The following is a 57,671-nucleotide window of genomic DNA, read 5'->3' as shown; positions in this document are numbered from 1 at the left end:
AAAAGCAGTCGCCGTTGCGAAGTTCACCTGACATCGTAGCGTTTAATCGCAAGCCGTGCCGACCTGCTGCCGAGCCACTTCGATGGGACGAAAAACACGCCGGGAGCGTGCGGCGACGCGCGTCTGGGGAAGCGCGCTCAGGCCGCGGCCTTCCTTTCCTTGATCCACTCGGAGAGCAGTGTTGACGACACGGCCAGAATCACCGGTCCGATAAAGAGCCCGACGATGCCGAACGCAAACATGCCCCCAAGCACGCCGGAAAGGATCAGCAACATCGAGAGGTTGACACCGCGTTTAATGAGGAGGGGGCGCAACAGCTTGTCGACCAGTTCGACAATCACGTACCAGACCAGCAGCAGGACAGCCGCGAGATGAGCGTCGTGCATGAAGAGCCAGACGACACCGCCGAGCATTGGCAAAATCGGTCCGATCTGCGCAAGACACATCATGAGCAGCACCGCGGTCAACACGCCGGCACCCGGCACGCCGGCGAACCACAGGCCGATCCCGCCGAGCGCCGACTGAATCACGGCCGTAACGACGATGCCGAGCGCGACCGCACGAACCGACGCGCCGGCAAGGCGCACCGCTTCGGTACCGTGGCTCGGCGATACGCGGTCCGCAAAGCGCATGACATACGCGCCCGCCTGCTCGCCCTGTGCGTAGAGCACGCCCGTGATGATCACGGTGATGAACATGTGAATGACGAACACGCCCACCGATGCGGCATGCGTGATCAACCAGTGCGCCGCGATCGACACATACGGTTCGAGTTGCGCGAGCATGCCGCCCGTGCCTGCGTCCGAGAGTGACTGCCACTTGCTGGCGATGCCCTTGCCGACCACCGGCAAGTCGCGGACCCAGTCTGGCGGCGGCGCGAGCGCGTAGTCGGGGAGAGCCGTGACCAGCTTCATGATGTCGCCGCCGTGCTGCGCTAGCGTGGAAATCGCTTCGTAGAGTGGCAGGACGATCACGAAGAGCAGAATCAGCAGCATGATCAGCGTGGCCAGCCAGCGACGATTGCCGCAACGGCGCTCGATGGCCAGCAACACCGGCCAGGTCGCGACGACGATCGTCGTCGCCCAGATGAGTCCGGGGAGAAACGGCCGCATCACGTAGAGGGTTCCGATCGTCAACGCACAGAGAATCGCGACGACGAACAGGGTGCGGGCAATATCCGGAGTTTCTTGTGGCTTCACGGCGTTTTCCTCGCGGCGAGCAGCCACGCTGGTCGATGAACAAGATAGCCGATGGTCTCTCCCCTCGGCACGGCGAGCGTCAGGCCGCCGACGCGCTAGTCTATCCTGAATGCACGCTGTTCCGTCTCGACCCGAGCCTGCATCGTCCGTGCCCGTCGTCATGGGCGCGGCGGCACTCTGGAATAATGGCGGTTCCGCAAACCTGTCCCGTCCGAAGAGATCCGCCATGTCTGTTTCCGATCCGAAACTACCGTGTGTTCTGCTGACCAACGACGATGGCATCGACGCACCAGGCCTCGGCGTGCTCGAGGCCGTCGCGGCCGAACTGGCTCATGAAGTCTGGGTTGTTGCGCCGGAACACGATCAGAGCGGCACGTCGCACTCGATCAGTCTGCACTCACCACTGCGTGTGAGCCGCCGCGGCGAACGGCGCTTCGGCGTGATGGGCACGCCGGGCGACTGCGTCGTGATGGCCGTACGTCAACTGATGGGCGACGTGACACCCTCGCTCGTCCTCTCAGGCATCAACCGCGGTGGCAATCTCGGTGTCGAAACCATGTTTTCCGGCACGGTCGGCGCGGCCATGACCGGCGTTCTGCTCGGGCTGCCGTCGATTGCGCTGAGCCAGACCTTCCGCGACCGCGAGCGGGTGCGTTGGGACACCGCACGCGCGCTCGCGCCGGATACGATCCGCCGCCTCGCCCGCGTGTCGCATGACGCGCCCATCTGCCTGAACGTAAATTTCCCCGATATCGACGCCAGCGCGGCGGGACCGCTGACGATTACGCGCCAGGGTGTCGGGCTGGTTCAGGGAATCGATGTCGTGCCACAAATCGATCCGCGCGGCATCGACTATCACTGGCTGCGTTTCAATCGCGGACCGCGTGAAAATGGCCCCGACACGGAAACGGCGGTGGTCAATTCGGGCCGGGTGTCGGTGACCCCGCTGCACTTCGAGCGCACCGATGAACGCACTTTTGCAAGGTTGCAGGCGGCGCTTGAAGCGGTCTGATGAATCACGCCTGCTGCACGGACGTCACAGCAGTTTCGGCGCCGCTTCCGGCCAGGCCAGCGAGACGGGGACGATGGCGCGCTGCAGTCGCGCACGATCCGGCGGCGACGCGCCGTGCGTCGCCGCGCGAAGTGCGGTCTAAAGCGCAATCTGAAGCGCAATCAAAATCCAGGCATCGCCGGATACGGCTCGGTGTGATCTTCCACGCTGCGCACGCCAGGAATCCGCTCGGCCGCGACGCGCACCGCCTGCACCGCTTCCATCGAACTGAAGATGCCCCAGAGGTGCACGACGCCGTCCTCGACGACGAGATTGCGCCCGGCGAACGACCACGGCCGCCCTTCAAGCTCTGACATCAGTTGTTCGCGGATCTCGCGGTCGGTAGCCGACACCGTCTCCGGTTCGGGCGCCCTGCTCGCCAGCGCCTGCAGCAGATTCGACCGGCTCACGATGCCGACGACTTGCCCGTCACGCAGTATGGGCACGCGTTTGACTCCGCGCGTTTCCATGATCGTCGCGATCTTCGAAAGCGATTCCTCTTCGCCCACGCAGATCACGTCGTGCGTCATGACGTCCTCCACGCGGTTCGCGTGCGATTTCACATAGGCATCGGCGTCCGCACGCGCCGCAAAGAAATCGAGCCAGCGGCCACGGCGCGTTTTGTCGGTACCAAGTTCGACGCGTCGCAACAAATCACCCTCGCTGATGATACCGACGAGACGCCCGCCCGCATCGACCACCGGAGCGCCGCTGATGTGCCGCTCGACTAGTAACGCGGCTGCGTCGCGGACAGTCATGTCCGGCTTGACGGTGACGACATTGGTGGTCATAACATCCAGTGCACGCATGATCGTTCTCCCAGTTCGCTTATGTGCCAGAGGTGCTCCCCTTCCAAAGCGTAGTGGTCGTCCGCGTTGCAGCATTGATATGCGTCAACGCACTGACAAATGAATCAGATCTGTATGACGAATGTGTAGGAAACAGAGTGCGGGCCGGGCACGATCGCTGCTGCACTCTGGGCGGGTTCGAGTTCGTCACGCGAACCGTTCTGGAAACGGCACCCGACTGCATTGTATGGCAGCCCGGTCGCATTCTGCGATGCCGCGTCCATCGCCCGGCGATCGCGCATCGCCGCTACGTCGACAATTAACGAATTCGAATTCGTAATTCGCATGACTGAATAAAAGACGGAAATCATCTTTCATTCAATGCGGGTGGATACGTCCCGACCTGCCGGCTGCCCTCCGGCACCGCGATGCCGGAGGGAACAGCGTCGACTCAGCCTTGTGCCTGCATCAGCGCGAGCACGCGCAGCGGGCTACCCGAGCCCGCCTGAATCTTCAGCGGCGCGGAAACGATGACCGCGCCCGTAGGGGGCAACTGGTCGAGATTCTTCAGGCACTGCAGGCCATAGCGGTTTGCACCATGCATCAACGTGTGGCATGGGTAAGGGATCGGCCAGGTGTACGACTGCCCCGCATCCGTATTGATCGTCTCAACGCCGAATCCGTGCACGTTGCGCTCGTGGATCAGCCATTCGACCGCTTCCTGCGTTGGCCCCGGTGTGTGTGCGCCGTCTTCGTGCAGATTCAGAAACGCGGCCGGATCGGTGCGCTTCGACCAGTCCGACCGGAACAGAACCCAGGCGCCGGCCGGAATGCGGCCGTGCTTCACTTCCCACGCCTCGAGAAACGCGACCGTCAACAGCCAGTCCGGATTCGCCCCGACTTCGGCGCTTGCATCAATCACGACCGCAGGCGCAATGAAATTCTTCACGTCAATCGTGTCGACCGAGTTTTGCGCGTGATCCTTGCCGCTAATCCAGTGCACAGGTGCATCGAAGTGAGTGCCGGTGTGCTCGCCGCAGGAAAAGTTATTCCAGTACCAGCCGGGGCCCTGTTCATCGTACTGACTGATTTTTTCCATTTTGAACGCCCACACCTGACCGAACTGCGGCGGCAGTTGCAGCGCCGGAAATTCCGGTGAAAGTGTTTGCGTCAGATCCACGATGCGTACATTGCCGCTCGCCAGATCGATAGTCAGTTGCTCCAGACTGCTCGTCATCCTGCGCTCCTCACGAAATCCATCCGTTCTCTTTTCGCGGGCGCGACGCACTATGGCTGCATCGCACTCGCACCCCTGCCATTCCGCACCCACCGGTCCAACTCACGCTGCGGCGAAATCCGCATAGCGACAACGCAATTATCTTTAGGTGTAAATTAATTCAAAAGCATGGTTAACCCGTTTTTCCTGCCTGACGAAAATGACTGACCACGGCGTCGTGGTATCGTCCCGTGTCGTCGGGCAAGGCCCGCATTTGTCACGCTGCAATTTCCCCGTATGAGCCAGTCTTCCACCGGCAGTTTCGTCGACAGTTACACCCCTGCGCTGCTCGCGCAGGTCAGCCAGCTCATTTCCGGCGAATTCCATGTGATCGTCCAGGCCAGCGGTTTTGAAATCTCCGATTGGCGTGTGCTTTCTACGCTCTCGGACGGCAAGGCGATCAGCATCGGCCAGCTCGCGCAGATTTCCGTGACGAAACAACCCACCGTCACGCGCTTGCTCGACCGCATGGAGGCCCAGGGTTACGTCAAGCGCATCCCGCACCAGACAGATCGGCGCGTCACACTGGTCCGCATCACCCCGCGCGGACAGAAGCTCGTGTCAGCGCTGATGGAGCAAGCGAAAATCCACGAGGATCAGGTGCTTGCTCCGCTCGGCCAGGAAAAAGCGGAAGAACTGAAAGCCACACTTCGGCGACTGATTGATCTGCACCGTCCATCCGCCTGACGTCGACGCGCGGGACGGCCGCACTCCAAATGACTTGTGCGCATTGCGTATCGTGATGCAATCAACCGCGCAAGCATGACCGTTCCGGATTCAGCCACGCAGCGCACCCACGCCAGTTTCAACCGTTATCCACGGTCTTCGCCGAGCATTCGAACGCCGCCCGCAGGTCGTCGGGGATCGCAATCGACAGATGTGTGTCGAGCGAAGTCATCACCATGGTCTGCCGGGCGGCCATGCGCACCACTCCGTCCACGCCCACGCATGTCCACGCGAGCGTCAACGACTTCTGCCCGATGCGCTCGACGTCCAGCGAGAGCCACACGTGCTCACCCATCTTGCTGACTGCGTTGAAGTCTACGTCGAGGTGCACCGTTGGAATACCGATCCTGCGCGCGCCAATCAAGCCGTGAAAGCCTTCAGGCAGAATTTCGTCGATCCACGCCTCGACCATGTCATTAAACAGGACGAAGTACTGAGGAAAGAACACGATGCCGGCCGGGTCGCATTCTGAAAAGTGAACCTTGTGCTTCCGGCTGAACATGTGGACATCCATGCCTGTTTCTCCATCGTGCTTTTTCTGGTGGTCAAACCAGTGCGTGGCGGACTAGTGCCGCACGCAGTTTGTGGCCGTGTTCGTCAGCGAGGGCGGCATCGCGCAGCTCGCGTAGCGTCGCAGGTGCAAGCCTCGCGCCTGCCTTCACCACTGCGGCCATCACCGTCTGATAGTTTTTCAGTCCCCGCGCGTGCGTGTCGCTGTAACCCTTCACCAGGCGCTGGCACTGAGCGACTTCGACGGCGAGTTCGGGATTGTGCGTTGCCGTCCCGACGATCTGCGCGAGCCACGCCTCGATGCGCTCGTTCTCCAGTTCGTAGCGCAGCGTACGGCGACGCATGCCGCGCAGACTCGCGACTACATAGAGCATCAGGTAGCCCCGCAGCGAACTCGTCTTCACGATGCGACCCGACTGCGTGTACCGTCGCACGAGCCGATGGACCCAGTGCGGCTGGGCGAGCCAGCGCCCGAGTCCAGCAGGCAACGTTTCGCAGATTTCCTCGAGCCGTGGGTGCATGAATTCGTTAATGGCGAGCACCTGGTCGGCGTGCGCGTGCACTTCGCTCCGTACCCGCTCGAAACGCGATCCGCGCGTCTTGAGATCGGCCACGCGGATCGTGTCCTCATACGACATCCACAGTGCGAGATGGCGTGCGGTTTCGCGCAGCAGGGCCGAATCGGCGCGCGGCTGCGCGCGCCGGAGGTCAGCGAGTCGATCCAGATAAAGTACCGCGTAAGCCGGGTCCTGATAGTCGATCAGCCGGCGCACACCCTCTATCGCAGTGGGCTGAACCGCTGCCGGCAATTCCACACGCACGCGTTCGATCAGCGACGCCACGGCAGTGTCGCGCGGTGCCGGTTCCGAAACGCCCGCGGCTTTAACGTCCGCTTGCGCGGCGTCGGAGTCCACGCTCCCGGATGCCGTGTCGGACGCCGTGTCAAACGCCATGCCGAATGCGCGCAAACTCGGCTTCACGCCCACTCCCCCGCGTTCGATCGTTTCTTCGAACTGGTGGCGACTGAACGGCAGCACACCAGTCCCGGCCAAAGCGCCGAACAGCACAGCACTGATCACGCTGCCCGACGCCTGCGCAGCCTGCGCCATGTCGAAGTGCACGAAGCGCCTGGCAGCCTTTTTCGCGTGCGCGATGAGCGCTTCGCTGTCGACGCGGCCATCGCCCATCGCGGTCTTCTCCGCAATCGAATACACCCGATGCGTAGACGCAACGAGCGTCGTGCGTTCCGGCGTGACGAGCCCGCGCTGCACCGCGCGACCGGCCTCCATCAGTTCGGATGCCAGTACCACGTCAACGTCGCCGGGCAGCGGCATCAGTGCGAGGACCGGTGTGCGGCTTTCTGCCTCGTCGCGCGGAAACAATTCGACGTAATAGATCGTCGCGCCAGTGCGTTGCGCCACACCCGGCACGGAGGTGGTCTGGGCGTAATAGCCGTTGTGCTCGCCGAGATTGACGACCCAGTCGGCCAGCACGCCGCCGCCCTCGCCGCCCATGGCGAGAATCGCGATCTTGATGGGTTGTGAATTCATCGTTGTCTTTCCCGAATCAGAACGTGTAACGCGCAAGACGTTGAGCCGTGCGGCGCTGCAGCCAGCCGATCACTGCGTCGCGGACGCGCTGACGCAGCCTGTCGAGACGCGTTGGATTACTGACGATCTGCGCGCGATAAAACGACGGGCACAGCACCGCGGCATGCGAGACCTCACCGCACAGGCCGCACCCGACGCAACTGTCGATCACGCTTGCCACCGGATCGGTACGCAGCGGGTCGGGATTGGGCTTGATCGACAGCGACGGGCAACCCGAGAGGCGAATGCACGAATGATCGCCAGTACACGTATCGGAATCGACACCGAAGCGCTCGCGCACGACGCGCTCGCCCGCGGCAATCGCCTTACGCTGCTTTGGTTTCTCGCGCCGCTGTTTGTTCAGCATGCACTCGCTCTGGGCGATCAGCACCTTCGGGCCCTTGCTGTCCGTGGTGAGTGCGCTCTTGAGCGTCGCCATCATCGTCTTCAGATCATACGTACGCCGAACCGTCCTGACCCATTCTACGCCGACGCCGCGCACCGCCTGCTCGATCTCGTGCCCGGTGCTGCGTGTCGGATTGAGCGCGGCCGACGAGAGAATGTCCTGCCCGCCCGTCGCAGACGTATAGCTGTTGTCGACAACGATCGTGAGGTTATCGCTCTTGTTGAATACCGCATTGGCGATACCGCTCGTGAGTCCGTTGTGCCAGAAGCCGCCGTCGCCCATCACCGAGATCGCACGCTTGCCGCCGCTTGCATTGAACGCCGCGGCGCTCGCGCTGCCGAGGCCATAGCCCATCGTCGTTGCGCCGAGGTTGAACGGCGGCAGGATCGAGAAAAGATGGCAGCCGATGTCGGCGCTGACATGATGCGGACCGAGTTCGCGCTCGACCAGTTTCATCGCGGTGAAAATGGGCCGCTCGGGGCACCCGGTGCAAAAACCGGGCGGACGTGCGTGCACGCTGTCGTCGAGCGCGGGCAACGGTTCGGCTTCGATCGGTGCTGCATTTACGGCAGCTTCAGTGGCGGGTGCGTCAGCCGGCACCGCCATCACGGGAATGATCTTGCGCTGCGCGACTTCGCGTTCGAGCACGCCGTAGCGTTCGAAGAATGCACGCAGGCCCTTCATGACCGTCGATGCGTTGTACTCGCCCGCAAGCGGCAGCATGTCCTTGCCATGCAGTGCGGTACTCACGTCGCGCTGACGCAAAATCGAGCCCGCGTTCTGCTCGACGAAGTTCGGCTGCCCTTCCTCGATCACGAGCACTGCACGCTTGCCCGCGCAAAACCGCTCCCACTCGGAATCGATGAGCGGATACGCCACGTTCATCACGTAAAGCGGAATCGCCGATTCGCCGTAAACATCGGCGAGGCCGAGTCGTTCGAGCGCCCGCAGCACGGTGTTGTAGCTGCCGCCCTGAACCGCGATGCCGATATCGCGTGAATCGGCGGCGAAAAATTCGTTCAGCTGGCGCTCTTCGATGAACTTCACCGCGGCAGGCCAACGCTCGTGAATCTTCTCGCGCTCATGCAGGAAGCTCGCGGGCGGCAGAACGATGCGATTGACGTCGCGAGCCGGGTTTTCAAGTGCGTCCTTGATCGTGAACGCGGAACGCCGGTTGTCCGACGCAACGAACTGACCGTGCACGTGACACGCGCGAATGCGCAACTGCAGCATCACCGGCGTGCTGCTCGCCTCAGACAGGTCGAACCCGTCCTTTACGGCCTGCACGATACACGGCAGATTCGGACGTGGATCGAGCAGCCAGATCTGCGATTTCATGGCGAACGCATGACTGCGTTCCTGCATGATCGACGATCCTTCGCCATAGTCCTCGCCGACGATAATCAGTGCGCCGCCCGTCACGCCACCCGATGCGAGATTGGCGAGCGCGTCCGAAGCGACGTTCGTGCCCACGGTCGCCTTGAACGTGACCGCGCCGCGCAGCGGGTAGTTGACGGACGCGGCCAGCGTCGCGGCCGCCGTGGCCTCGCTCGCGCTGTTCTCGAAGCGTATGCCGTAGTCGCCGAGAATGTCCTGGGCGTCGGCTAGCACGTCCATCAGATGCGAGATCGGTGCTCCCTGATAACCGGCCACGTAGGCCACGCCGGACTCCAGCAACGCCTTGGTCACCGCAAGGATGCCCTCGCCGCTGAATACCTCACCTGCGCCGAGGCGCAGTTTCTTCACTTCCTCGACAAACGACCGCTCCGCCATGACCGTCCTCTTGCTTGATCTTTTCGTGGCGCACGACAATGCATCGTCATGCGTGAGGCCAGTATATTTTAGTTTTCAATATTTCCAGAATCATAGTTATCCCTGTGGAGGGACCTTTTTACCAACCCATCCGAGCGTGCCGAAACGAACGAAAACGGCACCGTGGCGGAATTTCGCGCCGCCACGATACCGCTTTCAAAACGATCTGAAACCGCACGTCTGTGCAGACTGCGCGTAAACCCCGATCTTCCCGGGGCATCAGAAGGAATCATCCCGCTGCAGCAAGCGCCGTATATTGCCCCTGCCAATAGACCAGCGGACGCGGCACGGACTCGTCACGCGCCACTGCGCGCACGCGGCCGATGACGAGCAGGTGCCCGTGGCGCACGATCAGTTCCTCCACCTCGCAGTCCATGGCGACGACACTGTCCACGAGCAGCGGCGCTCCGTCCGGCGTCATGTGGATCCACGCGTCGTCGCCGTAGCGCGCCTCGCCTTGTTCGCCGCGAAAGCCTGTGAAGCGTTCCGCGATCGCACGCTGTTCGGCGCGCAGCAGATTCACACCGAAGCGCCGCGTGCGTTCGAGCAGCCCGGCCGACGAACTCGTCGCCTTCATCGACGCCACCACCATCGGCGGCTGCGCCGAGAACGACGACACCGATGTAGCGGTGAAGCCGCTACGCTCGGCGCCGTCCGCGACGGTTACGACGCAGACCGCGCCAGCGAAGCCGCGCATCGCCTGCACGAAGTGGCTGCTCAGCACGCCGGTGTCATCCATGGAGTCAGGCTGCACGGCGGTTCTCGCGCGGGCTGCGCAACCCGTGTGCCTCGAGGATCGGCAACACCGTATCGCGGAAGTACGGGAATTCCCTCACGTAGTCCACGAACGAAAGTGTCGTGCCGCGGAACCCGGCTTCGGCCAGCGAGATCAGGCCCGCCGCCACCTGCTGTGGCGTACCGACGAGCGGAAAGCCGCCATGCCCGGCCGCCATCCGGTCGCGGATCAGCGCGAGCAGGTCGTGCGGGAACGACTGCGCATTCGCGAACTGAAGCGCGACCAGGTTGTCGACTGCACCCCAGTCCGCGTTCTCCTGCGCAAAGTAGTGCAGATACTGGCGCGCTTCCTCCTCGGTCGGACGGCAGACCACATGCGAGAACGTCAGCACGTTCACATCCTTGCCTGCAGCGTCGGCTTTTTGCTTCAGTTCGGCGACTTCCGTGCGCGAGCGCTCCAGGTCGATCGCCGGTGTGAACAGGAAGTTCGCGTTACGGATGGCGAAATCGCGCCCTTCACCCGAGCCGGCGGCGTTCAGGATAGGCGGACGCTCGCCGTTCCATGGGCGCGGCAGGCCGTAAATGTTCTTGAGCTGGAAGTTCTCGCCATGCCAGTCGAAGGGGCCGTCGTGCGTCCAGATCTTCTGCACGACGTCGAACCACTCCTGCGCATACGCGTAGCGCTTCTCGTGGCCCGTGGCGAGAGGCAAACCCAGCGCCTCGTACTCGGGGCGATTCCAGCCCGCGACGATATTCAGCCCGGCACGGCCCGCGCCAATCTGGTCGAGCGTCGCAATCTGCTTCGCGACCACGACCGGATGGTTCGCCGCCGTGTGTATCGTTGCGAAGACGGTGAGATTGCGGGTCTTTGCGAGCAGGCCGGCAGCCCAGGTCATCGTCTCCAGAACGGAACCGTGGAAATCGGTTTCGCCGCCATAGCCGATCCAGCGCGCGATGGGCAGCATGAAATCGATACCCGCCTCGTCCAGCATGATCGCGAGCTTTTCGTTGTTCTCCCACGAATTGTCCCAGCGCTCGCCGATCTTCGTCACCGACATTCCGCCCGAGCAGTTCGTCGCAAACGTTCCCAGAATGAAATCCTTCGTGTTCAGAATTCGTCTCATGTCAGTCCTGGCGCAGTAAAATTTGTTTCCACGACGGGCCGCCTCGCGGCGTCCCAGCTTTCCCAACCCACTCGACGACATGGGCCGCATTCGCGCGATTCCGCAATGAACGAACCATCAAGCAGAACCACGAAAAACACCGCTGCTGCCGAACATCGCTGGCATCTCGCGATGGATGAATTCGGCGTCGAGATCACCGACCTCGAATACGCCGTCATGCGTCTAGACCAGTCGTTCTCACGCTGGCAGTCCGAGTGCATGGCCGCCGTCACCGGCACCACGCTGAGCGGCCAGGAGAACGCGCTGGTGCACGTCATCCACATGCACGAACGGCCCAAGACCATTCGCGACTTGCTGCACATGACCAACCGGCAGGACGTAGCTAATATGCAGTACGAACTACGTAAGCTGATCAAAACCGGGCTGGTCGAAAAATACGGAACGGCGCGCACCGGCGTGTACTACGTGACCACTGCCGAGGGCTCACGCGTGTGCGAACAGTACGCACGCCTGCGCGAAACGGTGCTCCTCAAAATGGCCGAGGCGACGGAGGGCATCAAATCCGCTGCCGCCCAGGCCACGGCCTGCCTCGAACAGATGGAACGCGTCTACGAATCCGCCACGCGCGAAGTCGCCACCTTTCATCGCCAGCGCTGACAGCGAATCGCATCTGACCCAAGTCATGAGGAACAGCGGACCATCCGGCGCCCAACCTGTTTCAGATCAAAAATCACATTGATTTTCTATCTGATCGAATCGTAGTGCAGCGCCTTTTTGACTGCAACCGATTTCATCTCAGGGAAAACACCGGCCCGCGATGGGCATATTCATGCGTGTACGGGGAATGTCACGAAAGCGCGTCGCGCTCGCCCCATGACGCGGGGCGATGCGGCGAACCGCGCACGAATGCGCGCGGGAGAAGCAATTTGCTGCAGCCCGACGTATCGGGCCGCGTCGTGCCGGATCGTGCCGACGCGTCAGATGACGAGGCGCGAGACCTTGACGCCTTCGAGCGACACACCGGCCATCAAACCGGCGTTGGTCAGCACGAACGCTTCGACCGGACTCATGGCGGTCGAGGTATCGATGTTGCCGTTCGCCCCGACCGTGACGACCGCGACGGTCGCGTCGGCGCCTGCCGCCCAGCCCTGGCTGGTGAGGAACTCGTCGAGCGCGTGCTGGTTCATGAACGCGAAGACGAGCGTCTTCGATTGCGCGCCAATCTGAAGACCGAACGACCCGGCCACGGTGCTGTAGTAACCGGTCGTGCGGCCATTCACGCGCATCGCGCCCGTGCCGTACTGTCCTCCGATCCAGAAACCCGCCGAAAGCACGGACGGGAACACAAGCACGCCGCTTGCCTTCGACAGCAGTTCGCGCGACCCGTTGACCTTCCCGTAGAGACGCGCGAGCGCGGCGTCGACATCCGCATCGATGGAAGCGCGCTTCGCCGCGTTCTGAGTGGCGGAATCGCCGCCGCCGAGCGGCGTTGTCGTGCAACCGGCCAGCGCGAGGCTACCGGCAGCGAGTGCGGTACTGGAACTGATGAGAAACTGACGTCGGCGCATGAGTGCTCCTGTAGATATGGACCTTCAAGTGTCCGTGCACGAATCCTGACGACCGGTAACAGCGAGCGCCCGCGCACGGAAAATAGAGACAGGATACCGTGTGCGGCCGTGCGGTTGCAGATTCCACCGTTACCAGATGTATCCAAACAGTTTGTGGCGTTCCTGCGGCCATGCCTGCCATTCCCTGCCCTTATACGACAATAGGTTCCAGATCAAGTTCACCCGCGTGTTGCAGACCCGATGCGGCAAATCCACCGTCCCCATTGAACGCGGTACGTCGAAGAACCTGCTGCATGTCCCCAGCCGCGGCACTTTTCTGGAAACCCGCCTTTCAGCGCCTCGACGCCACGGCAAAGCCCGCTCCGGGCACCCTTGCCGTCTGCCGACGCCGGTGCGCGACGACCTGATCCGCACTATCTGGCACGCCGGCTGGCACCGTGACGTGCGGGCGACTATTGAGTCGCGGCGGGTCGATCCTCGTCCTTATATTTCCCGTGCGATCCGAAATAAATGCGCGGTCAGAATCGTTCACTACTCAGAACACGCAGAGCACAACAGCCGATACGAAGGCTACGGTGCCCTTTCGCGGACGGCTTCATACAATCCATCTGAACGTGGATCATTATTTCGTCATCCTTAGTCAATCGATCAGTGCGGGGTCTGGTCCGGACTCTGTGCGATCGCGACACCGCGCTTCGTCACGCGGTGACTGCGCGGTTCCACGCGTACACCGCGTGACGAAGATGTCCGTGTCCTGATGGCACGTGTCACTCGCTACCGGCGGTCTGTCGAGCCGGTAACCAGTAGACACAATTGCGTTTGAACCCGACCCCGCACTTCGGTTTCAAAGCAGTATCAGACGGAGAAAATCGTGTTGCGGCTAATTTCGGCACTCGGCGCAGCGGCCGTTCTGGCCGCCTGCGCAGTCGCACCCTACCCGGGCTACGATTACTACGACTACTACGGCTATGGATATGGATACGCCTATCCGTACTATCCGTACCCCTACGCCTATGACTATTACCCGGGTTACGCATCCATAGGGTTCTTCGGCGGTGGTGGTGGCTGCTGCTTCTTTCACCACGACGGGCATCACCATGACGGTCATGGGCACGGTGGAGGCATGCATGGCGGTGGTGGGCACGGAGGCGGATTCTGGCCAGACGGCAACATGGGTCACACCGGCGGCATGGGTGGTATGGGTGGTATGGGCGGCGGCGGGCACTCGCGTTGAGCACGCCCCAGGTCGCCCTACTACCGCACGTGTTTTGGCGCGCCTGATGTCGCGCGCTTCAGGCCGAACGCCCCCGGTTCATACGCGTCCGTTCACCGGAATCGACGCACCCGTAATCGCCTGCGCATCAGCGGAAAGCAGATATGCGATCAGTGCCGCGATCTCGCGCGGCTGAACCCAGCGCGTGAAGTCCGCGTCGGGCATGTCCCTGCGATTTTGCGGCGTGTCGATAATGCTCGGCAGAATCGCGTTGACGGTCACACCCTGGTCTTTCAGTTCCTCGGCTAGTGCCTCGGTGAGCCGCGCCACACCCGACTTCGATGCTGCATACGCCCCCATCCCGAGACCGGCCTTGAGCGCCGCGCCGGCGCCGAGATTGACGATGCGTCCCGCACCGGCGCGTAAGAGATGCGGCAAAGCAGCCTTCGAAGCATTGAGCGCCGTCTTCACGTTCACCGCGAACATGAGATCCCAGGTTGCGGGGTCGCCGTCAGCGACGGTCTCCCACCGGAACGCGCCCGCCATGTTGAGCACCGCGTCGAGCCGGCCAAGGCGGTCGTTGATTGCGTTCATCGCCTGCTGCGCTGCGTGCAGGTCGGAAAGATCGACGCCGCCCAGGTTCAACGCATCCGCGACACCCGTCGGCAGTGGGTCGGGCACGGCACCTCGGCCAATCAGCGCGACGCGCGCGCCACGCTCGATTAGCAACGCGGCCGTCGCCATGCCGAGGCTGCCGAATCCGCCCGTGATCGCAACCACTTTTCCGTCGATTCCGGTTTCCATACGTGTCGATTCCGTTCACGTTTTTGCAGCGGCCGGTCGCCGCCCTACGCGCGCACGTAAAGCGAGCGCACGGCCAACTTCAATCGCGCGAAGCCTTAGCGGCAGCGCTAAATCGGTGCCCCCTGAACCGCCGCTAGAACACGACCGGTGCGCCGCGACAATTCGCGCCGAGGCACGCGACTCTGGACACGTGACGCGCGCGAAGGCGATCGCCATGCCGTTCTCGCCCGACACCTCGTGTCATCGCTGCGCTCCGGCGTCGGCGTTCACACCATCGCATGACTCAGCCCGTGCCCGTGCGCGTTTCGTCGACGAACGACTCGGTGGCATCGTCGATCTTGCGGCTGCTGCGTCCGGCCGGGCCATGAATATAGATCGTCTTCATATCGACGCGCCGCTCGCTGCCCGTCGCCGGAGGCGGCGCCATCTCGTAGCGCACTTCGCGCTCGTGATCGGCCAGTTGCAGGCGTGGATCGAAGACGGAATTGAACCGCCACAACATGCGTACGAAGTTGATCTGCCCGTGCATCAGCAGCCGCGCAGCCACCCCGGACGCGCGGCGCAACGCGCCCCAGCCCATATGTTTGCGGTTGAGCACTTGCTGTGTCCGCACGAGTTCCGCGTAAAACTCGGGCAGCGGGAGCTTCGTCGGCACCACCGCGTGCTGGATGTCGTAGAGCCGGTAATCGAGGCTGGTGAGGCGGCGCGATTCGCGCTGCCAGCTTTCGGTGCCCGGATACGGCGTATTCACGCTGATATTGACGATCTCGGGAATTTCCATGCACCACTTTCGAATCGTCTCGAAACGATCGTGATCCCAGTCGGGATCGGCGATCAGGTTGATCGCGACCGTGATGCCTAGCGAGCGCGCAAATTCCAGCGCCTCGAAATTGCGATCGAGGCTCACGCGCTTGCGGAACATCTTGAGTCCTTCCTCGTCGATCGCCTCGAGGCCGAGGAACATGTACCTGAGGCCAAGCCTCTGCCACAGCGCGAATACTTCCTTGTTGCGCAGTAGCACGTCGCCGCGCGTCTCCAGGTAGTACTCCTTGTTGATACCGCGCCGCTGGATCGCCTCGCCGATCGCCATGCCGTGCTCGGCGTGCACGAAAGCCACATCGTCGACGATGAATACGCCCGGTTCGCGCAACGCCGCGAGTTCCTCGACCACCACTTCGGGGCTGCGCGTGCGATAGCTGCGGCCATAGAAGGTCCACGCGCTGCAGAACGTGCAATCCCACGGACAACCGCGCGCGAATTCGATGGACGCACACGGATCCAGCGTACCGATGAAGTACTTGCGACGATGCCGCAACAGGTCGCGCGCGGGCTGCACCGAGTCGAGATGCTCGAGGAAACCCGGCGGCGGCCCTGAGCCATCGCGCGTCACGACGCCCGGTACCGCGAGCAGGTCACCGCCGCCGACTGCCTCCAGCAGCGCGGCAATCGAGGCTTCGCCCTCACCGCGCAGCACGCAGTCGATGGCGCCTTCCGCATGACGCAGCAGCTCGCCGGCGGTGAAGGAGACGCTATGGCCACCCACGAACACGAAGCAGGATGGCAAAGCCGTTTTCACCGCCTTCGAAAGGTCGATGATCTCGGGGATATTCGCGAGGTAGTTACCCGAAAAGCAAAGCGCCTCGGGCTGCCAGGCGCGTACGAGGCGCATCAGGTCGCGGTGCGTTTGAACCTGCAGGTCGAGCAAACGCACATCGTGGCCGGCAGCGCGCGCAACGCCGGCAACCGATTCCAGACCGAGCGGCTCCAGCCGCAGGAACACGCGCGTGTACATCAGACCGCTCGGATGGACAGCAAGCAATCTCATGACGCCTCCTTGCGACGCGCCAGCCTGACGCCGCATGCCGTGGCCCACTGCCTAGCCTTACCCGAAATTGCCTGATGTTACCTGGTATTGCCCGTCATTGCCTGAAAGCGGGCCTTCGCGACAGACCGGCGAGGTGGGCCGAACACTCGCGTGTCATACACGGTTGTCATATCGTGCGTGCGCGAGCGAGCATCGCGTACGGCACACCCGAGCGTTTCGCAAGGAGCGTGCCCTGCTCCGCTGCTCCGCTGCTCCGGGCGAGTCTACGCGCGTTCGCCCGACGCTGCTCGCGCGCGGCGACATGCGCAAACCGCACCACGCATCAGAAACTGCCGAATAACGTCCCCAGCACGATCACGACGACGAGCGCGATCAACGCACCGGCGATGCTGACCACCACGAGGTCGCGATAGCTCTCGCGGTGCGTCGAGCCGCAAACGGCCAGCAGCGTGACGATGGCACCGTTGTGGGGCAGGCTGTCGAGCGTGCCCGCAGACATCACCGCTACGCGATGCATTAACGCGGGGTCGATATGATGCTGGGCTGCGAGTTGCATGTAAGTATCGCCGAGCGCGTCGAGAGCGATGGTCAGTCCACCGGACGCCGAGCCGGTCAATCCGGAGAGCAGGTTCGTCGCGACGGCGAGCGACACGAGGGGTCCGCCGCCGAGGCCGAGCACCCAGTCCCGCACCACCTCGAACGCGGGCAGCGCGGCGATCACCGCGCCATAGCCGACGAGGCTGCCGACGCTCAGCACCGGTAGCACGGAGGCATTCGCGCCGGCGTCGACGCTTTCGCGCAACGCAACGAGCCGCTGCCGGTTCAGCGCGACGAGCACGACGATGCCGATTGCAAGCGCCACCGATACGCCCCACACACCCGCCACGGACGACAGCGTCGTCTCGCCCCAACGCGGCTCGGCGAGATAAGCGGCATCGATGCGCGGAAACACCGCGACGTTCATCACGAAGTTCATGGCGACCACGACGACCAGCGGTGCGAGCGCGATGAACGGCGGCGGCAGCCCGGCGCGGGTTGGCGTTTCAGCGCTGCTGCCGATCTCGGCGGGATCGAAGGTTTGCGCGACGCTCGCCCGTTCGCGCACGAGCGCCGACTTGCCGCCCTGCTGGTCCGACGCGCCGCCGCCGGGAGGTTCGACGAAACCCTCGCCATTGCGTCGCGCCGCCGCGGCTACGCGCCCGAGCCACCAGAGTCCGAAGCCCGCCATCACCGCGCTCGCGATCACGCCGAGCCCCGGCGCGGCGAATGGCGTGGTGCCGAAAAACGGCATGGGAATCGCGTTCTGGAGCGCAGGCGTGCCGGGCAGCGCGGACATCGTGAACGTCGCGGTGCCGAGCATGATGGCGGCGGGCATCAGGCGTCGCGGCAGATTGGCCGACCGAAAGAGCGATTGCGCCATCGGCGCGAGCACAAAGAACGCGACGAAGAGGCTCACGCCGCCGTACGTGACGAGTGCGCCGCCCAGCACGACGGCCACGAGCGCATGACGCGAGCCGAGCTTGTCGATCATGAACTGCGCGACGGCATCGACTGAGCCACTGTCCTCCATCAGCTTGCCGAACAGCGAACCGAGCAGAAAGAGCGGAAAGAACTGCGCCAGGAAGCGGCCGGTGCTGCCCATGAAAGTCTGCGTCCAGTGCGCAAGCACCGGTTCGCCTGAGATGAGCGCCGCGAGCATCGCGCACAGCGGCGCGAGTAGCAGCACGCTCCAGCCGCGATACGCGAGCCAGATGAGCAGGCCGAGGCTCGCGAGCATGCCCCCAAGGCCAATCACGAGCGCGAGCGCGCTCATTGAAGCATTCCTTCGAGCAGCGCGCCAATATCGAACGACGACGCCACGCCGAGACTCGCGCCATGCTGCGCGAGAAACGCATCCGCGACGTGCCGGCCCTCATCGCGCAACATCGTGAGGAATGTCCATTCTGCGTTGAGCTTCGACGACGAACCCAGCGTGAGCAGCTTGTCGCTCTGGATACGGTGCATGCGCATCGTCGCCCAGTGACGGCCTTCGGGGCTGCCTCCATCGGCCATCTGGTGCAGCAGCGCGATCATGCGCAGCTCCTTGAGCAGCGGCGAATTAAACGCGATCTCGTTGACGCGGTTGATGATCTCGCGCGCCGAACGCGGCGTGCCCGGCCGGTCGACGGGATTCACCTGCACGAGGATCGTATCGAGCGCCGCGGTCTCGCGCACGAGCGGCGTGATGGTCGGGTTACCTGCGTAGCCACCGTCCCAATAGGCCTCGCCGTCGATCTCGACAGCCTGGAACATCGTCGGCAGACAGGCGGATGCGAGCAGCGCGTCGGGCGTGAGGTCGGCATTGCGGAACACGCGTGCCTGACCGTTGCGCACGCGCGTCGCCGTGATGAAGAGTTTGATTTGCGCATCGCGCACAGCAGCGAAGTCGATCGTGTCCGCGAGGATCGTGCGCAGCGGATTGATGCTGCCGGGATTCATGTCGTAAGGGGAAACGACGCGCGCCATCACGTCGAACGCGAGATAGACCGGCGAATGATCGAGCGTCCAGCGTCCGAGCATCGCGTCGAAGAGACCCCGCCTGAACGGGCTGAAGCGTGCGGCGCTGGCCACGCGGTGCCAGAAGCGTTCGAGCGCGACGCGTGCACCCTCGGCGCCTCCTTCGACGTACCCGCTCACCAGCACCGCCGCATTCATCGCACCCGCCGACGTGCCCGAAATCCCCTCGATCTGCAGCCACGGCTCTTCGAGAAGCCGGTCCAGCACACCCCACGTATAGGCGCCGTGCGAGCCGCCGCCTTGTAACGCGAGATCGACTTGCAGCGGTTCGGTACGGATCGTGCCGGACGTCGTATCTGATTCGGCGGGCATGGCGGCTCCGTGAAAGCTCGACCATGCACGAGGGTACAGGAAAAACCGGAACTGGTTCGCCGAGGTGCGACGCCATCGAATCGTCGTGCGCCGCCGCGTGCCATCGCGTTTGGTAGACTCGACGGCATTCAGTGTCGCCACGATTACGGCCCGCCCACCGTGCCCTCCACTCAAACGCTACCCCATTTGCTTGCGGAAATACGCGCCTGCCGCGTGTGCGCCGACGCGCTGCCGCTCGGTCCGCGCCCCGTGGTCCAGGCCGGTTCGCATGCGCGCCTTTTGATCGTCGGGCAGGCGCCGGGTGCGAAGGTCCACGCATCGGGTGTGCCCTGGGACGACGTGAGCGGCGAGCGCCTGCGCGCATGGCTCGGCATCGATCGCGAGACGTTCTACGACGCATCGAAAGTCGCCCTCGTGCCGATGGGTTTCTGCTACCCGGGCCGAGGCGCGAGCGGCGACAACCCGCCACGCCCCGAATGCGCACCGCGCTGGCACGCACGTCTGCTCGCACAGTTGCCCGACGTGCGGCTTACGCTACTGGTCGGACAATATGCGCAGCGCCATTTTCTCGGCGAGCGGCGCCGTGGCTCGCTCACCGAGACCGTCAAAGCCTGGCGCGACTACGCACCCGACTATCTGCCACTACCCCATCCATCGCCGCGCAATCTGCCGTGGCTCATGCGTCACGCGTGGTTCGAGCACGACGTGCTGCCTGCGCTTCGCGAACGCGTCGCGGTGGCGCTTGCGGCACCAGCGGCACCGGCAACGACTCGACAGCGTGCCGCGCGACGACACAAGGGAGACCCCGAGATGAGCAAGCCAACGATCGATATCCAGCGCGTCTACGAACCGCCGCCCACCGGCGATCACGCGTGCTTCCTCGTCGACCGGCTGTGGCCGCGCGGAATCCGCAAGGAAGCGCTCGCCCAGGTCGAATGGCTCAAGGACGCCGCGCCTAGCGCGGCATTGCGTCAGTGGTATCACAAGGATCTGTCGCAGTGGGACGAGTTCGGGCAGCGTTACGTCGCCGAACTCGACGCGAATCCAGCCACCTGGGCGCCGCTCGCGCAAGCATGCGAAAACGGCCCTGTTGCCCTGCTCTATGGTTCGCGCGACGCCGAGCATAATCACGCGATCGTGCTGCGCGACTATCTGATAAGAAAGCTGAAGCGCAAATAACGCCGCATCGCACGCCGCATGCCCGGTCGAACGGGCCGGGCATGTGGGAAGCAGAACAGATATATCCCGGCGACGAACACGAGGCCCGAGAACAGGAGCGTCGTCACGCAATCGCCCATGATGGCGCGCACGCCACGCGCGCGAAATACACGGTTACACGCGCGGGAGCGTCTGAACTGGGCTATCTGCTACCGTACCGTAGTGCCAAATCGCGCGATGATCATTGGTCGATCCCCTTGCAAGGAGGAGGTGCGATGCGCAAGCAACTCATGGGTGTCGTGTTCGCCGTGCTCGTCGGGGGCCTCGCGGCGCCGCCCCCGGCAGAGGCGCAGACCCAGGCGTTCACGACCATGACGGTGAACTTCTATGCCGGGCCGTCCGGCGACTACCCTATCGTCGCGCAGGTACCTGGCGGCGTGTCGGTTCTGGTGATGGGGTGTCTTGCGGGCTTCAGCTGGTGCGACGTGAGCCTGGGTAACCTGCGGGGCTGGGTCTGGGGCGACTTCCTGACCTCTCCTTGGCAGGGTAGATCGGTGCCGCTTGTGACCTACGGCGCCGCGATCGGCCTGCCTGTCGTGACGTTCTCGCTCGGCGCGTATTGGGGCAACTTCTATCGCGACCGGCCCTGGTTCAGCAACCAGGCGCGCTGGACGCGGCGTCCGCCGCCGCGTCCCGTTCGACCGCCGGTTGCTGGCAGGCCACCTCACAGGCCCGGCCCTGGCGCGCGACCTCCCAATCGCCCCGGCGGCGGTGGTCCAGGTGCCGGCGGAGGCCGGCCACCGGGTGGTGGTGGTCCTGGTGCAGGCGGAGGTCGGCCGCCGGGTGGTGGTAGTTCCGGTGCCGGTGGAGGTCGGCCGCCGGGTGGTGGTGGTGCCGGTGGAGGTCGGCCGGGTGGTGGTAATCGCCCCCCCGGTGCTGGTGGTGGTCGACCGGGTGGTGGCAATCGCCCACCCGGTGCTGGCGGTGGCTCAAGCGGTGGGGGTGGAGGAGGAGGTGGTGGTGGTGGCGGCGGAACCCGACCGCCCCGCGGTGGCGGTGGCGGCAGTTGATACATCCGGCGGTGCGTCACGGCGCGCCGCTTGCCGCGCGCCATAGAGGCACCTCACAACCGATAGCCGATGCCGCCTGGATTCACGTCGGTGTCTCGACCGCGGCGCATCACAGCGCGATTCGATGCGACGCGTGCAGGCCAGTGCCGCACGTACTCGCGCGAAGCTCACAACGACACAAGATCGGACAGCATGCCGTCAAACGTCGCCTTGGCGGCATGCAATTTCTAATGCGTTTATGTGCTGCCTTACAGCCTGACGAAACGACCGCGCTCGTTTCCCCGGAGTCGCACCGTCCGTATATCCGGAACCTCTACCCATTCACCATCAAAAAAATGCCGTTAAATGCGGCGGCGTTCCGGTGTTGCTGACCGCGTTCAGCGATGACCAACGCGCACAGAACGCTAATGGTCAGCGACACGACTAACGGTGCGATATGGCGAGGCAAGAGCGAATAGCGGCGCTGCAGATCAACGCGGAAATAGGGACAACGGGATTGAGTAGGGCTCTCGTGCTTTGACTCTTGAAACGGCAACGCTATAGAGTTGAACGGGGGTCGGACTGTAAAGCAAAAGGCGTCACTCTTTGTTACGCGCGTGTGACGTGCGTAGTGCCCGATGTCTGAGGCATTACACCCCTCCTTCGCTGCCCCGATGCAAGCAACCCTTACTCTACGTCCCCATCACGTCCAAGGCGTCTCAGCAATTCATGGCCGCGCGTCGTAAGCCGCAGTGACACATCGCTGCCGCGCTTGTCCATCTCTATGAGTTCATAGCGCTGCAATGCAAGAAAGTCGGAGTCAAGCGTCTGTAACGGCGTCTGCGCATCGCGGACCAGCATCAGCGCCGCCAGTTCGTGGTGACTGAGCATCGAATCTCTCCTGTCCAAAACGTCTGGTGCTACACAGCATAACGGGCGAATCGTACATTTTCGCTACAGTCGTGTTTCGCGATGTTACGAGCGCGCACCTCACCGGCCCCATCGTCCGTATTACTGCGTGAACTTGCGCAGGTTTCATGCCGTCATGATCGCTCCCACGTAACCGTCGTCCCACGGGATCTACCGCGAAACTCTGGCCCCATCAGAACACTTCGTATAAATATGGATTCCTTATTGATTTTAGGTGACGGCCTTCCATACGGCGGGCGCAGCGGTACCAGATCTATTCTTTGTTGCGCGTGGAGATCCGCAAGTGGTGACGCACATCGACCTACCGGCCTGCACCGTATGAACTTGAGTTCCCATCTTCCTTCCGCGGATAAATTTGTTCCCTTTTACGGTCGACATCCGAAGACAGCAAATTATGGCCGCTGCACTCTCATTGCATAGCCACATTGGAGGGCTACTTGATTGCGAACACGAACCGCAATTCCTTCGGATTCCTTCTAATTCGACAGTTGTCGGCTATGCATGAACAGCGAAGGCCTGGCGCATCTCCTGCGCACACTCGATTTCGCCGCCATGCAGGTACGTGACGGTCATCGCGAGTGTTCCGGTGCAAATATGAAACCCGTTCGGTCAGGCTCAGGGTTTTGACACGCGCAGTGCAAACCAGTCATTTTCGCCGGAGCCCAGCGCCGACACGTCCCACGGCTCACCGCTCACGGTTCGAAAATGTAGACACCAGGCGCATCTTCAAGCCCACCAGTCACCACGCGCGCCCTCACATCACCGCTCGACTGTTCGTGCAACCACGCCGAAAAGCACGGCCACCACGATCCTTCGGTGGTCGGCGTGCTATCGAAGAATGCGTCCGGCCCCCTATACGCCGTACCCGGCTCACGAATGGCGCAGCGGTAGTGCCGCCGCGGATGCCCGGGCTCCGATACGATGCCCGCGTTATGGCCACCCGACGTCAGCAGGAAAGTCAGCGGGTTGTGCGTATAGAGCAGCAGCTTGTAGACCGATCGCCACGGCGAAACGTGATCGCGCTCCGTGCCGACGACGAACATCGGCTGCTCGATACCCGAGAGCGCAACGGGTTCGCCGTCCACGCAATAGCGCCCCTCGGCGAGATCGTTATGGAGAAACAGGTCGTTCAGATACTCGATGTGCATGCGATACGGCATGCGCGTCGTGTCCGCATTCCACGACATCAGATCGTTCGCCGTCGAGCGGCGGCCGAGCAGGTACTCGCTCATCATTCTCGACCACACGAGATCTCGCGCATTGAGCAACTGGAACGTCGCGGCCATCTGCGAGCCATCGAGATAACCCTGACGCCACATGAGCGCGTCGAGCGCGGCCAGTTCGCTTGCGTCGATGAAAATGCCGAGTTCGCCCGGTTCGCTGAAATCGGTTTGTGCGGCGATCAGCGAGATCGAGCGCAGCGTGCCAGCGTTGCCGTCGCGCGCGAGGGCCGCAGCCGCGATCGCGAGCAGTGTGCCGCCGAGGCAATACCCCACAGCGTGCGCCGCTTCGCCGCCGCATCGGGCGCGGGCGACATCGAGCGCATCCTGCATGGCGCGCAGGTAATCGTTCAGGCCGAGATTGCGCGCCGATGCCTGCGGGTTATGCCAGGACAGCGCGAACACCGTAAAGCCCTGCTCCACCAGATAGCGGATCAGCGAGTTGTGCGGCTGGAGATCGAGAATGTAGTACTTCATGATCCACGACGGCACGACGAACACGGGTTCGCGCGCGACCGCAGGTGTCGCCGGATCGTACTGGAGCAGTTCGCACAGCGCGTTGCGCCACACGATCTTGCCCGGCGTCACGGCGACATCCTTGCCGGGTTGGTACGCGAGCCGGGCGTGCACAGGCGCCCCGCCCATGGACTTCGTCACGATGGCGTAGTCCTCCATCCAGTGCTTCCATCCCTGGACGAAGTTCGCACCGCCGCTCTTCAACGTCGCTTCGAGCACGACCGGATTGGTCGCAATGAAATTACCCGGCGAGCACGCGTCGATCCACTGGCGCGCCATGAAACGCACGATGTCGGCATGATGGCGCTCGACGCCCGCGACGCCGGTCGTCGCGTCCTGCCACCACGCCTGCATGCGCAGGAAAACGTCCCGATAAGCGCTGAACGGCCGTACGGACCACGACGGAGCTGCAAAGCGCGGATCGGCCGCGGGCGCGTCCGGTACATCTCCCGCCGACGTCGCCGCAGCAGGAACCGCGGCGCCCCAGGCACTGACCGCATCTTGCCAGGCACGCATGCCGAGGTCGAGACACTTGCCGGGCGAGATCGCGAGATGCATGCCCCAGTCGAGACACGCCAGCGTGGCCGAGACGGGAGAAAGCCCCCCCGTCAGCGCGGCGACACCCGCATGCGCAACGAGATCGAGCGGATCGCCGTGCAGGCCGACGGCGCTGGCCGGCTCGGACTGCGACACCATCGCGTGCGACTTCGCGGGCGCCGTCCCTTCTACGATGTCGATCCTGCCCGACGCCTGCAACGCGGCATCCCCGTGCCGTGCTTCTGGCCTCGCGCGTCTGGTCGTTGGACGCTTCGTCGCCGGCTTCATTGCATATGCATCCCACCGTTGATGGCGATATCGGCGCCGGTGATGAACGCGGCTTCGTCGGAGCACAGGAACGCCACGAGCGCCGCGATCTCGTCGGGACGACCGAGCCGGCCCACCGGAATCTGCGGCAGGATGCGCGTGTCCATGACGTCCTTCGGCACCGCCTCGACCATCTGCGTCGCGAGATAACCCGGCGACACCGTGTTCACCGTCACGCCCTTCTTTGCCACTTCGAGCGCAAGCGCTTTCGTGAAACCATGCAGCCCCGCCTTCGCGGCGGAGTAATTCGTCTGTCCGAACGCGCCACGCGAACCGTTCACCGAGCCGATGTTCACGACCCGTCCGAACCCGCGCTCGATCATGCCGGGCACGAACGGCTTCGTCACGTTGAAGACCGCGTCGAGGTCGGTGCGCAGCACGGCGTCCCAGTCGACTTTCGTCATCTTTACGAACGAGCGGTCACAGGTGATGCCCGCATTGTTCACGAGCACATCCACCTGACCGAGTTCGCCAAGCACGCGCTCGGCGGTGCGGTGGCACGCGTCGTAGTCGGCGACGTCCATTTCGTAAGATTCAAAGTAACGGCCCGCCGCGCGCTCCGCGTCGAGCCAGCCAGCCGCCCGCTTGCTCCCGATCGAGCGCGACACCACCACCGTCATGCCGGCGTCGTAAAGCCGCCGGCTGATCGCCTCACCGAGGCCGCCCATGCCACCTGTCACGAACGCGATTCGCTTAGCGGTCATGCTGGCCTCCTTGCGCGTGCGCTGAATGTTTGCCCGCGCCGCTCGCCGCCCCGGCCGTGCCGTTCGGGCTCGCCCCGCTTACCGCGCGCTCGAAGGCCGCCATCCATTCGCGCATCGGCAGCGCCGATGCCGTCGCCGCTCCCGGCTGCAACCCCGGCAGCGAGTCCTGCCAGTTCTGCGCGATGTCGCGTGCCGTATCGGTCCACGCGCCCGCGCCCTGCATCGCGGCGGCCACGCCTTCCTGCCAGATCGCCGCACTCTCGCTGAGGTAGTCGCGCAGCACCGACTGGCTTGCCACCGCGAGATCACTCCAGTCTTGCGCGTGGCTCAACGTCTCAAGCGCGCCTTCGAGCGCGGCCCGATCGCGTTCGAGACGATGCTGCTCCAGCTTCAGAAGCTGTTCGCGCCACTGTTGACTGTGCTTCATCATCTGGAGCGCATTGCTGGCGTTGACGCGGCATGCGTCGAACGATGGATTGGATGCGGTGACCATGTTCAGTGCCCTCACGTGGTTGCTGTGTCTGGACTGCGCTGGATACGGCGCCAGTCCGGCAGTGAAACGTGAACGCAGATGGGCTGCGGGGCCGCATCAGGTACGCCAGAGGGCGGGCCGCGAGCGGCGCGACGTGAAGCGCGATCTGCGTGATGCAAGGTGGATCACAGCGGCTTGCACATCGCGGATGGAATTGCGTATCGACGATGGTTCGGAGTGCAGCAGGTTCGAAGACGCCTGATCACGTCACCATCATAGGCAGGAAGATCGACCGGCGCGCCGCGAATGTGCGAGCGCCGGCTGATCCAGATCATTTATTGAGATATGAGAGCGGCGCGAGTTGCTTTTCTGCACTGCTCGCGCGCTAATTTTGCGACGGGCTTTCCGAAAGTGGCCGCACGCGCACGAAGCGCTTCACGAAGTGCCATGCGCACTCACGCGCCGTTTGGCTCCTCGCTGCGCACGAGCATGACCGGGCGGTCCGCCGTGCGCAGGAACGACTCCGCCACGCTTCCGAGCAGCAGGCGCTTCACCCCCGAGAGCCCCCGCGTGCCCATCACGACGAGATCGGCATCGTCTTCGGCCGCGATGCGATAGATCACTGCGGCGATTTCCTCGCCGCTCGACTCGGCCGCGCGTATGCTGCCCGTGACGCCCTCGCGCGCGAACACCGCTTTCGCTTCCTGCAGCGCCGCGGTGGCCACGTCGCTCGCCGGAGATTCGCGCGTCTGTTCCTCGGCAAAACCCGAGCTGACGTCGACGAGCCGCGCGGGATGTTGCACAACGTACAGCGCCTGTACGCGGCCACCTGTTGCTTTCGCGATCTTTACAGCTTCGTCGAGTGCGCGCCGGCCACTTTGGCTGCCATCGATCGCCACCAGAATCTGCTTGTACATTCTCACCTCCTGGGCGTCGCCCATGATGCGTCGCGCAAGCGCCCGGGCGTGAACGCACCGCCTCGGGCCGCGCGCGACGGCCTGCCGGCCGTTGCGTGATGCGCGGACTGAACTCGCCGTCCGCGCCGTTAGAACCACTTCATTGTATTGGGGTATGGATGCGCCAGGGCGTCAGTGCGATGCATTGCCACGGTGCACCGCGAACGCAGCCATCAGCGCACACGTTCAACGCATCGTCAACACGGCCGCTCCCGTGAGCCGCCCTTCGCGCAAATCGGTCAGCGCCTCGTTAGCGCGCGCGAGCGGATAAGCAGTCGTATCGATTTCCAGCTTGTGACGCGCGGCGATCTCCATAAACGCGGCGCCGTCCTCGCGCGTGAGATTCGCCACGGACATAATGCGCCGCTCCTCCCACAGCCAGGCATAGGGAAACGCAGGGATGTCGCTCATGTGGATGCCGCCGCAGACGACCGTCCCACCCTTCGTCACGGCCCGCAGCGCCAAAGGCACGAGCGCGCCGACCGGTGCGAAGAGAAGCGCGGCGTCGAGCGCCTCCGGTGGCGGCTCGTCGCTGCCGCCGGTCCATACCGCGCCGAGGCGCCGTGCAAACTGCTGTGCGGGGACATCGCCGGGACGGGTGAACGCGTAGACCGTGCGTCCCTGATGCCGCGCGACCTGCGCGACGATATGCGCCGCCGCGCCGAAACCGTAGATGCCGATGCGCTCGGCATCGCCCGCCATCGCAAGGGTGCGATATCCGATCAGGCCCGCGCACAGAAGCGGAGCCGCTTCGACATCGCTGTACTGGCGCGGCAGGTGCAAGCAGTATCGGGCGTCGGCGAGCGTGCGTTCCGCATAGCCACCGTCGATCGTGTAGCCGGTGAAACCGGGCGTGTCGCAAAGATTTTCGCGCCCGCGCAGGCAGAACCGGCAATGGCCGCAAGTGTGGCCCAGCCACGGTACGCCCACGCGGTCGCCGGGTTCGAAGCCGGTCACGCCGCGCCCGATCGCGGCAACCGTTCCGACGATTTCGTGGCCCGGAATCACAGGCGTTTTCGGATGCTTCAGGTCGCCGTCGACGACATGCAGATCGGTGCGGCACACGCCGCAAGCCCGCACGTCGATCAGCAGTTCACCCTCGCCCGGCACGGGGTCGGGCAGTTCGACCTCGCGCAGCAGCGGGCTCGCGCCATCGAACAGCATCGCTCGCATTACCTGCCTCCTCGTGATGGTGCGCCACGCGTGCCGCCGCGCCCGCACGAAGCATGTTACGCGGTCGGCGCCTGCATCGCGACCTTTGCGCCCCGTGCGGCATGGTGGCGCACGGGGCGCGAAGCTCATCGCGCATCCAGAAGCGCATGAGCGGGATTTGCACAGGGTGCCGCGACCTTCGCGAAAGAACTGCTCAAGCACTGCCGCCTTTGCTGCAGGCGCACATCCTCTGTCAATCGTGGCACCATTGCGTGACACCAAGAATATCCAACCCGCAGACGCCTGGTCACCGTGAGGCACGCGCACGACTCCCGCCTCGGCCGGTCCACCGTCTGCCGCGCAACTGGAGCACCGCATGAGCCAAGCCAGTCCCGCCCCTCGCCCGCCCGTCTCCGAAAATCTGCTGCGCCGCATGGATGCCTGGTGGCGCGCGGCCAATTACCTGTCAGTCGGCCAGATCTATCTGCTCGCGAATCCACTCTTGCGCGAGCCGCTGCAGCTCGCGCACGTGAAGCCGCGCCTGCTCGGACACTGGGGCACCACCCCGGGGCTGAACTTCCTCTATACGCACTTGAACCGCATCATCAACGAGCGCGATCTCGAGCTGCTCTTTCTCGCCGGCCCGGGTCACGGCGGCCCGGCGGTCGTGGCGAACACCTGGCTCGAGGGCACCTACAGCGAAACCTGGCCCAACGTGCCGCAGGACGAGGAAGGGATGGCGGCCCTCTTCAAGCAGTTCAGCTTTCCCGGCGGCATACCGAGTCACGTCGCGCCGCAAACGCCGGGCTCGATCCACGAAGGCGGCGAACTGGGTTACGCGCTCTCGCACGCGTATGGCGCTGCGTTCGACAATCCCGATCTGATCGTGGCGTGTGTGATCGGCGACGGTGAAGCCGAAACCGGACCTCTGGCCACCGCGTGGCATTCGAACAAGTTCCTGAATCCGGTGACGGATGGGGCCGTGCTGCCGATCCTGCATCTGAACGGCTACAAGATCGCCGGGCCGACCGTGCTTGCGCGCATCGGCGACGACGAACTGGCCTCGCTGATGCGCGGCTACGGCTACGAGCCAGTGTTTGTCGAAGGCGACGATCCGGCCGTCATGCACGCGCTGATGGCCTCCGCATTCGATCAGGTTTTCGACGACATCCGGCGCATCCAGCGCGCCGCCCGCGAGGAAGGCGAAACGGCGCGCCCGCGCTGGCCGATGATCGTGCTGCGCACGCCGAAAGGCTGGACTGGACCGAAGACCGTCGACGGCCTCAAGACCGAGGGATCGTGGCGTTCGCACCAGGTGCCTTTCGGCAACATGGACAATCCCGAGCACCTGGCGCTGCTCGAAAGCTGGATGCGCAGCTACCGCCCCGAAGAACTGTTCGACGCCCATGGCCGGCTCCTGCCCGAGATCGCGGCGCTGTCGCCGCATGGCGAGCGACGCATGAGCGCGAACCCGCACTCGAACGGCGGCGGCCGTGTGCGCGAATTGCGCGTGCCGCCGTTCGAGCGCCACGCCGTCGACGTCCCCGCGCCGGGCCTCGTCAACGCCGAGGCGACGCGCGTAATGGGCGCGTTCCTGCGCGAGGTGATGCGCGTGAATCTGCCGTCGCGCAATTTCCGCATCTTCGGCCCCGACGAAACGGCATCGAACCGCTGGTCCGATGTGTTCGAGCTGACGTCGCGCACGTGGCTCGCGCAGATGCTTCCCGAAGACGTCCAGCTCGCGCGCGACGGCCGCGTGATGGAAATCCTCAGCGAGCACACCTGCCAGGGCTGGCTCGAAGGCTATCTGCTGACGGGCCGTCACGGCTTCATGTCGTGCTACGAGGCGTTCATCCACATCATCGATTCGATGTTCAACCAGCATGCGAAATGGTTGAAAGTGATCCGCGAGATTCCGTGGCGAAGGCCGCTGCCGTCGCTGAACTATCTGCTCACGTCACACGTGTGGCGCCAGGACCATAACGGCTTCAGCCACCAGGACCCGGGCTTCATCGATTACGCGGTGAACAAGAAGGCCGACACCGTGCGCGTCTACCTGCCGCCCGACGCCAACACGCTGCTCGTCGTGACCGACCACGTTATGCGCACGTGGAACCGCATCAACATCATCGTCGCGGGCAAGCAGCCTCAGGCACAGTGGCTCGACATGGAAGCGGCCATCCGCCATTGCGCGCACGGCATCGGCATCTGGCGCTGGGCGAGCAACGACGAAGGCGGCGAGCCCGACGTCGTGATGGCCTGCGCCGGCGACGTGCCGACGCTCGAGACGATCGCCGCCGTCGACCTGCTGCGCACGTGGCTGCCCGACCTGAAGGTACGCGTGGTGAACGTGGTGGACCTGATGACGCTCGAACCCGCCGACCGCCACCCGCACGGTCTCTCCGACGCCGACTTCAACTCGCTCTTCACGACGAACCGCCCGGTCATCTTCGCGCATCACAGCTATCCGACGCTGATCCACAAACTCACGTACAAGCGCGCGAACCACGCGAACATCCACGTGCACGGCTTCATCGAGGAAGGCACGACGACCACGCCGTTCGACATGACCGTGCTGAACCGGCTCGACCGCTACCACCTGTGCGAGGCGGTGATCGATCACGTCGAGGGGCTCTCGCAGCGCGCGGCCCACGTGCGGCAGACGCTGCACGACAAACTCGCGGAGCACCGCCGCTACGTCGACACCTACGGCGACGACATGCCCGAGATCCGCAACTGGCGCTGGTCTGGGGGGCGCGGTGACGCCCAGCCCGAACACGGCTAACGGATAAGGCAATGCGCGGGGAAATGCAGGGGAGCGGCGGCGGCGCTTAGCGCCGGCGTCCGAACACGCGCGCGAACGCCGTCACGAAGGTGTCGATCCGGTCGTGCGCGAGACAGTTGATCCCCGCCGCGCCCACGCGGCCGTTGCCGCCCGGGAATCCACGGCATAGCTCGTCCGCGCCACGCGGGCTCGCGAGCGGTGCCCGCACGCTCACGGCATAGCTGCCGTCCGGGTTCGTGGTCAGCACGGCGTGCGCGCGCGTGGGCTCCTCGTTCGCCAGCACGTTGCCGAACAGGCCGCGCACACGACGTGTCCATGGTTCGTCGGGCAGCACGAAAACGCTGCCATATTGCAGTGCGATCAGCGGGGTAATCGTCTTCGCGAGCCTGAGATCGTCCTCGCGGCATTCAGCCAGACGCTGGACGATGGGCTCTGCCGCGATGAAGTCGAACGGATCGGCGTAGGGCTTGAGCCGCTCATAGAGCGCGTGCGGCGCGATCATGAGATCGGCGATGTCGTCGCCGTAGGCGTTGTAGTTGATCGACTCGCCCAGTGCGCGCAACTGATCCTCCTGCGCCTGGGTGAGTCCGGCCTGCGTCGCGAGCGAGTGCGCCGTCGCGCCGAGGTTGTCGCCCCACGCTGCCGTGATCGCCCACGTGCGGTAACGGCCGCCCAGATGCCGGTCGACCAGTACGCTCGTGCAGACCTCCGCAGTTGTATCGATATGCGCAACCAGGTTCGTGGTCTGCGGCAGATCACCCGCGTAGTGATGGTCGAAATACTCGATCTGGATGTCCTTTTTGAGCAGCCTCGTGAGCGCGTCGCGATTGGAGTCGAACGAGATGTCGAGCACTGTCAGAGAATCGCCTTGACTCGCGGGAACGCGCGCGATGAGTTCGGTATCCCGCTTGACGCCCGTGATCAGCGTGGCCTCACGCGGCCTTGCCAGCCGCAGTTGATGCAGCGCGCAGAGGCCGTCCGCGTCGCCGTTGAATACGTCGAAATGCGCCATGTTCTGTCAGTTTGAGTTCAACGAAACAACACAGTATCGCGCACCATAGGCCATTCGGACAAAGTACCAATGTCCGCGCACGGCATTTCGGTCAATCTGCGGCCCGCTGCCGTACATCCGTACGAGTGTCGGGCAAGGTCGCACATCTTTTGCGCGGCGCCATGCCAAACTCACGCGCTCGCGCCGGTCTCCCATGCTGCCGTGTATGCTCGGACATCACATCCTCTTCCGTATCGGTTTATGTCCGACACGCCCCTTCCCACAGTCTCATGTCACGAAGGCAAGCGCCTGCGCGCGGCCCGGCGCCATAGCCGCACGATCGATGCCGCGCTGCGGCGGGCCGCCACCTATCCGCATCCGGCGGGCCGCGTCGTGCGCATCGAAACGCATATATCGGTGGTCTATCTGGCCGGACGCCATGCATACAAGATCATGAAGCCGGTCAATTTCGGTTTCGTCGACTTCACCTCGCTCGATGCGCGCCGCCGTTGCTGCGAAGCCGAGATCCGGCTCAACCGGCCGTTCGCAGGCCCCATCTATCTCGACGTGAACCCGATTTCAATCGATTCAGGACGATGCCGCTTCGGTCGGAGAAAAGGCGGTGCACGCGTGATCGACTACGCAGTACGCATGCGGCGCTTCGGACAGCGCCAGCTTTTTTCGAGCCTTGTCGCGCATGGCGAACTTGACGACGCCGACATCGACGCTGCCGCGCAGAAGCTTGCCGCGAGCCACATCCATGCGCAGCGGCTCGTTATTGAAGGTACAAGGCTTGGGACGGCGGCGTTGCTGCGCGACCAGGTGCTGGCGGCGCTTGCGCCTCTCGAACACGATCCGCGCACGGCTGCGGCTGTGCAAGCCGCGGGACTGCGGCGTTACTGCGAAAGCGAACTCGAGCGCCTGACCGCCCATCTCGACGCACGCCGCGCACAAGGCTTCGTGCGTGCGTGTCACGGCGACCTTCACCTCGACAACCTCCTGCGCCACGCAAGCACAACGCTGATGTTCGACTGCATCGAATTCAGCGACGAGCTGCGCTGGATCGACGTCACCGCCGACCTCGCGTTCCTGCTAATGGACTTGCGCGCGCACGGACACGTCCGCCACGCTAACCGGTTGCTGGCGCGCTACCTGGAGGTGACCGGCGACTTCGACGGACTGGCCGCGCTACCGCTGTATGTGGTGTACCGGGCGCTCGTTCGGGCGATGGTGGCGCTGCTCAAGGCGGGGCCGCCGCGCTCGCCGACTGCGGCACCGCAGGACGGAGCCTGGACGCCGTATCTCCAACTGGCCGCGAAAACACCACGCAACCGCACGCCTTCGCTGCTGCTGTGCCACGGCTTGTCGGGGTCGGGAAAGTCGGTGGCCAGTCGGGCACTGGCCGAGCAAACCGGCGCGATACGCATCGCGAGCGATACCGAACGCAAGCGCACGCGACCGTTCGCCCCGCCCGACCTGGAGGCGTTACCGGCCAGCGCCTACACGCCCGAAGCCATCGCGGCCCATTACGACCGGATCGCCGCGCTGACCGCCGGTGTGCTCGGTGCGGGCTATACCGCGCTCGTGGATGCGACGTTCCTGAAGTCCGCGTATCGCGCGCGCTTCATTGCGCTCGGTGAACGGCTGGGTGTGCCGGTCCTGATCCTCCACTTTTACGCCGACGCTGCGCGGCTCGTCGAACGCGTGAATGCGCGTGCTCGCGGACCACGCGACGCGTCGGACGCGGGCGAAGCAGTGCTTACCATGCAGATGGCGAGCGCCGACCCGCTCGATCCCGCGGAGCAACGCATTTCGGTCGATCTGGACACAGACGTGCCGGTCGCGACGTTTGCCTCCGCGGCCTGGTGGACGCCGCTTTTCGACCGGATCGGAAGTTTGTACGAAAAAGAGTCAGCAGACGGATGATCTGCTGACCTCAGTTCGTCAATTTTCAGCTTCGTGCTGCGCGACGGACCAGCCAAGTCCGGGGGAGGTGCGAAAACGCGGCTTGAAACCGGGCGCCCGGCGACACACTTGCATACGCGCGCCCATCGCGGAGCACAGATCAAGCCCTTCATCGCCGTAGAGGGTTTCCATGGCTTGCTGCACGAGCCCGGCTTCGAACCAGACCTTGAAGCGCCGGTGGCAGGTGCGGAAATCGGGATAGCACTCAGGTAAGGCGGCCCAGACCGACGCGGTCCACAGCACCCAGTGAATGGCCTCGAACACCGACCGGGCACTGTGCGCCGGCCGGCCACGGCCACGCCGCGTGGCTTCAGGATGGCCGCCGTGAAACAAAGGCGCAATGCTTTCCCATTGTGTTTCAGTCAGTTCCGGGCAGGTACGAGAGGACGTCAGAATTTCCATAAGTGTTTCACCGACAGCAATCGTCCTACGTTACCGCCTTACCACGCCAGAAAACATCAGACAACACTGAAAACGATCTGGCCCCGATCATCTAACCCTTTCCGGGGCGGCGACCTCATGACCGCTCGGACGTCACGCTCGGCGAAATCGCGATCGAACGCAGGCCGCTCGCGGCAACGGGCGGCGGCAACGCGTTCGTCCAGCTGTGTAATTGGCGGCAAGCGAGCGGCGCGGAGCCCACTAAACGCCGCGTCGCCGATAGCCGGTCGCGGCGCGCTTGACGCGCACGTTCCGGATCCGGATCGCTGCCTGGCCGCCACTGCGTCCCGGCAAGCGTCGAAGACGAATCCCTCGCGGAAAAACGACCTGGGCGCCACGCGCCAACGAATCAGAACTGCTTGCGCATCTCGGCGGCGGGCAGCTTCATCATCTGTCGATACTTCGTCACCGTGCGCCGGGCCACTTGCACGCCCTGCTTCTCCAGCTCGTGCGTCAGCACGACATCCGAAAGCGGGTCGCGTGGGTCTTCCGCGTCGATCATCTCCTTGATGAGCACGCGCACCGCCGCTGCCGAGCAGGTGCCGCCCGTGCGCGTCTCCAGTTCGCGCGGAAAAAAGCGCTTGAATTCGAAGATGCCGCGCGGCGTCGCCATGTATTTGTTGCCCGTTGCGCGCGAAACCGTCGATTCGTGCAAGCCCAGTTCGTCGGCGACGTCGCGCAGCAGCATCGGCCGCAGCGCGATCTCGCCATACTGAAAGAACGCCTTCTGCCGCGCGACGATACATTCGCCCACGCGCAAGATCGTCTCGCAGCGCTTGTGCGCATTGCGGATCAGCCAGCGCGCCTCCTGCAACTGCTGCGCGAGCGGCGAACGGCTCGTCTGCTCCGAGCGCGCGAACATCTCCGCGTAGAGCTTGTGGATGCGGGCGCGCGGCTCGATCGCCGGATTGACGCTGACGACCCAGCGGTCGCGCACCTGACGCACGATCACGTCGGGCACGACATAGCCGCCGTCCGCGCGGCCGTACTGATTCCCCGGCTTGGGATCGAGGTGCCGCACGAGCGCGCAGGCGGCCTGAAGGGCGTGCGCGTCGCAGCCGAGCTGTCGCTGCAACTCACCGCTCTCGCGACGCGCGAGCCGTTCGAGATGATCCGTGACGATCCGGTGCGCGAGGTCGCGCTCGGGAGTGTGGTCGGGCATGGCGTCGAGTTGCAGCGCAAGACATTCGGAGAGCGAGCGGGCGCCGATCCCCGGCCGATCGAGCGTCTGCACCACGCGCAGCGCCACGCGCAGGCGGTCTTCGTCGAGCGTGTAGCCGACGCCATCGACGTGAGCGAGATCGGCCAGATCCTGGCGCAGGTAGCCGTCGTCATCGAGCGCCTCGATCACGAGTTGTGCCGCCATGCGGTCGCGGTCGTCTAGCGGAAGAAGGCGCAGCGCGTCGTGCAGTTGCTCGCGCAACGAGACCGGCACGCGGACCCACTCGGAGGCCTCGGAGTCGCCGTCGTCGGCGTCGCGATGGGCAGACGGGCGCAGCAATCCAGACACGGACATTTCCGCAGTCCAGGAAGGCGAGTCCGGCTGCATCGCGCCGTCGTCCATTGCGCTATCCATGCCACCGCCCGTCGTCTCGACCGTGCCTTCGGGTGCCACCGCCGCAGCGGCTTCAGCGCCCGGCACCCCGCCTTGCGCGCCTTCCGTCGCGTCTCCTGTTTCCGAGGCGGGTGGGACGTATTCGAGGAACGGATTGGTGTCGAGTGCTTCGCGAAGCTCCTGCTGGAACTCGAGCGACGATAGCTGCAACAGCCGCACTGCCTGCTGCAGGCGCGGCGTCAACGCAATTTGCTGGCGCGCGTGTAACGCGATAGAAGGCATGGCGATTCCGTTCGTGTAGGTCGTAACGAATGGATTTACGCAACACTCATGCCAGTTTTCACAAGCCTCTGTTTTGAAACAGGATCGGGACTTGCGACGTAATCGCTTCGATGCCCCTGCGCGACACCCGGCCGGACGTTTTTACAATCGACGGGAAAGATTGTCGCCCGGTTCTGCCGTCGCCTTCAGGGGCAGTCGTGTCCTGGCCCGATCACTCGCCAATGCTCGAATCGCGTTCCTGGCTCCGCTGCCCGTTCTGGCGCGCCGGCTGTTTTGCGCAATGCGGCACAGTGCTTGCGAATTCCTGTGCTGGCGGAACCAGAAAGGGAGAACCGACGATGAAGCACAGACTGACGTTCAAGACCGCTGCAGGTATCGGCTGCATGAGTTTCGCGCTGGCCGCGGGCGCACAGACCCACACGGCGGGAACCGTTACGCCCTCGGGCGGCTCCGAGACGCTCGGCCAGCACGTCGACGACGCAAGCATCACGGTCAGGGTAAAGGCCGATCTGCTTGCGGCGGACACCGTGAAGTCCGAACACATTCACGTGAAGACGCGTGAAGGTGTCGTCTTGTTGACAGGCACGGTGCCGACCGCCCAGGATCGGGACAGTGCGACCCAGGTTGTCCAGAACGTCTCTGGCGTGACCTCGGTGACGAACCATCTGAAGGTCGCGTCCGAATGATTGCCGCGTGAAGCGACGTGACGCGATGCACGCGCAGCGCGTCTCGACGCCCGCCACAACCCGTCAGCCGCGCTCCGACTGACTGATCTGCTCGCGCCGCCGGTCACCCTGGCGCTCTAGCATCCATCCCGGATATTCGGCGGGCAGTTGGCTAACCTCGTCGAGGATGGCGAGTTCTTCCGCTGAGAGCGGGACCTTCGTCGCGGCCACGTTGTCGTCGAGCTGATCGACACGTTTCGCTCCGACGATCACCGACGTCACCACGGGCTGATGCAACAGCCACGCCAGTGCGATCTGCGCGACCGAGACGCCTTTGTTGTCTGCAATCGAGCGCATCGCATCCACACAGTCCCACGCGCGCTCGCGATTCACCGGCGGGAAGTCGAACGTCGTGCGGCGGCTACCCGCCTCGCCTTCCGTGCCGCGACCGTACTTGCCGCTCAGCAGCCCGCCCGCGAGCGGACTCCACACCATCAGCCCGAGCCCTTCGCTTCTGAGCATCGGCACGAGTTCGCGCTCGAGATCGCGGCCCGCGATCGTGTAGTACGCCTGCAGAGACTGAAAGCGTGCAAGCCCGTGCTGGTGAGCCACGCCAAGCGCCTTCACGATCTGCCACGCCGCCCAGTTCGAGACACCCACATAGCGCACATGGCCCTGTTGCACGAGCGCGTCGAGGGCGCGCACGGTTTCCTCGATCGGCGTCGCCGGGTCAAAACCATGGATCTGGTAAAGGTCGATGTGGTCGAGTTGCAGACGTTTGAGACTCGCCTTCACGCCATTCATGATGTGGTAGCGCGTCGCGCCGGTCTCGTTGGGCGAGTCGCCCATCTGCCCGAATACCTTTGTCGCGATGACGACCTGCTCGCGCGGGATCTTCAGGTTCCTGAGCGCCTGCCCGGTGATTTGCTCGGACACGCCCTGCGAATAGACATCGGCGGTATCGATGAAATTGATGCCGGCGTCGATGGCGCGTCCTATAAGGCGCTCGGCATCGGCCTGCTGAACGTCGCCGATCTGGGACCAGATACCGGCCCCGCCACCGAACGTCATCGTGCCAAGGCAAAGTTCCGAAACGAACAGGCCGGTGTGGCCCAAGGTGTTGTATCGCATGTCTAGACTCCGTCCTAAGTAGGTGCAGGGAAAAGCCGACGCGTCCAGAATACCGCTCGCGACGCGGGGCTGCAGAAAACGAGCCCGGCACGCAAACGCACACGTAGGCCCCCTCGGGCGGGAGCCTGACGAGGCTCGGCGCCTGGCAACCGTACTCAAAAGCTGCGAGACTTCAAACTTGCGCGCCGCCGACTAGCGCGCGGCACATGACCGACTTCGCGTGCATGACTTCGCTCCCTTCAGCCACCGCCGACGATCCTCTCGCGCGTTTTCATCCTGCCGTCGCGGGCTGGTTCAGGCGCAGCTTCGACGCGCCCACCGCGGCCCAGCGCGCCGCGTGGCCACTGATCGCGAGCCGCCTCGCGACGCTTGTCGCCGCGCCGACCGGTTCCGGCAAAACGCTCACGGCGTTTCTCGCCGCGCTCGACGAACTCGTGCGCGAAGGCCTCGCGAACGGCGGTGTGCTGCCGGACGCGACCCTGGTCGTCTACGTGTCGCCGCTCAAGGCACTCTCGAACGACATCCGGCTCAACCTTGAGCGCCCGCTCGAAGGCATCGCCGACGAACTCGCGCGACTTGTGCTACCGGGCGTCGAAATCCGCACTGCCGTGCGTACCGGCGACACTCCGCAGCCCGAACGCGCAGCGCTGCGCAAGCGCGCGCCGCACATTCTCGTGACGACGCCCGAATCGCTTTACGTGCTGCTCGGCTCGGAGTCGGGACGCCGCATGCTCGCGAGCGCGCGCAGCGTGATCGTCGACGAAATTCATGCGCTGGCAGGCAACAAACGCGGATGCCATCTCGCGCTGAGCCTCGAGCGGCTCGACGCGTTGTGCGGACGGCGGCTTCTGCGCATCGGCTTGTCGGCGACGCAAAAGCCCATCGATACAGTGGCGCGCTTCCTCGTCGGCATGGGCGAGAACGGCGATGCACCGCCCGCCTGCGAGATCGTCGATACAGGCCACGCACGCGCACGTGATCTGGCGATCGAGGTGCCGCCCGTGCCGCTCGAGGCGATCATGGCCAACGACGTGTGGGAGCGCGTCTACGACCGCATGGCCGATCTGGTAGCGCAGCACCGCACGACGCTTGTGTTCGTCAACACGCGCCGCATGGCGGAGCGCATCGCACGGCATCTCACCGACCGGCTCGGCGCCGACGCGGTCGCAGCGCATCACGGCAGCCTCGCGCGCGAACACCGCTTCGACGCCGAACAGCGCCTCAAACGCGGCGAACTGCGCGTGCTGGTCGCCACGGCTTCGCTGGAGCTGGGCATCGATATCGGCGATGTCGATCTCGTTTGCCAGATCGGCTCACCTCGCTCGATCGCAGGATTTCTGCAACGCGTCGGGCGCTCGGGACACCAGGTCGGCGGCGTGCCGAAGGGCCGGCTCTTCCCGACATCGCGTGACGATCTGATCGAATGTGCCGCGCTGCTCGACTGCGTGCGGCGCGGCGAACTCGACCGGCTTACCGTGCCCGAGGCACCGCTCGACGTGCTCGCGCAACAGATCGTCGCCGAAGTGGCCTGCGAAGCGTGGGACGAGGATGCGCTGTTCGCCCTCGTGCGACGTGCGACGCCCTGGGCGCGGCTCGAACGCGCGCAGTTCGACGCGGTGCTGCGCATGCTCGCCGAGGGTTACACGAGCCGCCACGGACCGCGCGCGGCTTACCTGCATCGAGACGCCGTTAACCGCGTGCTGCGCGGACGGCGCGGCGCGCGGCTCGTCGCGCTCACGTCCGGCGGCACGATCCCCGACAACGCCGACTACACGGTGTTGCTCGAACCGCAAGGTGTCCAGATCGGTACGGTCAACGAGGACTTCGCCGTCGAAAGCCTGGCGGGCGATGTTTTTCAGCTCGGCAATGCGTCGTACCGGATCCTGCGTATCGAGGCGGGGCGCATGCGAGTCGAGGACGCGCAAGGCCAGCCGCCGAATATTCCGTTCTGGCTCGGCGAAGCGCCGGGGCGCAGCGATGAGTTGTCCTTCGCGATCGCGCGGTTGCGCTCGCAGGTCGAAAACGAAATGCCTGGCGAGGGTCGGAATGACCCGGTTTCGTTGGTGGACGAATCCGCGGCCAGCGCCATGAAGCGGCCGAAAGGCGTGCGCGAGGCGGACTTGGCTGTTAGTTGCGTTTCTGAACGCGGACAAAGCGGTGATGCCCAACCCGCCTCCGACGCTATCAAACGCGTCAGCCAGTGGCTGATCGACGCGATCGGACTCGAAGATGCCGCTGCGCGTCAGATCGCCGACTATCTCGTTCGCGCACACACCGCCCTCACCGCCTTGCCGACCCACGACACGCTGGTCATGGAGCGCTTCTTCGACGAATCGGGTGGCACGCAGCTCGTCATCCATTCGCCCTACGGCAGCCGGATCAACCGCGCCTGGGGGCTCGCGCTGCGCAAGCGCTTCTGCCGTCAGTTCAACTTCGAATTGCAGGCCGCTGCCACCGAAGACGCGATCATCCTCTCGCTCACCGGCGCGCACAGCTTCGCGCTCGACGAGGTCTGGCGCTACCTGCACTCGAATTCAGCCGAGCATCTGCTCGTGCAGGCGCTCCTCGACGCCCCGCTTTTCGGCGTGCGCTGGCGCTGGAATGCCACTACGGCGCTCGCGCTGCCGCGCATGACGGGCGGCCGCAAGACGCCGCCGCAGATCCAGCGCATGCGCAGCGAGGACCTGCTCGCGGCAGTGTTTCCCGATCAGGTGGCGTGCTTCGAGAACCTCGCGGGCGAACGCGATATTCCACGGCATCCGCTAGTCGATCAAACGCTCGACGACTGCCTGCACGATGCGATGGACACCGAGGGCTGGCTCGCACTATTGCGTCGCATCGAGGCGGGCGACGTGCGGCTCGTGACGCGCGAACTGAACTCGCCCTCGCCGCTCGCCGCCGAAATCCTCACGGCGCGCCCTTACGCGTTCCTCGACGATGCGCCGATCGAAGAACGCCGCACCCAGGCGGTGCTGAACCGTCGCTGGAGCGACCCGGAATCGGCGGACGACCTGGGCGCGCTCGACACCGACGCAATCGCAAGCGTGCGCGAAGAGGCCTGGCCGCAGGTGCGCGACGCCGACGAGATGCACGATGCGCTCACGACACTCGGCTGCATCGCCGAACGCGAAGCGCAACATGAACCGCAGTGGCTCGACTGGCTGCGCGCGCTGGCGAATGCGGGACGCGCGACCCGGCTCACGATCGCGCAGGAAGATGCGCTCTGGGTGTGCGCCGAACGTCTGAACTGCGTACGCGCAATCTATCCTCAGGCGCGCTGCGAGCCGGCGATCGAGCCCCCGCCCGACTACGACGAATCGTGGACCGAAGAGGCTGCACTTGTCGAAGTGGTGCGCGCACGCCTTTCAGGCTTCGGGCCACTGACACTCGCGCACATCGCACGGCCGCTCGCGCTGGAAGCGAGCGTCGTCGCGCTCGCGCTCACAACGCTCGAGGCGCAGGGCTCGGTGATGCGCGGCCGCTTCACGCCTCACACACGCGACGAAGAGTGGTGCGAGCGCCATCTGCTTGCACGCATTCATCGCTATACCGTGCGCAAGCTGCGGCGCGAGATCGAGCCCGTCGAGCGCCACGATTTCATGCGCTTCCTGTTCGAATGGCAACGCACGGCCGCCGGGTTACGCGGATCGGGCCGCGACGCGCTCGATGCAGTGATCGGCCAGATGGAGGGGTGGGAAGCGTCGGCGCTCGCGTGGGAGGATGAGATTCTGCCGGCACGTATCGACGATTTCACGCCGATGATGCTCGACGAACTGTGCCGTTCGGGGCGGCTCGCGTGGGGGCGACTTCCCGCACGCGAAGCGGCGGGTTCGACGGTGCGCAGCACACCCGTCGTGCTGCTGCCCCGACGCGAACTCGCACGCTGGACTGCGCTGCTCGATGCACCGGACGCGGCGGACCTTGCACCGCGCGCGCGGCGGGTCTATGACGCGTTGCTGCGGCACGGCGCAATGTTCTTCGACGAGTTGGCCGCCGATGCGCATCTGCTCGGGGTGGAACTGGAAAACGCGCTGGGCGAACTGGTTGCCGCGGGACTCGTGAACGCAGACAGTTTCGCGGGACTGCGCGCGCTCGTAAAACCGGCGGCGAAGCGCCACGTCCGGCATGGACACCGACGGCCGCGCGGCTTCGCGCCACTCGTCGGCGGAATGGCCGACGCGGGGCGCTGGGCTGTGCTCAGACGGATCGACTTGCCCGTAGCAGAAGCGGTTGGCGCACACGGAGCAGCAGACGCGGCTGCAGCGCCGCATGGGCCGCCCGTCGAAGAAGCCGGGCCCGTCGCAAAACGCGGCATGGCAAGAAACACAAACACGTCGGTGCAAATGCGCGCCAGCATGGCGTTGCGCCGCCCGAGCACCGACCCGGAACTGCTGGAGCATGTTGCGAACGTGCTGCTGCGGCGCTATGGCGTGGTCTGCTGGCAACTGCTGATCCGCGAGGCGGCCTGGCTGCCTCCGTGGCGTGACGTGCTGCGCGTTCTGCATCGCATGGAGGCGCGCGGACACGTGCGCGGCGGGCGTTTCGTCACCGGGCTCTCGGGCGAGCAGTTCGCGTTGCCCGAAGCCGTCGCGCTACTTCGTGACGTGCGCCGGCGCGGCGCAGACGACGGCACGCTGGTCTGCGTTTCGGCGGCCGATCCGCTCAATCTCGTCGGCACGCTGCTGCCCGGCGAGAAAGTACCCACTTTGGCGGGCAATCGCGTTGTGTTCCGCGACGGCTTACCCGCCGCGACGCTGATCACGGGACAAACCCGTTTCCTCGGCGTATTCGACGAAGTCACGCGTGCAGCGTTACAGGCGCGGCTCACCCGGCCCTACGTCACCGGCCATCACACGGACGCGCCCGTTACAGGGTAACGATACAGACGCTGAATGCGTCGCCGCGATGCATCGCGGGTCATCTGCTCAAACGTCGCACCGATCGCAAATCGTGACGCGGCGGGCGCGTTGACGTACCGCACGATGGCGTCACGCAGCCGCCGGCTCACGAATGAGCGGCACGCGCAGTGGCGTCAGCCCATCCCGGCACCGACCGCCCAGGACTTCGCCACTGCCGCATCCTCAAGGCGCGGCGGCAATGACCTGCGCCACGACGGCCGTAAGCTTCTTCGCATAGGGCACGTGCAGGAACTCGTTAGGTCCGTGCGCATTCGACTTCGGTCCAAGTACACCGCACACCATGAACTGCGACTTCGGGAATCCCGCCTGCAGCACGTTCATGAGCGGAATCGTCCCGCCCTGGCCCAGATACGCACAATCAGCGCCGTAATGCGTGCGCGAGGCGCCGTTGAGCGCGTCTGAAAGCCACGGCGCGAGTTCGGGGGCACTCCAGCCGTTGGCGGCACCGGCATCCGGCCTGAACGTCACTTTCGCGTTATAGGGCGGATCGAATTCGAGCAGCGCCTTGAGATCGGCAACAGCCTTCGACGCCTCGACGAGCGGAGGCAACCGCAGCGACAGCTTGAAAGCCGTGCGCGGACGCAGCACGTTGCCCGCATCCGCGAGCGCCGGCAGGCCCTGCGCGCCCGTCACGGACAGCGAAGGCCGCCACGTCGAATCGAGCAGCGCCTGCTGCGGATCCGTGGTGGTGGGCAGCACACGACGGCCGTCCTGTCCGCACGCCCACGGTAGCGTCTTCCACACGCTATCACCGAGAATCTTCGCCGTGGCTTCAGCCTCGCTCAGGCGCTTTTGAGGAATGGCGCAATGGAAGCCCTTGGGCAGTAACGTGCCACTGGCGGCGTCTTCGAGCCGCTCGAACAATTGACGCATCACGCGGAAGCTGGACGGTGCGATACCACCATACGAGCCGGAATGGATGCCCTCTTCGAGCACCTCGACGTCGAGATCGCCCGACACCAGGCCGCGCAGCGACGTGGTGAGCCAGAGCTGGTCGTAATTGCCCGCACCGGAGTCGAGACAGATCACAAGTCCGACGCTGCCAAGACGATCGCGCAGCGCATCCACATAAGGCAGCAGGTCGTAACTACCCGACTCTTCGCAGGTTTCGATCAGGCCGACGCAGCGCGGCCGCTCGATCCCCTGCGCGTCGAGCGCCGCCAGGGCCGTCACGCTCGCGTAGATCGCATAGCCATCGTCAGCACCGCCGCGGCCATAGAGCCGCCCGTCTTCGAGCTTGGGCGTCCACGGACCCAGATCTTTCCGCCAGCCCGCGAATTCCGGCTGCTTGTCCAGATGGCCGTACAGCACAACCGTCTCATCACTGCCCGCACGCGTGGCCGGTACCTCGAAGAAGATCACCGGCGTACGGCCCGGCAGTCTCACGATTTCGAGTTTCAGGCCGCGCACCGGCTGTTGCTCGGCCCACTGTGCCGCGTCCCGCACGACGCGCTCGAGGTAGCCGTGCTTCGCCCACTCGGGGTCGAAAGCGGGGCTTTTTGCGGGGATTGCGATGTAGTCAGTCAGGGCGGGGACGATCTCGTCGTTCCATTTGCGCTCGACGAACGTACGGAGTTCGTCGTGATCCAGTTGCCGGGCGTCCTGGGTCGTGGCGGAATTCATGATGGGGTGTCCCTGCGAAGAAAACCCCGATGATAGACCCGAAGCCCCGCGCTCCGGTACCCCGCCAGCACGCATTTGGCCATCCGGCCAGGCCGCCTTCTGCGCGCGACGCGATTTGGCGCGACAATGATTTATTGGCCGCATGCGGCGCCGTCAGGTTCCGGAGGATCCACATGGCGAGTCACTCTGTCGTCGAGATCGTCGTCCTCGTGGCAGCGGTCGCGCTCTATTTCCTGCCGGCGCTGCTCGCGGATCGGCGCAAACGCGATGATCTGCTGGTCATCGCACTCTTCAACGCCGTGCTCGGCTGGACCGGTATCGGCTGGATGCTCGCGCTTTTCTGGGCGCTCCAGCCGAATCCACCGGAGGATCTCGGCGCGCAAACGAAGGAGCGTGAGCGGCGCCTCGGCATGGGCGTGTTTTCAGGTCTGCTCTCGAGGCACATCGAGGCGCGTACCGCTCGTGCGGCCGATCGCGAGGGCCAGTCGCACTAAGGCGTTCCGCTGCTTCGTCTTACCCGAACGGCCAACGTGGCCCGCGTCTGTGCCCGTGCAGCGCGCTCGCATGAAATAATCACCCGACGTAGTGCCGTTCACCGAACCCGGCCTTGCTCACCCACGCTTCACCGGAGACCTTCATGCATCACGCTGCTCCGCTCTACGCCTTTGCCGCTGTCGCGCTTGGCATGGCGCTCACACCCGGCCCCAACATGATCTATCTGATCTCGCGTTCGATCTGCCAGGGGCGCAAGGCCGGCCTGATCTCGCTCGGCGGCGTCGCACTCGGCTTCGTGTTCTACATGCTGTGCGCGGCTTTCGGCATCACCGCGCTGCTCATGGCTGTGCCATTCGCGTACGACGCGTTGCGTTTCGGCGGCGCGATCTATCTGCTATGGCTCGCGTGGCAGGCGCTCAAGCCGGGCGGCCGCTCACCGTTTCAGGTGCGCGAACTCGCAGCCGACCGGCCGCGCAAACTGTTTCTGATGGGTTTCGTGACAAACCTGCTGAATCCGAAAATCGCGATCCTCTATTTGTCGCTGTTGCCGCAATTCATCGATCCGCAGCACGGCAGCGTGCTCGCGCAGTCAATTGTGCTCGGCGGGATCCAGATCGCGCTTTCGATCAGCGTAAACGCGACGGTCGCCCTGATGGCAGGCACGATCGCCGCGTTCCTGAATAGACGTCCCACCTGGCTCGTGATCCAGCGCTGGCTGATGGGAACAGTGCTGGCCGGCCTTGCCGTGCGTATCGCAGCTGAGGGGCAGCGCTGAGGGAAACGGTCCGGACCTGCCGCGTCAGGACCTCAAACACATCCGGCGCAGAGCCGGCTTCAGGTACGTCCGGCAGTCGCGCGATTGGCGGGCAGGCGCAATTTCACCGACGCCGCGGAAATGGAACGCGGTTCGATCTGGATCATGTCGTCCGCGAACATGTCCTGTCGCAATTCGCCGTGCTCGTCGAACCACTGGCAGATCAGCCAATGTCCCGCGGCAAAACCGACCGGCCCGGCGTACATGACGGTCATGCGCGGTCCGCCGGACTTGAGAGTAACAACGTCTCCAATGCCCGCCATGGCATCACGCTGGTTTTCGGCAATATCGATGGTCGTATCAAGCATGTGGTTCCCCGGAAAAAGGATAAAGGTAACCCCACTGGGTCTCGCGATCCCCGCTCGCTTGTCGCTTTGAAAATAATGTCGATCTGTTTTTTTGAGTTTGGCAAGACTAACAACCGGAATTAAACCGTGCAAGCAGTTTTTTATAAAAACCGCATGAATCAGGATTTTCCATGAGATGGGGGACTGCAGGTGCAATGACATCCGGAAAAATTACCCGCACTCGCAATCGAACGGTAGAAGCTGCCTCCAGCACCGCCACCGAGGCAAATAGCAAGTATTTACCGGCATTGCCCGATGGTGTCGCATCGCAACAGCCCGTATTAAGTTACTGCGTAACGGGCTACTCGGTCGGCATAATCCCGCTACCTGAATAATCGCGTATCGAAACTGAAAACGTTTCCTGTCCGGCCGTTCGTTTTATTCTGCTTAATTCAGCGACTACTTCATTACTGCAGGCCATTTCCTGCGTATAGCATTACTATTTAGCAAAAAGTGGATTTGAAATAATGCCGTCATACAGACCGCCAAGAGTCCGATTATTCCCCGGGTAATTCCCGATTTGCCCAAAATGCATAATGCCCCGCCGGTGAAACCGTCTGGGGCGGCTCAACAACGACAAACACGGACCGGAAACCGGGTCTGAAACCAGCCGCAGTTGGGGTCGGGCGGAATTACTCCTCAAACGGCAGCGTGTTCTGCCCTTCGGCGCGCATGTTGAACACGTTCAACGTCATCGCCACGAGCGCGTAGTAGCCCAGCAGTCCGACCAGGTTGACCGTCACCTCACGGCCAAATCGTTCCATCGTGCGCGCGTACGTTTCCTCGGACACACGCTTTGCCTCGTACAGCTCGGTGGCGAAGGCGTAGATCAGCGCGTCGTCGCGGTCTTCGAACTGCGGCTCGGCGCCCGTGCGAATCTGCTCTGCGAGCGCCTCCGGCACCCCCGCTTGCAGCGCAATCGGATAGTGGATATACCACTCCGCCTGCGCCTGCCAGCGCGCCGCCGTCACGAGGATCGCGAGCTCTGAAAGCCGCAGCGGCAAACCCGTGCGGTAGCGGCAAAAAGCGCCGAGGCGCTGCGCATGCTGAGCCAGTTCCGGGCTGTGAATCCAGCCGAGGAACGGCCCATTCAGATTGCCTCGCGGACCGGAGAGGATTTCGTCGAGCACAACCTTCTGTTCAGGCGAGGCGTGCGCGGCGTCGAATGCAGGCATCCGCGGGGAAGTCGGTCGCTTCATCGGTGGGGCTCCGTAAGAAAGGCGCCGCGCTCACGCCGCACGCGACACGCCGGTCGTGACAAGCGCGCCATCAATGGCGTCGGCAAGGCGTTCCACGATCGTATCGATATCCTGCTCAGTGCAGATGAATGGCGGAGCTAGCAGGACGTGATCGCCGCGCTTCCCGTCGACGGTGCCGCCCATCGGATACACCATCAGCCCGCGCGCGAACGCTTCGCGCTTGATCGCCGCGTGCAGTCTCAGCGCTGGATCGAAGGTCTCGCGCGTGTCGCGATCCTTTACCAGCTCGACGCCGACGAAAAGCCCACGTCCGCGCACGTCCCCAATGTAAGGATGCGCCGCGTAACGCTCGCGCAGACGCGAACGCAGTTGCTCGCCGCGTGCGAGCACGTTGTCGAGAAGTTTCTCATCGGCAATCACGCGCTGCACCTCGAGCGCGGCCGCGCACGCCGTCGCGTGCCCGATGTAGGTATGTCCATGCTGAAAATAGCCGCTGCCGCCGACGATCGTGTCGTAGATGCGCTTGCTGACGAGCGTTGCACCGATCGGCTGATAGCCCGCACCAAGGCCTTTCGCAATAGTCAGCAGATCGGGCGCGACACCGTCTTCGTCGCAGGCGTACAGGTAGCCGGTGCGCCCCATTCCCGACATGATTTCGTCGAGAATCAGCAGCACGCCGTAGCGGTCGCATACCGCACGAATCTTGCGGAAGTACTCCCGCACGGGCGGCACGGCGCCGGCTGTTGCCCCGACCACGGTCTCTGCGATGAAGGCTGCGACGCTCTCCGGGCCGAGTTCGAGGATTTTCTGTTCAAGCTCGTCGGCGAGGCGCTGCGCGTAGGTTTCGTCGGTCTCACCTTCGCGACGTTCGCGATAGGCGTAGCACGGGCTCACATGATGCGATTCAATCAGGATCGGCAGGAATGGCTCACGGCGCCACGCGTTGCCGCCGATCGCGAGCGCGCCAAGCGTGTTGCCGTGATAGCTCTGGCGCCGCGCGATGAAATGACGACGCGCACGCTCCCCCTTCTCGACGAAGTACTGGCGCGCCAGCTTGAGCGCGGCTTCGATCGCCTCGGAGCCGCCTGACACGAAGTAGACGTGGTCGAGCCCTTCGGGGGCGGCGGCAATTAGATGGTCGGCGAGTTGCTCGGAGGCTTCAGTGGTGAAGAACGACGTGTGCGCGTAGGGCAGTTGCCGTGCCTGGCGTTTGATCGCCTCGATCACCCGCGCGTTGCTGTGGCCGAGGCACGATACAGCCGCACCGCCACTGGCGTCGATGTAGCGCTTTCCGGTCGAATCGATGATTTCGATGCCGTCGCCCGCCACTGCGACGGGCAGCGTCTGCGTCGGCATCCTATGAAAAACTTTGGACATGCGATTCTCTCTTCGCGAACGATGGACCTTGACGCGCACTCGTGCTCAGCGGCGTGTCCCGGCGGCGATGAAGCGGTCGAACGCACGTTCGCCGCCTCGCCATACGCAGAAGCCGACGCGGTTTGCGCCGGGCTCGCGCCCGTTCGATTCAGGCATACCGGCGACCCGAAGCGTGTTCAAGTCCTGCGTTGATATTCCCGGTTGACCCGGTGGGTCGCGGCCGGGAATTTCCGATCGGAAAGCACACGCGCGGTGACGTCCCGGCCAGCGATTTTTCGCTTTATACGCTCTATCAACATATGTTGTCAACAATTTACAAAAGGCAACATATGCGCCATAAACGCATGCACGGAGGCCGACGACGCCGTTCGTCGAAGCAGCCTGCGTGGTGAAGCGAAAAGTGCGGATCGGAAAACGGGGAAAAAACGGGGGAAACCGTCGCAAGCTCAGGGCACGTACACGCCCCTCGCGTTGAACGAGCGCTCGACCTGCTCCAGCTGCGCGATAGCGCCCGCGCCTTCCAGCGCGAGCAAGTGCGCGACGAGCGACTCCGCCAGCGCGGTCGCCGCCACGAGCGACGGGAAGAACGAGGGACTCTCATGCGTAAAGATGAGTACCTTCTCGGCATTGAGCGCGATCGGTGATACCGCGCTGTCGGTGATGGCGATCAGGCGACTGCCCTTCTCCAGCGCGGCTTCGGCCACGCGCACCGCCTCGACCGAATACGGTGCGAAGCTGACTACGATCGTCGCGCTGTCGCGCTCGATGCCGAGCAACTGCATCTCCAGCGTCCCAGCCTCGCCGCCGAGCAGCGACACCGACGTGCGAAATAGCCGGTAGCCATAGACGAGCCCGAACGCGACGGCGTAGCACGAACGGAAACCCGCCACGTAAACATGCTTCACCTTGCGCAACAGCCGCGCTGCCTCGACGATCGTGCGGGCGTTGTGCGCCGCTGCGGCGTCGAGGTTGTGCCGCTGCGCATCGAGCAGATCGCGGGCGAGGCCATCCTTTGCGCTGCCGGCGACAAGCGAGCGTGCCCGGCTTGCGAGCGGTTCGGGCCGTGTGCGCACACGCGCGACGAAGAGGCCGCGCAACTCGTTCCAGCCCGGGAAGCCGAGCTGCTGGGACAGCCGGACGAGCGACGCGGGCTGCACACGGGCGCGCTCTGCGACCTTGCGCATCGACGAGACAGCCACCTCATCGGGATGATCGAGCAGGAACGCCGCGCCTGTCTGGAACTGCGGGCTCAGTTCTGCGAAGCGCGCGCGGATCACTGCGGCAAGCTGGTCAAAGCTTTCTGGCATGCGAAGATCGTGATGGTTTCGACAACAAATGTTACCACTGGTGTTGTCGGCTGTTGCAGGCTATGGAAGCTTTGGTGACGGACAAACGAGCTCTGTCCCGTCGCAAGCAATGTTGTCCTCGGCAGTTTTTTACAGGCACGAAGGAGCGATCGGTAGCAGATCCACGCGCAAGGTTCGCGTCTCGGCGTTTACGCTTACTGGCATGAAATACAAAAAAATTGGCGCAATAAAGCAAAAGCTGACTACATAGTTTTTCTATATTCGCACTGCTGCACTTCCGTATCGCACTCTGCAAAAGGACAGGCGTGGGGCCGATTTCCGGGAAAAAACCATACTAAACGACCGCTGCAATAAATGGTGCTTATTCGCACCCGTCCGCCGTTGCCGGAGAGCCATATTCTGCCTTCGAGAAGAGAGTGTTCACGCCGAACGACCGCTCTTTGTCCGTTGGCATCTTGCTGACATTCCGAGCCGGGCGTATGGCTCGATCTTCCGGCTGAGGGCTCACGAGCCTGTCAACGATAACAACTGGGGAGCCGTATGATCGGGAGCGACAGCAGCACGCTCGGACAGACTCACGAACTGGCCGACGACGACTTGATGGTGATCCGGGTCGACGCGGATGGTCGTGTGGTCTATGTGAATCCGACGTATCAGAGTGTCACCGGATACTCGACGCACGAGATCAAGGCGATGAGCATCCGTGACTGCGTCACCGGTTTGCCGCCACCGGTCCTGATCGACGCCGCCACCTGCGTTCGCGGTGGCAAGCCGTGGAACGGCGTGGTGCAAGCAATTTGCAGAACCGGCGATACCTACTGGTGTCGCCTGAACGCCTCACCACTCGTATCCAACGGTAAAACGGTCGGATCGCTGATGGTATTTGGCAAGGCATCCTCCGAAGAAGTCGACGTGGCCGCGCGGTTGTACACAGTTTTAGCCGCCAGTCCTCAGAAAAAGATCGGTTGGAAACAGGGGCGCATTGTTCGCTTCCACTTATGGGGCAAGGCCGCCGAAAGGCTTCGCACACTCGGACTCGCACGTCACATATGGGGTCCCCTGGCGGTGTTGCTTGCTGTCGGGCTGATGGGACTTGTCGCGCTCGCGGCGTCTACCTACCCGCTCGCATTCTGGGCCGCATCAGTTTGCCTGTGTGTTGTCGCGGCGGCGACGGGGTTGTATATCTCGCGCGCCGTAGTGAGGCCACTGCAAGACGCGGTGCAGTTTGCAAACCAGATTGCAGCGGGGAATCTGTGCGGGGAGACCAACAGTACACGAAGCGACGAAATTGGTGACCTCGTGCGCGTCCTGAACCGGGTGACCGTGAATATGCGGGCTACCGTGATGGATGTGCGAGACGGGATGCACTTGAACCAGCACGCGACTACCGAGATCGCCACCGGTGTCCATGGCTTATCGTCGCGGACGGAACTTCAGGCCAGCAATCTGGAGGAGACCGCGGCATCGATGGAACAGGTTAATTCAGTGGTCCAAAACAATGCCGACGCAGCTCATCAAGCAAGTGAACTCGCAAAGTCGACCTGTGCGACAGCGGAGGCCGGCGCCGAGGTCGTCGCCCGAGTGATTACGACGATGGATCAGATCTCGCAATCGAGCAACAAAATCGGGGACATCACTGCGTTGATTGATGGAATCGCGTTTCAGACGAACATTCTTGCGTTGAACGCTGCGGTGGAAGCGGCACGCGCCGGCGATGCCGGTCGGGGCTTCGCGGTGGTGGCCAGCGAAGTGCGGAACCTGTCGCAACGCACCGCGCAGGCGGCCAAGGAGATCAAGCATCTGATCACGAGGAATGTCGGCACCATTTCCGAAGGCTCGCGCCTGGTCGATACAGCGGGTCAGGCAATCGAGGACATCGTGTCTCAGGTGCGTAATGTGACCGGTTTAGTCGCTCAAATCGCCAATGCATCCCAGGAACAGGCGGCCGCCGTGGATCAGATGAGTCGCGCGGTCGACCAACTCGAAGAAATGACACAGGAAAACTCAGCGATGGTCGAGGAGCATACCGCGGCAACAAGCAGCCTGAAATCGCAGAACGACCGCCTGGTGGAGACGCTTTGCGTTTTCACGCTCTAAAACTGCATTCTCGCCCCATCCACACCCGATGATGAAAATGCCGTGGTACCCGGGGAAAACCCAGGCGGGCTGCAAAGCGTTATGGGGTGGATTGCAGTAAATGGGCAGTAACTGAACGCCCCTTCTGCGTTGTCTCGTGAAGCGTCGCTCCTGAAGGCGACGCGAATGTCTCAGAAGGTCTGAGCTAATACATCTGAGCGTACTCATTCGCGGCAAACATGAGCTGGCGTCCGAGGTTGCTGGAACATGAGCGGCAGCGATACGTGCATCAACCACCTTACAAAAGGCACGCCACAATCTCGGCTGAGGCCGCAGCAAACGGGAAGAGTAAGTGCGCAGCGAGGGCCGACAATCCGGGAACTGTGGCGCGTCACGATCCGAAACTGAATCTGGCTCGCCTGCACAAGCAGGAAGTGCCCGGGCTACCCGAACGAACGGTCCCGCACATTCGCTTTACGCGCCGACGAAATGGCGCGTCCAGGGCCGTCGAAATGGGCCTCTCCTATCGCACCACTCCACGCATTGACCCAGCGTTTCGCGAGAACGCTCTCGCATGGGCCAACGGCGTCCACCAGTCTCGCCATTGCCCGCTGCAGGCGCGACATCGCATAAGTCCGTCGTTTCTGCGCCAGGTTACCTCGCGTGGTCATTTCAGTATCCATCTCCGCTTTGTCGTAGAAGTGTCAGGAATCGCGTCAACGCGTACGACGAACACGTCTGTCAGTGTAAGCCCGCCCTGCTCCGAGGCCGCCGCGTCACTTGAGCGCGGAGGCGGTTCGTCGTGCGGCAATTTCGCAGAGGCAGTGATGAGCTGACGAGCGAACACGCGAAGCCTTCAGCAGGTGCACCATCCGCGTTGTACCATCGCCCCCATCGCGCAAACCCGACAAGGCAGATCCACCATGGCAGCAACAGACGCTTCGGTACCCGCCGCCACCGTCTACCGCGGTGGCCTCATCGAGACGACACATGCGGCCCACGTCGCCGTCGTCGATGCCGATGGCCGGTTGCACTACACATTCGGCGATCCGCGCCGTGTGACGCTCGTGCGCTCGGCGGCCAAGCCCGCGCAGGCACTGGCCGTCGCGGAAACGGGCGCGCTGGAGCGCTTCGGCTTTGACGACGCCGACCTCGCCCTCATGTGTGGTTCGAACAGCAGCGAGGATCGCCACATCGAGCGCATCCTCCACATGCTCGCCAAGGTGTCGGCGCAGGAGTCCGACATGCGTTGCGGCCCGCATGTGCCGTTGTCGGATGCCGTCTACCGCTCGTGGATCAAACGCGACTTCACGCCAGGCCCGATATGCAGCAACTGTTCGGGCAAGCACGTGGGCATGATCGCGGGCGCGCGCGCCATCGACGCGCCTGTCGCCGACTACCATCTGCCAGAGCATCCGTTGCAGGCGCGCGTGAGGCACACAGTCGCCGAAATCTGCGACCTGCCCGACGACGGCGTGCAATGGGCGATCGACGGCTGCAATCTGCCGACACCCGCGTTCCCGCTTGACCGGCTCGCCCGCCTTTACGCAAAACTTGCCGATGCCGCCGATGCGCTCACCGGGCCCGCACGCGCGGCGGCATCACCGCGCACGCAGGCGCTCGCACGCATCTACCGCGCGATGACTTCGTACCCGGAGATGGTCGCGGGCGAAGGCCGCTTCTGCACGGCGCTCATGGAAGCATTCGAGGGTGCGCTCGTCGGCAAGGTCGGCGCCGACGGCAGTTACGCGATCGGCGTGCGTGCATCCGGCCACGCCGTGCCGCAGTGCGCGGGGCGCGCGATCGGCCTCGCAGTGAAGATGGAAGACGGCAACGCAACAGCGCTCTATGCCGTAGTCATGGAAGTGTTGACCCAACTGGACATCGGCACGCCGGCGCAACGCGCCGCGCTCCAGCAATTCCACGCACCGCAAATCCGCAATACGAAGGGAGTGGAAACAGGTGGCGTGAAGGCGACCCTCACGCTGCGGCCTTGCACTCACGGCTAGCCGCCCTCGCGCGCGGCTCTGGCCCGCCAGAACACACCGCGCGCGTAAAACGCATTTCCGGGGCTGCTAGAGCATTGCGACGACCTTCACGTCGCTGCGATCCGCCGACGCGATCACCTTGCCGTCGACACGTCGGAACGTGAGCGTAACCGCAGACTTGCCCACGCGCAGATCGCCGATCTCGAGCCAGTCGATGCCTTCGGGCAGCATCGGCTGCTCGACGCGCACTTCGTTGCGCGCCGCGTCGATCGAGATGCCGAGGCACGCTTCGAGCATCATGAACGGCGAGCCCGCAGCCCAGGCCTGCGGCAGACAGGCGACCGGATAGGCCGTCGGCGGCTCGCCCCGCCGGCGCGGAAAACCGCAGAAGAGTTCGGGAAGCCGCATATCGAACGTGACGGCCGCTTCGAAGAGGGCCTGCAGCAGCCGCACCGCCGCTTCCCTGCGGCCATAGCGCGCGAGCCCGCGCGCGCAAAGGGCGTTATCGTGCGGCCAGACCGAGCCGTTGTGATAAGCCATCGGATTGAAGCGCGCCTGCCCGGCCGCCAGCGTGCGAACGCCCCAGCCCGTATGGAACAGCGCCGATTCGAGGATGCCCGCCACGCTGCAGCCGCGCTCGTATTCAGGCAGGCCGAACGCGAGCAGATGCCCCGCGTTCGACGTGAGCACGCGACACAGTTCGCCTTCACCGTCGAGCGCAATCCCATAGAACTGCGCCTCATCCATCCAGAATTTTTCTTCCACGGACTGGCGTATCTTCGTCGCGCGCTGTGCGTAGCGCACTGCTTCGCCGCCCAGTCCACGCTGTGTCGCAAAGCGTGCCATCGTGTCGAACGCGGAACTCGCGTAAGCCTGCACTTCGACGAGCGAAATCGGCCCCTCCGGGATACGCCCGTCCGCGTGGAATACCGAATCGTGGCTGTCCTTCCAGCCCTGGTTCGCGAGCCCGCCCTCGGACTCACGCCGATAATCGAGCAGGCCACGCGGATTGCGATCGCACGCGCGGGCGACCCAGGCCGCCGCGCGTTCCAGCGCGGGCCACAGTTCGTCGATCAGCGCGGTGTCCCCGGTGCGCTCGGCGTAGGCGCCCGCCAGCACGACGAAGAGCGGCGTCGTGTCGACGCCGCCGTAGTAGAGCGCAAACGGGACTTCGCCCGTGGCCGCCATTTCGCTCTTGCGCATTTCGTGCATGATCTTGCCCGGCGCGGCGTCGCGGAACGCCGAGTCCTCGCGCGCCTGGTGCGCCGCGAGAAAACGCAGCACGCCGCGTGCGAGCGCGGGCGTAAGCCATAGCGTCTGAAGCGAGGTGATGACCGCGTCGCGCCCGAACGGCGTGGAGAACCACGGAATGCCCGCGTAGGGATACGGGCCGGTCGGCAGGTCGGTGGTCAGCAAGCCGAGATCGGCGATCGAGCGGTTGATCCACGCATTGAAGAGCGGATTGCTCGAACGCACGCCCGCCGTCGCGCGGCGGCGCTCGCGCATCACGATGTGCGCATCCACGAGCGCTGCGCGCACGGCCGCGCGCCCCACGCGCTGCTCCTTCGCGTCGGCAAGGCAATGATCGGGTTGAATGATGCCTGCGCTCGGCGTATCGATTGCTGCACCTGGCATCGGCGCGACCTCGATTGTGACCGTCAGGTAGAGCGACACGCAGGCCTGTGCCGCAAGCGCCACCGAGAAGTCCGCGCGATCGGCGAAAAGCTTGTTCGGTTGCGGCGAAAATTCGATGCGCACGTGCCGCGCCACTTTGTCGAGGCCGATGTATTCGAGCCGCACCTCGCCGCCCTCCACGCGCGGCGGCGTGACTGTACCGCGCACTTCGCGCTTGAGGCCACGGACTTCGAACATGTCGCGGAAGTCGCTTGCGAACGAGATCGAAACGGGAATCGTGGCTTCTGTCGTGCCGTAGTTCGTGAGTTCGATGGCCTCGGTCATCATCGTGCCCGAGAGCACGCGCGAGCGCTGCACATGAATCACGCCTTCGGGCGTGGTCGAGCCACCGAGCGGCGGTAGCGGACGGTTGGTGAGGTGCGCCGTGAACGCGGTGTTATCGCTGCTGACGCTGCCCGATAGCAGTGACGGCACGCGTCCGCCGAAAGTCAGGCGCAGCGAGGACAGCACGCGCGTGTCGTTGACGAAGAGGCCGTCGTCGACGCCGGTGATGTCGCCGAGCGGGTCGTTGACGATGAACGTGTCGCCCGACTTCAGCACGTGCTGATCCGCGCTCGCGAGCTCGGGCATTTCGGGCGGGATGAACGCGCCATCCGTGTCGTGATCCGGATGATCCACGCCGCCTGTGTGGGTAACGCCGCCGAGTACTTCAGGATCCTGCATCGCGTAGCTCCTTTTGTCGACCGGGGTTCGCTCTTTTGCGCTGACTCCGGTCCCGTCAATGGGGGGACTATCCGGTTAGCTTTCGCTCGATTGTAGAGGCTTCTGCGACCGCGTACGAAGCGATCGCCGCACACGCAAAAAAAACATGCGCAAAAAAGGCGCCGGCACGCGTGTGCGTGCGGGCGCCATTTATCGGCGAGAGCGGCGTTACAGCCGATGCGGGCAATATGACTGCGATACCGGCCCGGTTCGCCGCGAAGGCCGCAATATTTACGACATCGCCGCCGCGCGCTGCGCGATCGGCAACGCCACCCGCGGCGTGCTGCCGATGAACAGCTGACGCGGACGACCGATCTTCTGCTCGGGGTCGGCGATCATCTCGTTCCACTGCGCGATCCAGCCGACGGTGCGTGCCATCGCGAAGATACACGTGAACATCGACGTCGGGATGCCCAGTGCACGCTGCACGATACCCGAGTAGAAGTCCACGTTCGGGTACAGCTTGCGCGACACGAAGTATTCGTCTTCGAGAGCGATCTTTTCGAGCGCCATCGCCAGCTTGAACAGCGGATCGTCGTGCAGGCCCAGTTCGTTGAGCACTTCGTAGCACGTTTCGCGCATCAGCTTCGCACGCGGATCGTAGTTCTTGTACACGCGGTGACCGAAGCCCATCAGCTTCACGCCCGAATTCTTGTCTTTCACCTGCTTGATGAACTCGGGGATCTTGTCGACCGAGCCGATCTCTTCGAGCATGTTCAGTGCAGCTTCGTTCGCACCACCGTGCGCCGGGCCCCACAGACACGCGATACCGGCCGCGATACACGCGAACGGGTTCGCG

Annotated in this window: 45 protein-coding genes and 1 pseudogene; 15 read left to right on the top strand and 31 right to left on the bottom strand. The window is 64.1% G+C overall.

From position 1 onward, the window contains the following. Positions 1 to 137: 137 nt before the first annotated feature. Positions 138 to 1,199 (bottom strand): AI-2E family transporter YdiK, encoded by a 1,062-nt coding sequence (ydiK, locus tag D1Y85_RS21935; RefSeq protein WP_246025009.1) that lies wholly within the window; start codon positions 1,197 to 1,199, stop codon positions 138 to 140. A gap of 226 nt (positions 1,200 to 1,425) precedes the next feature. Between ydiK and surE the strand changes: the two genes are divergently transcribed. Then, a complete protein-coding gene (surE, locus tag D1Y85_RS21930; protein WP_124153173.1) occupies positions 1,426 to 2,211 on the top strand; it encodes a 5'/3'-nucleotidase SurE in 786 nt (261 codons plus the stop codon). Between the two features lie 161 nt (positions 2,212 to 2,372). Here the strand turns inward: surE and D1Y85_RS21925 are convergent, their stop codons facing one another. The 3 genes from D1Y85_RS21925 to D1Y85_RS21915 all read right to left on the bottom strand — a co-directional run bounded on the left by D1Y85_RS21925 (position 2,373) and on the right by D1Y85_RS21915 (position 4,275). Next, a complete protein-coding gene (locus D1Y85_RS21925) occupies positions 2,373 to 3,059 on the bottom strand; it encodes a CBS domain-containing protein (protein ID WP_124153172.1) in 687 nt (228 codons plus the stop codon). A 104-nt stretch (positions 3,060 to 3,163) separates the two neighbouring features. After that, positions 3,164 to 3,409 (bottom strand): hypothetical protein, encoded by a 246-nt coding sequence (locus tag D1Y85_RS21920; protein ID WP_124153171.1) that lies wholly within the window; start codon positions 3,407 to 3,409, stop codon positions 3,164 to 3,166. An 80-nt stretch (positions 3,410 to 3,489) separates the two neighbouring features. Next, positions 3,490 to 4,275 (bottom strand): cyclase family protein, encoded by a 786-nt coding sequence (locus D1Y85_RS21915; protein ID WP_124153170.1) that lies wholly within the window; start codon positions 4,273 to 4,275, stop codon positions 3,490 to 3,492. A 276-nt stretch (positions 4,276 to 4,551) separates the two neighbouring features. Between D1Y85_RS21915 and D1Y85_RS21910 the strand changes: the two genes are divergently transcribed. Then, the gene (locus D1Y85_RS21910; RefSeq protein ID WP_124153169.1) at positions 4,552 to 5,001 is read left to right on the top strand and encodes a MarR family winged helix-turn-helix transcriptional regulator; all 450 of its coding nucleotides are present in this window, start codon (positions 4,552 to 4,554) and stop codon (positions 4,999 to 5,001) included. A gap of 118 nt (positions 5,002 to 5,119) precedes the next feature. Here D1Y85_RS21910 and D1Y85_RS21905 read toward each other — a convergent pair whose 3' ends face one another. From D1Y85_RS21905 to D1Y85_RS21885, 5 genes are all read right to left on the bottom strand, one after another. Continuing rightward, complete coding sequence (locus tag D1Y85_RS21905) at positions 5,120 to 5,554, bottom strand: acyl-CoA thioesterase (RefSeq protein ID WP_124153168.1); 435 nt, start codon at positions 5,552 to 5,554, stop codon at positions 5,120 to 5,122. Between the two features lie 31 nt (positions 5,555 to 5,585). Beyond that, the gene (locus tag D1Y85_RS21900) at positions 5,586 to 7,100 is read right to left on the bottom strand and encodes an indolepyruvate oxidoreductase subunit beta family protein (protein ID WP_124153167.1); all 1,515 of its coding nucleotides are present in this window, start codon (positions 7,098 to 7,100) and stop codon (positions 5,586 to 5,588) included. A 16-nt stretch (positions 7,101 to 7,116) separates the two neighbouring features. After that, entirely contained in the window at positions 7,117 to 9,318 is a 2,202-nt protein-coding gene (locus D1Y85_RS21895) for a thiamine pyrophosphate-dependent enzyme (protein ID WP_124153166.1), read from the bottom strand. A gap of 268 nt (positions 9,319 to 9,586) precedes the next feature. Then, positions 9,587 to 10,096 (bottom strand): flavin reductase family protein, encoded by a 510-nt coding sequence (locus tag D1Y85_RS21890; protein ID WP_124153165.1) that lies wholly within the window; start codon positions 10,094 to 10,096, stop codon positions 9,587 to 9,589. Between the two features lie 4 nt (positions 10,097 to 10,100). Beyond that, positions 10,101 to 11,216 carry an LLM class flavin-dependent oxidoreductase gene (locus D1Y85_RS21885; RefSeq protein WP_124153164.1) on the bottom strand — a complete coding sequence of 372 codons (1,116 nt, stop codon included), beginning with the start codon at positions 11,214 to 11,216 and terminating at the stop codon, positions 10,101 to 10,103. 105 nt (positions 11,217 to 11,321) lie between these two features. Here D1Y85_RS21885 and D1Y85_RS21880 point away from each other — a divergent pair, with 105 nt between their 5' ends. Beyond that, the gene (locus D1Y85_RS21880; RefSeq protein ID WP_246025008.1) at positions 11,322 to 11,873 is read left to right on the top strand and encodes a winged helix DNA-binding protein; all 552 of its coding nucleotides are present in this window, start codon (positions 11,322 to 11,324) and stop codon (positions 11,871 to 11,873) included. Between the two features lie 320 nt (positions 11,874 to 12,193). Here D1Y85_RS21880 and D1Y85_RS21875 read toward each other — a convergent pair whose 3' ends face one another. Further along, complete coding sequence (locus D1Y85_RS21875; RefSeq protein WP_124153163.1) at positions 12,194 to 12,784, bottom strand: BPSL1445 family SYLF domain-containing lipoprotein; 591 nt, start codon at positions 12,782 to 12,784, stop codon at positions 12,194 to 12,196. 871 nt (positions 12,785 to 13,655) lie between these two features. On the opposite strand from D1Y85_RS21875, the gene D1Y85_RS21870 reads away from it, so the two are divergent. Beyond that, on the top strand, positions 13,656 to 14,018 hold the full coding sequence (locus tag D1Y85_RS21870) for a hypothetical protein (RefSeq protein WP_124153162.1): 363 nt from the start codon (positions 13,656 to 13,658) through the stop codon (positions 14,016 to 14,018). Between the two features lie 78 nt (positions 14,019 to 14,096). Here D1Y85_RS21870 and D1Y85_RS21865 read toward each other — a convergent pair whose 3' ends face one another. The 4 genes from D1Y85_RS21865 to D1Y85_RS21850 all read right to left on the bottom strand — a co-directional run bounded on the left by D1Y85_RS21865 (position 14,097) and on the right by D1Y85_RS21850 (position 19,494). Then, entirely contained in the window at positions 14,097 to 14,801 is a 705-nt protein-coding gene (locus D1Y85_RS21865; RefSeq protein WP_124153161.1) for an SDR family NAD(P)-dependent oxidoreductase, read from the bottom strand. Positions 14,802 to 15,084: 283 nt separating this feature from the next. Further along, positions 15,085 to 16,626, bottom strand: a complete 1,542-nt coding sequence (gene hpnR, locus D1Y85_RS21860; protein ID WP_124153160.1) for a hopanoid C-3 methylase HpnR — start codon at positions 16,624 to 16,626, stop codon at positions 15,085 to 15,087. Positions 16,627 to 16,948: 322 nt separating this feature from the next. After that, on the bottom strand, positions 16,949 to 18,439 hold the full coding sequence (locus D1Y85_RS21855) for a GntP family permease (protein WP_124153159.1): 1,491 nt from the start codon (positions 18,437 to 18,439) through the stop codon (positions 16,949 to 16,951). Next, positions 18,436 to 19,494, bottom strand: coding sequence for a patatin-like phospholipase family protein (locus D1Y85_RS21850; RefSeq protein WP_124153158.1), 1,059 nt, complete (start codon positions 19,492 to 19,494; stop codon positions 18,436 to 18,438). The genes D1Y85_RS21855 and D1Y85_RS21850 overlap by 4 nt, the downstream gene beginning before the upstream one ends. 159 nt (positions 19,495 to 19,653) lie before the next feature. On the opposite strand from D1Y85_RS21850, the pseudogene D1Y85_RS27720 reads away from it, so the two are divergent. The 3 genes and pseudogenes from D1Y85_RS27720 to D1Y85_RS27335 form a co-directional block, all read left to right on the top strand. Then, positions 19,654 to 20,241, top strand: a pseudogene (locus tag D1Y85_RS27720) (uracil-DNA glycosylase family protein); the annotation flags it as partial. A gap of 63 nt (positions 20,242 to 20,304) precedes the next feature. After that, positions 20,305 to 20,673 (top strand): DUF488 domain-containing protein, encoded by a 369-nt coding sequence (locus D1Y85_RS27715; protein WP_246025011.1) that lies wholly within the window; start codon positions 20,305 to 20,307, stop codon positions 20,671 to 20,673. 687 nt (positions 20,674 to 21,360) lie between these two features. Further along, positions 21,361 to 21,768, top strand: a complete 408-nt coding sequence (locus D1Y85_RS27335) for a hypothetical protein (protein ID WP_221410329.1) — start codon at positions 21,361 to 21,363, stop codon at positions 21,766 to 21,768. Between the two features lie 620 nt (positions 21,769 to 22,388). Here D1Y85_RS27335 and D1Y85_RS21835 read toward each other — a convergent pair. The 6 genes from D1Y85_RS21835 to D1Y85_RS21810 form a co-directional block, all read right to left on the bottom strand. Further along, the gene (locus D1Y85_RS21835; RefSeq protein WP_124153156.1) at positions 22,389 to 22,592 is read right to left on the bottom strand and encodes a hypothetical protein; all 204 of its coding nucleotides are present in this window, start codon (positions 22,590 to 22,592) and stop codon (positions 22,389 to 22,391) included. Between the two features lie 731 nt (positions 22,593 to 23,323). Next, positions 23,324 to 25,192, bottom strand: coding sequence for a PHA/PHB synthase family protein (locus tag D1Y85_RS21830; protein WP_124153155.1), 1,869 nt, complete (start codon positions 25,190 to 25,192; stop codon positions 23,324 to 23,326). Further along, positions 25,189 to 25,935, bottom strand: a complete 747-nt coding sequence (gene phbB, locus D1Y85_RS21825) for an acetoacetyl-CoA reductase (RefSeq protein ID WP_124153154.1) — start codon at positions 25,933 to 25,935, stop codon at positions 25,189 to 25,191. Before phbB ends, D1Y85_RS21830 begins: the two co-directional genes overlap by 4 nt. Further along, positions 25,925 to 26,428, bottom strand: a complete 504-nt coding sequence (locus D1Y85_RS21820; RefSeq protein WP_124153153.1) for a hypothetical protein — start codon at positions 26,426 to 26,428, stop codon at positions 25,925 to 25,927. Before D1Y85_RS21820 ends, phbB begins: the two co-directional genes overlap by 11 nt. Before the next feature lie 434 nt (positions 26,429 to 26,862). Continuing rightward, complete coding sequence (locus tag D1Y85_RS21815) at positions 26,863 to 27,324, bottom strand: universal stress protein (RefSeq protein WP_124153152.1); 462 nt, start codon at positions 27,322 to 27,324, stop codon at positions 26,863 to 26,865. A gap of 225 nt (positions 27,325 to 27,549) precedes the next feature. After that, a complete protein-coding gene (locus D1Y85_RS21810) occupies positions 27,550 to 28,536 on the bottom strand; it encodes a zinc-dependent alcohol dehydrogenase family protein (protein WP_124153151.1) in 987 nt (328 codons plus the stop codon). A gap of 355 nt (positions 28,537 to 28,891) precedes the next feature. Between D1Y85_RS21810 and D1Y85_RS21805 the strand changes: the two genes are divergently transcribed. Continuing rightward, positions 28,892 to 31,300 (top strand): phosphoketolase family protein, encoded by a 2,409-nt coding sequence (locus D1Y85_RS21805; RefSeq protein ID WP_124153150.1) that lies wholly within the window; start codon positions 28,892 to 28,894, stop codon positions 31,298 to 31,300. 46 nt (positions 31,301 to 31,346) lie between these two features. On the opposite strand, the gene D1Y85_RS21800 is transcribed toward D1Y85_RS21805, so the two are convergent. Continuing rightward, entirely contained in the window at positions 31,347 to 32,312 is a 966-nt protein-coding gene (locus D1Y85_RS21800; RefSeq protein WP_124153149.1) for an acetyltransferase, read from the bottom strand. 240 nt (positions 32,313 to 32,552) lie between these two features. On the opposite strand from D1Y85_RS21800, the gene D1Y85_RS21795 reads away from it, so the two are divergent. After that, entirely contained in the window at positions 32,553 to 34,217 is a 1,665-nt protein-coding gene (locus D1Y85_RS21795) for a bifunctional aminoglycoside phosphotransferase/ATP-binding protein (RefSeq protein ID WP_246025007.1), read from the top strand. A gap of 18 nt (positions 34,218 to 34,235) precedes the next feature. Here the strand turns inward: D1Y85_RS21795 and D1Y85_RS21790 are convergent, their stop codons facing one another. Together D1Y85_RS21790 and D1Y85_RS21785 are read right to left on the bottom strand one after the other, a co-directional pair. Beyond that, complete coding sequence (locus tag D1Y85_RS21790) at positions 34,236 to 34,658, bottom strand: transposase (RefSeq protein WP_124153147.1); 423 nt, start codon at positions 34,656 to 34,658, stop codon at positions 34,236 to 34,238. Positions 34,659 to 35,046: 388 nt separating this feature from the next. Next, positions 35,047 to 36,534 carry an RNA polymerase factor sigma-54 gene (locus D1Y85_RS21785; protein WP_124153146.1) on the bottom strand — a complete coding sequence of 496 codons (1,488 nt, stop codon included), beginning with the start codon at positions 36,532 to 36,534 and terminating at the stop codon, positions 35,047 to 35,049. Between the two features lie 338 nt (positions 36,535 to 36,872). Between D1Y85_RS21785 and D1Y85_RS21780 the strand changes: the two genes are divergently transcribed. Beyond that, positions 36,873 to 37,220 carry a BON domain-containing protein gene (locus tag D1Y85_RS21780; protein ID WP_124153145.1) on the top strand — a complete coding sequence of 116 codons (348 nt, stop codon included), beginning with the start codon at positions 36,873 to 36,875 and terminating at the stop codon, positions 37,218 to 37,220. A gap of 63 nt (positions 37,221 to 37,283) precedes the next feature. On the opposite strand, the gene D1Y85_RS21775 is transcribed toward D1Y85_RS21780, so the two are convergent. Continuing rightward, positions 37,284 to 38,330 (bottom strand): aldo/keto reductase, encoded by a 1,047-nt coding sequence (locus tag D1Y85_RS21775; protein ID WP_124153144.1) that lies wholly within the window; start codon positions 38,328 to 38,330, stop codon positions 37,284 to 37,286. Between the two features lie 206 nt (positions 38,331 to 38,536). Here D1Y85_RS21775 and D1Y85_RS21770 point away from each other — a divergent pair, with 206 nt between their 5' ends. Further along, a complete protein-coding gene (locus D1Y85_RS21770; RefSeq protein WP_124153143.1) occupies positions 38,537 to 43,207 on the top strand; it encodes a DEAD/DEAH box helicase in 4,671 nt (1,556 codons plus the stop codon). A gap of 204 nt (positions 43,208 to 43,411) precedes the next feature. Here the strand turns inward: D1Y85_RS21770 and D1Y85_RS21765 are convergent, their stop codons facing one another. Next, positions 43,412 to 44,872 (bottom strand): M20 family metallopeptidase, encoded by a 1,461-nt coding sequence (locus D1Y85_RS21765; RefSeq protein ID WP_124153142.1) that lies wholly within the window; start codon positions 44,870 to 44,872, stop codon positions 43,412 to 43,414. A 173-nt stretch (positions 44,873 to 45,045) separates the two neighbouring features. Here D1Y85_RS21765 and D1Y85_RS21760 point away from each other — a divergent pair, with 173 nt between their 5' ends. Both D1Y85_RS21760 and D1Y85_RS21755 read left to right on the top strand, forming a co-directional pair. Next, positions 45,046 to 45,366: a superinfection immunity protein gene (locus tag D1Y85_RS21760; protein ID WP_124153141.1), complete on the top strand. Its 321-nt coding sequence runs from the start codon at positions 45,046 to 45,048 to the stop codon at positions 45,364 to 45,366. 143 nt (positions 45,367 to 45,509) lie between these two features. Continuing rightward, a complete protein-coding gene (locus D1Y85_RS21755) occupies positions 45,510 to 46,142 on the top strand; it encodes a LysE family translocator (protein WP_124153140.1) in 633 nt (210 codons plus the stop codon). 59 nt (positions 46,143 to 46,201) lie between these two features. Here the strand turns inward: D1Y85_RS21755 and D1Y85_RS21750 are convergent, their stop codons facing one another. The 4 genes from D1Y85_RS21750 to D1Y85_RS21735 all read right to left on the bottom strand — a co-directional run bounded on the left by D1Y85_RS21750 (position 46,202) and on the right by D1Y85_RS21735 (position 50,411). Further along, positions 46,202 to 46,489: a YodC family protein gene (locus tag D1Y85_RS21750; protein ID WP_124153190.1), complete on the bottom strand. Its 288-nt coding sequence runs from the start codon at positions 46,487 to 46,489 to the stop codon at positions 46,202 to 46,204. Between the two features lie 671 nt (positions 46,490 to 47,160). Next, complete coding sequence (locus tag D1Y85_RS21745; RefSeq protein WP_124153139.1) at positions 47,161 to 47,727, bottom strand: carboxymuconolactone decarboxylase family protein; 567 nt, start codon at positions 47,725 to 47,727, stop codon at positions 47,161 to 47,163. Between the two features lie 30 nt (positions 47,728 to 47,757). Further along, positions 47,758 to 49,104, bottom strand: a complete 1,347-nt coding sequence (locus tag D1Y85_RS21740; RefSeq protein WP_124153138.1) for an aspartate aminotransferase family protein — start codon at positions 49,102 to 49,104, stop codon at positions 47,758 to 47,760. Positions 49,105 to 49,550: 446 nt separating this feature from the next. After that, positions 49,551 to 50,411, bottom strand: a complete 861-nt coding sequence (locus D1Y85_RS21735) for a MurR/RpiR family transcriptional regulator (protein ID WP_124153137.1) — start codon at positions 50,409 to 50,411, stop codon at positions 49,551 to 49,553. 540 nt (positions 50,412 to 50,951) lie between these two features. Between D1Y85_RS21735 and D1Y85_RS21730 the strand changes: the two genes are divergently transcribed. Together D1Y85_RS21730 and D1Y85_RS21725 are read left to right on the top strand one after the other, a co-directional pair. Then, positions 50,952 to 52,508 (top strand): methyl-accepting chemotaxis protein, encoded by a 1,557-nt coding sequence (locus tag D1Y85_RS21730; RefSeq protein WP_246025005.1) that lies wholly within the window; start codon positions 50,952 to 50,954, stop codon positions 52,506 to 52,508. Between the two features lie 902 nt (positions 52,509 to 53,410). Continuing rightward, a complete protein-coding gene (locus tag D1Y85_RS21725) occupies positions 53,411 to 54,496 on the top strand; it encodes an asparaginase (RefSeq protein WP_124153136.1) in 1,086 nt (361 codons plus the stop codon). 66 nt (positions 54,497 to 54,562) lie between these two features. Here D1Y85_RS21725 and D1Y85_RS21720 read toward each other — a convergent pair whose 3' ends face one another. Both D1Y85_RS21720 and D1Y85_RS21715 read right to left on the bottom strand, forming a co-directional pair. Then, complete coding sequence (locus D1Y85_RS21720) at positions 54,563 to 56,833, bottom strand: amylo-alpha-1,6-glucosidase (RefSeq protein WP_124153135.1); 2,271 nt, start codon at positions 56,831 to 56,833, stop codon at positions 54,563 to 54,565. 270 nt (positions 56,834 to 57,103) lie between these two features. Beyond that, positions 57,104 to 57,671 (bottom strand): citrate/2-methylcitrate synthase (locus D1Y85_RS21715; RefSeq protein ID WP_281278312.1); only part of this gene is annotated, 568 nt, incomplete at its 5' end.

Origin of the sequence: Paraburkholderia dinghuensis, assembly GCF_003837865.1 — a bacterium.
GTDB classification, from domain to species: Bacteria; Pseudomonadota; Gammaproteobacteria; order Burkholderiales; family Burkholderiaceae; genus Paraburkholderia; species Paraburkholderia dinghuensis.
Note: the sequence above shows the minus strand (reverse complement) of the source record. Positions and strands in the feature narration are given on the sequence as shown.

Excerpts from the sequence above, each read along its gene's own strand:
- D1Y85_RS21760 (WP_124153141.1), top strand. The coding sequence starts at position 45,046 with ATGGCGAGTCACTCTGTCGTCGAGATCGTCGTCCTCGTGGCAGCGGTC.
- D1Y85_RS27715 (WP_246025011.1), top strand. The coding sequence starts at position 20,305 with ATGAGCAAGCCAACGATCGATATCCAGCGCGTCTACGAACCGCCGCCC.
- D1Y85_RS21880 (WP_246025008.1), top strand. The coding sequence starts at position 11,322 with ATGAACGAACCATCAAGCAGAACCACGAAAAACACCGCTGCTGCCGAA.
- D1Y85_RS21755 (WP_124153140.1), top strand. The coding sequence starts at position 45,510 with ATGCATCACGCTGCTCCGCTCTACGCCTTTGCCGCTGTCGCGCTTGGC.
- D1Y85_RS21735 (WP_124153137.1), bottom strand. The coding sequence starts at position 50,411 with ATGCCAGAAAGCTTTGACCAGCTTGCCGCAGTGATCCGCGCGCGCTTC.
- phbB (WP_124153154.1), bottom strand. The coding sequence starts at position 25,935 with ATGACCGCTAAGCGAATCGCGTTCGTGACAGGTGGCATGGGCGGCCTC.
- D1Y85_RS21785 (WP_124153146.1), bottom strand. The coding sequence starts at position 36,534 with ATGCCTTCTATCGCGTTACACGCGCGCCAGCAAATTGCGTTGACGCCG.
- D1Y85_RS21790 (WP_124153147.1), bottom strand. The coding sequence starts at position 34,658 with ATGGAAATTCTGACGTCCTCTCGTACCTGCCCGGAACTGACTGAAACA.
- D1Y85_RS21865 (WP_124153161.1), bottom strand. The coding sequence starts at position 14,801 with ATGGAAACCGGAATCGACGGAAAAGTGGTTGCGATCACGGGCGGATTC.
- D1Y85_RS21810 (WP_124153151.1), bottom strand. The coding sequence starts at position 28,536 with ATGCGAGCGATGCTGTTCGATGGCGCGAGCCCGCTGCTGCGCGAGGTC.
- D1Y85_RS21815 (WP_124153152.1), bottom strand. The coding sequence starts at position 27,324 with ATGTACAAGCAGATTCTGGTGGCGATCGATGGCAGCCAAAGTGGCCGG.
- D1Y85_RS21740 (WP_124153138.1), bottom strand. The coding sequence starts at position 49,104 with ATGTCCAAAGTTTTTCATAGGATGCCGACGCAGACGCTGCCCGTCGCA.
- D1Y85_RS21915 (WP_124153170.1), bottom strand. The coding sequence starts at position 4,275 with ATGACGAGCAGTCTGGAGCAACTGACTATCGATCTGGCGAGCGGCAAT.
- D1Y85_RS21920 (WP_124153171.1), bottom strand. The coding sequence starts at position 3,409 with ATGATTTCCGTCTTTTATTCAGTCATGCGAATTACGAATTCGAATTCG.
- D1Y85_RS21745 (WP_124153139.1), bottom strand. The coding sequence starts at position 47,727 with ATGAAGCGACCGACTTCCCCGCGGATGCCTGCATTCGACGCCGCGCAC.
- D1Y85_RS21855 (WP_124153159.1), bottom strand. The coding sequence starts at position 18,439 with ATGAGCGCGCTCGCGCTCGTGATTGGCCTTGGGGGCATGCTCGCGAGC.
- D1Y85_RS21905 (WP_124153168.1), bottom strand. The coding sequence starts at position 5,554 with ATGGATGTCCACATGTTCAGCCGGAAGCACAAGGTTCACTTTTCAGAA.
- D1Y85_RS21720 (WP_124153135.1), bottom strand. The coding sequence starts at position 56,833 with ATGCAGGATCCTGAAGTACTCGGCGGCGTTACCCACACAGGCGGCGTG.
- D1Y85_RS21795 (WP_246025007.1), top strand. The coding sequence starts at position 32,553 with ATGTCCGACACGCCCCTTCCCACAGTCTCATGTCACGAAGGCAAGCGC.
- D1Y85_RS21730 (WP_246025005.1), top strand. The coding sequence starts at position 50,952 with ATGATCGGGAGCGACAGCAGCACGCTCGGACAGACTCACGAACTGGCC.
- D1Y85_RS21820 (WP_124153153.1), bottom strand. The coding sequence starts at position 26,428 with ATGGTCACCGCATCCAATCCATCGTTCGACGCATGCCGCGTCAACGCC.
- surE (WP_124153173.1), top strand. The coding sequence starts at position 1,426 with ATGTCTGTTTCCGATCCGAAACTACCGTGTGTTCTGCTGACCAACGAC.
- D1Y85_RS21770 (WP_124153143.1), top strand. The coding sequence starts at position 38,537 with ATGACCGACTTCGCGTGCATGACTTCGCTCCCTTCAGCCACCGCCGAC.
- D1Y85_RS21895 (WP_124153166.1), bottom strand. The coding sequence starts at position 9,318 with ATGGCGGAGCGGTCGTTTGTCGAGGAAGTGAAGAAACTGCGCCTCGGC.
- D1Y85_RS21765 (WP_124153142.1), bottom strand. The coding sequence starts at position 44,872 with ATGAATTCCGCCACGACCCAGGACGCCCGGCAACTGGATCACGACGAA.
- D1Y85_RS21875 (WP_124153163.1), bottom strand. The coding sequence starts at position 12,784 with ATGCGCCGACGTCAGTTTCTCATCAGTTCCAGTACCGCACTCGCTGCC.
- D1Y85_RS21805 (WP_124153150.1), top strand. The coding sequence starts at position 28,892 with ATGAGCCAAGCCAGTCCCGCCCCTCGCCCGCCCGTCTCCGAAAATCTG.
- D1Y85_RS21780 (WP_124153145.1), top strand. The coding sequence starts at position 36,873 with ATGAAGCACAGACTGACGTTCAAGACCGCTGCAGGTATCGGCTGCATG.
- D1Y85_RS21725 (WP_124153136.1), top strand. The coding sequence starts at position 53,411 with ATGGCAGCAACAGACGCTTCGGTACCCGCCGCCACCGTCTACCGCGGT.
- D1Y85_RS21835 (WP_124153156.1), bottom strand. The coding sequence starts at position 22,592 with ATGCTCAGTCACCACGAACTGGCGGCGCTGATGCTGGTCCGCGATGCG.
- D1Y85_RS21775 (WP_124153144.1), bottom strand. The coding sequence starts at position 38,330 with ATGCGATACAACACCTTGGGCCACACCGGCCTGTTCGTTTCGGAACTT.
- D1Y85_RS21925 (WP_124153172.1), bottom strand. The coding sequence starts at position 3,059 with ATGCGTGCACTGGATGTTATGACCACCAATGTCGTCACCGTCAAGCCG.
- D1Y85_RS21830 (WP_124153155.1), bottom strand. The coding sequence starts at position 25,192 with ATGAAGCCGGCGACGAAGCGTCCAACGACCAGACGCGCGAGGCCAGAA.
- D1Y85_RS21890 (WP_124153165.1), bottom strand. The coding sequence starts at position 10,096 with ATGGATGACACCGGCGTGCTGAGCAGCCACTTCGTGCAGGCGATGCGC.
- hpnR (WP_124153160.1), bottom strand. The coding sequence starts at position 16,626 with ATGAGATTGCTTGCTGTCCATCCGAGCGGTCTGATGTACACGCGCGTG.
- D1Y85_RS21800 (WP_124153149.1), bottom strand. The coding sequence starts at position 32,312 with ATGGCGCATTTCGACGTATTCAACGGCGACGCGGACGGCCTCTGCGCG.
- D1Y85_RS21750 (WP_124153190.1), bottom strand. The coding sequence starts at position 46,489 with ATGCTTGATACGACCATCGATATTGCCGAAAACCAGCGTGATGCCATG.
- D1Y85_RS21910 (WP_124153169.1), top strand. The coding sequence starts at position 4,552 with ATGAGCCAGTCTTCCACCGGCAGTTTCGTCGACAGTTACACCCCTGCG.
- D1Y85_RS21900 (WP_124153167.1), bottom strand. The coding sequence starts at position 7,100 with ATGAATTCACAACCCATCAAGATCGCGATTCTCGCCATGGGCGGCGAG.
- D1Y85_RS21850 (WP_124153158.1), bottom strand. The coding sequence starts at position 19,494 with ATGCCCGCCGAATCAGATACGACGTCCGGCACGATCCGTACCGAACCG.
- D1Y85_RS21885 (WP_124153164.1), bottom strand. The coding sequence starts at position 11,216 with ATGAGACGAATTCTGAACACGAAGGATTTCATTCTGGGAACGTTTGCG.